Genomic DNA, 57,671 nt, shown 5'->3' on the forward strand with positions numbered 1-57,671 from the left:
TTCCACAATATCTATCTGGTTTTCGCTTTTTAGATCCTCTAATTCCTGGCCAAATTTCTTAATCCATTTATATACTGAAACATGGCTTACTCCTAAAACTCTTCCGATAGAACGAAAACCTAATCCCTCAAGATAAAGTTGTAATGCCTGCCTTTTAACAGAAGTGGAACTAGCAGTTGATTTTATCTCGACGGTATAATTATAGCCGCAATCATGGCATTTGTAGCGTTGACGTCCACCAACTTTTCCATTCTTCTTGTGATTGGAACTCTTACATTTTGGACAGTTCATATTTAAGTATAAGAATTCAATATATATATAACTATGTTTAGATAACAAATCCAGTCTGAGATTTATCCTTTTCAAGAATTCTATTTTAGAATGTTTCACGTATAATAAACAGTAAAATAAAGACCGTGGGAAAACTAAGTACATAGTGAATACATATGTGAAGAAGACCGGCAGTCTTATATAGATTTACATCCATGTACGTTTTTGTACATTACAGAACATAAGTGGTTATTTGATGCACGACGTAATAAATGACATAGTTAGCTCTACTGAGAAGAGAATTCAAATTATAAAATCAATGGTAGGATTGGCCGCAGATGCAAAAGCAAATGTCAATAAAAGAGATATAATTACTGCTATCAATGAAAAAAAACTGAAAGGAAAAGTTGCAGTCATCGCAGAAGTTAAACCTGCATCCCCTGGTAAAAAGTTACGAGATATCAATCCAGAAAATGCAGCCATGATAGCAGCAGAAATGGAAAAGGCGGGAGCAGTTGCAATATCCGTATTAACAGAACCTGAGTTCTTTCATGGGTCAATAGACAATATCATATCAGTGAGAAATGAAATATCCCTTCCAGTTTTACGCAAGGATTTCATTATTGATGAGATTCAATTCAACGAAATTGAAAGTGACCTTATATTACTTATAGCAGGTATTCTTGGAGAAAAGCTTGAAGAAATGGTGGACATGGCAATATCGAAAGGATTTGAACCACTTGTTGAAGTTCACAATGAGAATGAACTTAAAAATGCACTTGAAACAAAAACAAGGATAATTGGAATAAATAACAGGAATCTGAACAATCTGGAGATAGATCTTGCTACAACGCTTCAACTTATACCGCTTGTTAAAGATTTTGATAGAATAAATGGACAGGACCACATCATAATCAGCGAAAGTGGAATGCACACCATTGATGACGTAAAAATGGTCATTGAGGCAGGGGCTGATGCTGTACTTGTTGGTACATCCATTATAAAGAGCGGAGAAATATATGCAAAAACAAAAGAACTTGTTGATGCACTTACGATTAATTAAGACATGGAGAATGATAATGAAAAAATCAATGTATGGCAAATTTGGAGGGCAGTTCGTTCCTGAAGTACTCATGCCAGCACTTACTGAGCTTGAAGAAGCCTATGGACGCTACAAGGATGATCCTGAGTTCCTGAAGGAACTCGACTATTATATGAAAGAGTTTGCAGGTAGAGAGACTCCACTTTATTTTGCCAGGAATCTCAGCAAGAAATATGGAATTAAAATCTACCTGAAACGTGAGGATCTCGTTCATGGTGGTGCCCACAAGCTGAACAATACCCTGGGACAGGCACTCTTGGCCAAGTATATGGGCAAGAAACGTCTTATTGCCGAAACTGGGGCAGGGCAGCATGGAACTGCAACTGCAATGGCAGCTGCTAATATGGGATTTGAATCCGAGGTTTACATGGGTGCAAAGGATGTTATGCGCCAGCACATGAATGTTTACAGAATGGAGCTTATGGGATCAAAGGTAAATGCTGTTGAATCCGGTTCAAAGACACTTAAGGATGCAATTAATGAAGCGCTTAGAGACTGGGTTACAAATGTTGAGCATACTCATTATCTAATAGGTTCAGTTGTTGGACCACACCCATATCCTATGATCGTGCGTGATTTCCAGAGTGTTATTGGAAAGGAGGTCAAAGAACAGATCATGGAGAAAGAAGGCAGATATCCTGATTCCATTGTTGCCTGTGCAGGTGGTGGTAGTAATGCCATGGGAATTTTCTATCCTTTCATTGAAGACAACGAAGTCAAACTCTTCCCGGTGGAAGCAGGTGGAAAAGAATTGAAGACCACTGAAAAGGAAGCACTACATTCTGCATCACTCTGTGTTGGAGAAGAAGGAATTCTTCAGGGCGCACACACACTTATACTTCAGGACAAGTACGGGCAGATACTTGAATCCAGCTCTGTGTCAGCTGGGCTTGATTATTCAGGAGTCGGGCCTGAACTTGCATACCTTGCGGATATTGGCAGGATCAAACCATGTTGCGTCAATGATGATGAAGCACTGGAAGCTTTCTATGAGCTCAGCCGTCTTGAAGGAATTATCCCTGCACTGGAATCATCACATGCAGTTGCCTATGTTATGAAGATGGCAAAGACAGGAGAGCTTGGTGATCTTGTTGTTATCAACCTTTCAGGAAGAGGAGATAAGGACCTCGAAACGGTGTTCAAATTAAAGAAAGAAGAGGCAAAGGAGGCTTGCCAGTGAGAATTGCAGATAAATTCACAGAACTTAAAGAAAAGAATGAAAAGGCTCTCATTGCCTATGTCTGTGCAGGCGATCCTTCAGCTGAAGCTACAAAAGAGATAGTTCATGCACTTGTAAAGGGTGGAGCAGATATTGTTGAACTGGGACTGCCATTTTCAGATCCAGTTGCAGATGGACCTACTATACAGGCCGCATCAACAAGGGCACTTGAAGCAGGAATGAACCCTGACGTTTATTTTGAAATGGCAGCATCCATAAAGGAAAATGTTCCCCTGGTCTGTATGACATACTATAATCTCATATACAAAAGAGGAAACGAGAAATTTGCCAGGGATTGTGCTGATGCAGGTATTACAGGAATCATCGTACCCGACCTTCCTGCAGAAGAAGCAGAGGAACTACATGTTGCTTGCAAGAAAAATAGCGTGGACCTGATATTCCTCATCACACCTGTGACAACAGGAAAAAGAATGGAAAAGAATCTGGAAAAAACATCAGGTTTTGTATATATTGTTTCAAGACTTGGAGTTACCGGGGAAAGGGTTGATGTGGCAGAGTCAACAAAGAACATACTTGCACGCATCGATACAGAAGTTCCAAAGGCAGTTGGTTTTGGAATATCAAATGGACAGCAGGCTTTGGAAGTTATTAAAGCAGGTGCTGATGCGGTAATTGTAGGTTCCGCTTTTGTCAGCATAATCGCTTCAGGCGAGGATGTAAACAGAAGAGTGGAGAAACTTGCATCAGAATTAAAGATAAGCTGCAGATAATTTATCTGCCAGCTTTTTGATTTTAAGGTTAAAATTAAATTTAAACCAAAAACAATTTTAAAAAATAATTTAGGAAATGCATATCACTCTGCAAATAGCTGATCCACGAACCATTGTGGATCGAATTTGCGAAGGTCGTCATATCCCTGTCCCATTCCAAGGAACAATATTGGTTTTCCTGTGATGTAAGCAATGGAGATTGCTGCACCGCCCTTGGAATCGGCATCTGTTTTTGTCAGAATTGAACCGCTGATCGGAACAGCATCATTGAACTGGGCTGCTCTTTCCACAGCATCGTTACCTGCAACTGCCTCATCCACAAAGATAATGAGATCTGGTGGAGCTACACGGCACACTTTTTTAAGCTGCTCCATGAGGTTGATATTGGTATGCATTCTTCCGGCTGTGTCAGATAACACCACATCCACGTCGTGTGCTTTCGCATGCTGCATTGCATCATAAATAACAGCTGCCGGATCACCCTGTTCCTGATGTTTGATTATCTTTACGCCTATCTTATTTGCATGGATAGCAAGCTGATCAATTGCTCCTGCCCTGAATGTATCACCTGCAGCAACTACAACTGACATTCCCTGATCCTTGAAACGTTTGGAAAGTTTGGCAATGGAAGTGGTCTTTCCAGTTCCGTTTATACCTATGAAAACAATATGTACCGGTTTTTCAGCATTCTTCACGAATTCATCAAGGTCAAATACATTGGCACTCATCACATCATAAATTGCATTTTTAAGAGCATCTTCAACAATGTTACCTGTATTGCTACCAATGCGCCTTCTGGTGCCAACTAGCTGGCCCTTTACAGAGCTTACAATTGCTTCTGAGACTGAAAGTGCAATATCGCTTTCAAGAAGTGCCATTTCCAGATCCCAGAGAGGTTCTTCAAGATCGTCTTCATCCAGAATGAACTCCCTTTCAAAAACAAGAGCTTTAGCTTTTTGTGCAAAACCAAATTTCTTATTATTTTTGTTTTCCTCTTCTGGAACTGGTTTAGTTTCCTCAACAGGAAGTTCGGTCTTTGAATTTACTTCTTCCTCTGGAGAAGGAGAAACTTCAACAGGAGATTCCAATTCTTCCAAAGACTCTACTACTTCCTCTACAGGTTCGATAGCAACAGCTTTTTCGTCTATTTTGCTGCCAATCTTATCCTTGAATCCACTAAGTTTTGCCTTGAGTTTATTAAACACGTGATACAACTCGCAAGTTTGTTAAAAATAGAAAAAAAATAGAAAAAAGGTTCACTGGGAACCTGGGTTTCCTTGAGACTCCTGGAGTCTTGTAAGGAATGATTCAATAGCCTGCATCTGCTGGCCTAACTGGGCAAGGGTATTGTTCATATTATCAAGAGCTGTTGTAAGCTTTTCCCTGCGACGCTGGAGAATTTCCTTTGCTTCGGTAAGAGGTCTTTCAACAGTCAACCCTGCACCGATATCAACCACTGCCTTGTCAGTGTGACTGATATTGGCATATACAAATGAACCGGAGCCTATCGGAAACATTATTTCAGAATCAGCTGAAACATTGTTAAGCTCTTCAATTGTGTTAATTGCTCTGTTACAATCTTCCAATGATATCTGGACCATGCTCATCTGCTGCTGCACCATTTCCGCACGTTTCTGAAACTCACGGTGCTGGTTTGCAAGAACCCTTGGATCCTGTCCATTCATATCCGCCATGGATCATGCCTCAGTTATACTTTCGATCTTTATAAAGTTCCTTTTAAGACCATGCTTGCTGCCAAAGAGTGAATACACTTTATCCTCTGCATTCTTCTCGTTCTGACTCTCAATGACCTTTGTGAACTTTTCCCATGCTATTCCGGCCTTGAATGTGCCTTTGACCTGAAATGTCTTCATTTAAATCACCTAAAACCATTATTCTAATAAGTCCAGGGCATCTTCTATTCTTCCCAGTTCATGACCTGTTGTCTGCGAACCTGCAACATAACCTTTGGAATTTGCGATCAGTCCGGAACCTACCATTTGTGTTCCATAGTTAGATGTTCCAATATCCACCGGAAGACCAAATAACTCCTCAAGCACTTCAAGTTCAGTACTTGTTGCCCGAGGATTTACAAGCAAACCTTTATTGGTTGCGACTCCGGCCATTCCTACGGTCTTAGCACCACCTATAGTGCCTCTTTTAACATCTACCTTAAGGGCTTTCTCTATAGCTTCCACCGACCTATCACTTAGTTCCGGATGCACAAGCGCTGCGGAATCATTCGCAAGCACCACATTACCCACTGCATTGAGCTTACTTGGTAATTCAACTACAGGAACATCGATCAGGTCCATACCTCTTATATTGGAATCCATTGGAACAAGCACTGCATTGGAATTTCCCCGACAAAGTGAACCCACAATAGTACTTCCATTGATAAGGGTTTCCACTACATTTGCCTTCAAGAACTTGCATATCTTTTCACGGACAGGCTCTGGTGTACCTTGAGGTACAAGCACTATATCTTCAGTGCATGTTGCAAAAGCCCCTATTATGGGGCTTTCCTGTATAGTTATAGTTCGTATCATTTATTATGTTAAACTAGGAATGATACCCGGGAGCATTTATGCGAGTTCTGCCTGAACTTCGCCATCCTCGAACTTTGCAGCCCTTACACGGATGGAAAGTGGTGGCTTCTCACAGCCGTGTTCCCATACTTTCTCATTGATGGTCTTGTCTAACTTGACCATATCAGGTTCTACCTTCATGTGCTTTGTGAGGTATTCTCTGATAACTATCATAGTCTTCTTGGACCTTTTCCAGCGTGGAATTGACTTAATCTCACGGAGAGGGATCGTATAGATCTGCTCTTTCACTATATCTTCTGCCATTATCATCACCTACTTATTTCACGTCGAGACTGCTTCTTCTCCAGTGTCTTCTCTTTGGATGGCTCACGACCTTACGATCGGTCTTAATGATAACCCAGGTAGGAACCCTGTGGTTCTGCCTGTGTGCTTTTGCCAACCTTGTCTTCTGTCCTTTAGTATTGTGGCTCACTTGTCTCACCTATGCTATGATTTGTATTAAAGTATCGATTGAATTTTGAACTTATAACATAATTATTGTATAAATCTTTAATCATGTCGTTCGTTCGCTGTTTCATTCATTCATGCTCATCTTGCGTTCGATAACATGTGATTGTACATGAGTGGGGAATATTTCTTTGATCTTATCCGGACCATGATTCAGAACGATCATTTCCCTTAGTTCAGCCTCATAATCAGCTTTGAGTACATCCTCACTCAGACCTTCTTCGATGACCAGATGCTTTTTCACAAGTTCGTTCACCGCAGCACGCCCGTATCCTTTCAGAGGACACATATAATGAACACCAAACCGATCCTCAATGCTTCTTATCTGTGACATTTCAAGCATGGGGACACGGTCATCACGGCGAATCCCGTCAGCAATGAATGTGACATTCGGATCAGCCGCAAGATGCTCTATGACGTTTCTGTGAATGAAATTAATCGCGTTCTTGGGAAAGCCATCCTCCATAATCATATCGTATGCCTTTTCAAGAATTGAAACATCGGGATTGATGATCCTGTGCGGAAAACCAAGCCTCTCTGCAGTTTCAGCAGCAACTTCCCAAACAGGAAGCAGTGAAAAACTGCATGTTATAAGTTCAACCTCAAAGAAAGGCTCCAGCAGTATTGCGGACAGAGAACTATCCTTACCACCACTGAACATTACCGATACTTGCATGAAGGGCGCTCACATACGCTTAATAGTTGTTTCCCTCTTTTTGGGTTGCATCTGGACCAGAAGCTGTTTGAGTTTCTCATCGTCGATCATGGTTTGAAGCCTGCCACTCTGTGCAAGCATAATCAACTGATTCTCAAGCTGCTCTACAAGTTCCTTACGGGACATACGCAGATTTGTCAGCCTCTCACGTGCTTCCGGAGTCAGGATCTGACGCATCAGAGCCTGCTTCTTTGCTTCCATCTCAGCCTGCATCTGCTCCTGCTGCATTGCTGCCTGCATATCGCCGCTGCCCATCTGCTGTTGAGCTGCCTGTTGCTGCTGGATCTGTGCAAGTCTTTTTCTTCTTATCTCTTCAAGGTCATCAGTCATGAAACTCACCTTTGCTTATAAGATGTAAGCAGTGATTCCTTATAGGAGTTATCGAACTGGTGATGCACTCAGTATTTAGCAAGACCTGGAATTGTTTCCAGAAGATCCTGTTTTACCTCGTATGCAACATTGTCGAGCATGGACTGTCCCTGTGGGGATACCACACGACCGCTCTTGAGAGCACGGACAAAACCTGCTTCTTCAAGCTGCTGAAGTGCAGTTCTTGCAATTGCACCGCTACCCTTTGCCTTTTTGCCAGGAGCAACGCCTCTGTCCTTCTTTCCTCCATAGACAGATCTCATTCTCTCAACACCGATAGGACCCTGGGTGTATACAGTTCTAAGTACTGCTGCACATCTTGTGTACCACCATTCTGTGTCTATTGGTGGAAGTTCCTTGTGCACACCTGTCTTTACATATGTCGCCCACTCAGGTGGATTAACTTTATCATTCTCTTTCAACTTTTCTGCTACCTTTGCTATAAACTCGGCTGCAGGAACGTCATATACAGTTGTCATTAATATTCTCCTGAATTATAATATCTGTTAAGATACCCACCTTCTGCAGGACTCAATTGCATCTGGTGATTAGTTCAGCTGGATTTGTGATGTTTAAACTATTGGGTAGTATATACGTGTTTCGGCAGTTTTACCCATCAGGATTACTTTCTGAAGGTCTGCTCCCTTGCAGGACCAACTGAAACGTAATCGATCTTTACGCCCATCTTGTCCTCAAGATAACGCACATAATCCTGGGCAGTTTGTGGAAGATCACTGAACTCCTTCACACCTGTAAGGTCATTGTCCCACCCGGGAAGATCCTCATAAATCGGTTTGCATCTTGCAAGTTCTGAAGTATCCTCTGGCGGATAATCAATTTTCTTTCCATCCAGTTCATAAGCAACACAAACTCTTACAGGATCAAGATTGGATAGAACATCAAGTTTAGTAAGTGCTATAGATGTGTAACCATTAAGGTAGATAGCCTTTTTAAGTAAAGGAAGGTCGAACCAGCCACATCTTCTGGATCTGCCGGTAGTTGTACCAAACTCGCCGCCAACTTCCTGGATCTGCTTACCTACATCATCTAAAAGCTCTGTTGGCAGCGGACCTTCGCCAACCCTTGTAATATATGCCTTCACAATGGCCAGTACTTCATCAACCCTTGTAGGACCAACACCAATATTAGCACATGCAGAACCTGCAATCGTACAGGAAGAAGTTACGAATTTCTGGGTTCCGTGAATTACATCAAGATGAGTTCCCTGTGCACCTTCGGCAAGGACATTCCGGCCTTCATCAAGTGCCCTGTTTACCTCATAAGAGACATCTGTTACATAAGAAGCAAAACGCTCACCAAGTTTCACATACTTGTCAATGAGCTCCTTGTCCATAACTATAGAAGGATCACCACCAAGCTCTTTTATGGCTGCTTCCTTGGATGCTGCAAGATCATCAAGTCTTTTGAGGAACTTTTCCTTATTCACAAGGTCACCCATGCGAATCTCATCCCTGGCAACCTTATCGATATATGCAAAACCAATACCACGTTTTGTAGTACCTATCTTCTCAGTTCTCTGAGATTCTCTCAAATCATCAAGTTCAATGTGATATGGCATTATAATACTGGCTTTGGCGTCAACACCAACTCTTGTTGCATCTAACTTAATGCCACCCTCTGCCAGCATATCAAGCTCTTCTGCCAGCACTTCAGGGTTCACAACAGTACCCGGGCCTATCAGTACCCTTGAATCTAAAAGAAAACCAGATGGAATAAGGTGAAGTTTGTATACATCCTCACCTACTTTTACAGTGTGTCCAGCATTGTTCCCACCCTGGAAACGGACAACCAGATCATAATTACCTGATATAAGGTCAACGATCTTGCCTTTACCTTCATCGCCAAATTGTGCACCAGTAATAATAGTAAACATGGGTGCAGAATTACCCTGTTGGCTTAATAAAGTTTTGATTGGGCTTCAGATATCTTCCTCAAACGCAAGCATACGGCAGCCTTCATCACAGAATCCAGATGAATCCACTTTACGACAGCGTAATGCCTTTGTGACCCCCATATCTACAAGAGTGTCTATTAGTTTCTCTGCCACAGTAATACTTACATTGAACCCGGATTGAAGCATGTATATGGCATCCGGCCTTTTTGTAGAATAGAAACATGCACGTGACCTTTTATCAGAATGACAGGTCTCATATGCTTCACATTTCATTACACGGGAACTGTTCTTGAAATGGATGGCAAGACCCTGCCAGGAATACACATTATGCATACCTTTTATGCCATAGAGATTAGCTTTGGTTTTTTCTTTGTGTCGTAACATAGTAATTAATGAATGACAAAAATATAATTACTTTTTGTTTAAAAGATGAACAATAATAATTCTGATAAATTTCCACTAAACAAATTGATCTGCATATCATATCGTAATTAAGCTTTTAAAGACACATTGAAGGGATATCATCCTAAAAATACAAAGTGTTTACAACATAATTTCACAAGGTATTAATAGTATCATGCAGTTTTAATGGACGAGTGGAGATCAAATGCTGACAAGCACAATAATAACCACAACAACCAGTACGATATCTTCAGCAGCAAGTGCTGTGTCAATGACGACACCAGTAGGACTGCCCGAATACGGAGTGCTGGCCGTCGTTGCGCTGATCTTGTTGCTTTCGGCAAAAGAAATATTATCTGCTTCTGAGAAGTGGAACAACTCTCTGGATTGCTCATTAAATATGACAATCCTGCCGTTGTTGGTATCGTTTGTAGCAATAGTGATCTTCAAGATATCAGAAATCATCTGATATCTTTTTCTTTTTTGGCACGATCTTAATTGAAAGAAGAAACATAGTGTTAGGTTGACCTGTTTTCCGACCAATCCTAATAAGCTAAGACTTTATTTATATCTGTTCTTGCGGAATCCTATGAAAATCGCACCGAGACATAATACACCAAGAACAGCACCCATCACACCAAGTTCTGGAAGCTTGTTCTGTACATCGGATGATGATTTATTTTCTAATATATAACCATCCACTTCGCTTGAACTTGTGTCACTTTCAGAGCTTGCAGAAGTCTCATCAGGAGTAGATGCCATTGTATTGACTTCGTCCCCAACACCAGAAGATGTTTTATCGTCACTATTACTAAGAGACTCAGCAGGAACTATTTGAAGAGTGCCCGTATTACTGCTACTTTTCACTGTTGAAGAAGAACTAGAAGAAGGCGAAGAACTGCTGGAACTATCACTATTACTCGAATCATCAGTAATTCCTAAAGATACCTGATGAATCTGTCCGCCTACATTGAGAGTGAACTCACCCTCCGGCATGTTTTCTGTTTTATATGCATATTGGAAATTACCATCAGAATCTGCATTAATAGAACCTTTTCCTCCAAATGTTAATGTGACCTCATCACTTGATGATGTGCCACTTAATCCTATATCATATGTGCCACTTGTTATTTTGCTAGTTCCAAAAGTAGCAATCCCATTATTTACTGTAACAGGAAGCGACGGCAATCCCTGACCCATAACATAAAGAGTTATATCTAGACTATCAACACCTTCAGCTCTTAAACTAAATGATTCAGAGCCTTCAGGAATAGTAATTTTTCCAATTCTATACTCATAATTTCCATTTGAAACAGATTGGATCTTTTCAAAGTCTATAGATACAGATATCTCTTCGTTAGGAGATGCTTTTCCAGATACAGTCACTATATCTCCAGGAGCTGGATTCTCTGGAGAGATTGCAATTTCAGTTACTTCTGCTAAAGCTGTTGCAGTCATCAACAATAAAGCAGTACCTAGAATCAGTAAGAAGAATGAACTTTTTTTAATGAAGCCTGTTGAACTGTTAAACAGGCTTTTTTTATGAACCATATAAGATGCATCTCCGTAAATAATTATAAAGCATATTTAGCACATATGCTAATCTTAAAATTTCTTGTAGTATACTATTCAGCTATTTATTTAACAATTCCTGTAAATTTTTTTAAAAATATAGATATTATGTAATTATATTTTTAAAAAAGATGAACAAAGAAAAAGCTAAGATAAAATAAATTAATCAAGCAAGTAGAGGAATTATGCCGAAAAGGAAGATGTTTACCAGACCGTGAGCAAGTGCAATAAAAGGTAAACTGTTCGTTTTCTGGAACAGATAACCAAAAACCAAACCTGCAAATACTGTGAAAAATATCTCATAAATAGTCCCGTAACCAGAGTGCATTACACCGAATAAAAGACTTGCAAGTAGCAAACCCCTGAATTCTCCAAAAGATTCTGAAAATCTGGTTTGAATCAATGACCTGAAAATCAGTTCTTCCATAAAGCCAACAAAGAAGATCATGATAATTGAGAGCTTCAATAAGCTTCCAATTGAGAGATCTGGTATCAGATTGCCTGCATGAATTGTAAAATGTTCACCCTGTGCAATAAGAAAACCGACTACAAATGCAAGCGGAATATATTTTCCCATATTTCTGAATTGGAAACCTAAAGTTTCTTTAGAGATATTTTGATGGCGTATCACCAGATATGTCGGCACTATTAATGGAGCATATATGTAAACATAGAGATTAATCGTCATTTCAGAAAATACTGGCATTGACATGTTCAAGAGACGAAGAATAGGGAGTAAAGTCAATACCTGCAGACTCCTTGCCACATGTGTACCGTCAATCCATATGGATGAAACAGATAAAGCAATCAACGTAATAACATGTAATGTGATTCCTGCCTTGTAATTACCGGAATAAAGAAGTAACTCCGCTAGTATTATCATTAACATTGCAACAGATATTATATATGTATCTGTCAAGCCCGGAACTACAGAATCATCAGTATCCCTATTTGCTTTTTTGAAGCTGTTACGGAAGTTCCAGGAACCTTTCAGTTTTTCGTGCTTCATTAAACAGCCTCCGTTACATTGATCCATAAATGCAGATCCCTGTAAGGTTCTGTCATATTATCGTCCCTGTAAAGCAGATACTGCAACTTCATATCCTCACCAGTAACAGCCGGTATGAATGACACAGGTTTTTCCCATGTGACATTGTGAGCAAGTGAAATATGATTCAAACCTGGAGGCGTTTCAATAGTTTCATTATTCAGTCGTATAACTATGGAATAATTCACCACTGAATATTCATGATTCACTATTCCTATTATCACATCCACACTCTCACCAAGCTCAAGCTGGGTCTTGTAGTCATCTGCCATCCTCTCCGGACCCAGTATATAGAATTCAGTGAACTTCTCACCCTGTTTAGGAGTAACGACAACATATACAAGAGTCATTACAGATACAAGTATTGAAATTACGAGAATTATCGTAAGAATACGATCGAGTCTTGACTCTGGCTTCTCATTTATTTCTGCAATGACAGATTCGTACATTTCCCGGAAAGGAACAGAGAATGCATCTAAACCTAATGCTTCACGTCTGTAGACTGCCACAATTGACATAAGTATTGTGAAATTGGTCAGGAATACCAGTATAGGTACAAGTCTTATACCCCATGGAGTATAGTTCAGACCAAGCCCGATTAATGGAACAACTGCAATGCTAAGCCCAAAACTCAAGGCAATACGTTCTATGCCATCCAGATCATTTTTCCCCGGAAAGAGAGCAGCTATCAAAGCATAACCCGGAAGGAACAGAACCATTGGCAAGCCAAGCGCAGTACGTATAGGACTATCGCTCAAAAAAGGAGTAAGCACGAATATGTCTGTAAGGAGAACAAGTGCTATGACCAGTTTGATGTCCGTAGGTGTATGTTTTTTATCGGGCATGTCTTTTACTAGGTACAGTATATAGCATATTTAATACTTCTGAAAGGTTTACCATTCTGAATGAGACAATTTGCACTGTACTTAATAGAAATAAACTTGTTCATTACAAGACAATATATAAATATTATACTATACTAATACGTAAATGTTAACATGTTCAAATTTACTGCATTTATTGTGCACATTATACAATTTATAGCATAAATAAGAAAATAGTCTAATTCAAAACTACACCGAATTTACAAATAGTAATGATATTTATGTACGTTCCATCATCTGAAATTGATAACATTGTTGATGCAGTTAAAAATCTTAATGTTAAAAACAATGAGGCTGTCCTCTTAATGATAGGAGAGAGAAATCACCCTGACATCGATATTCTTATAGCTGAACTGAACGAAATGAAAATTGATTTCTTTGGTGCTATCTTTCCCGGAATAATTCATAATACTGATACATATGACACAGGGACAATAGTTCATGTGATTCCAATAATTTATAAACCAATACTCATTGAAGGAATAAAAGATCCACGAAAAAAGCTGGAACAAAGTACAGCATCGTTCAATTTATTGTGCAAAAAAGGGGCAACTGCTTTTATCATAGTAGATGGGATGACAGCAAATATTGCCCCGCTTCTTACTTCCATGTACAACCTTTTTGCAGACTCAATAGAATATCTTGGCTGTGGTGCTGGTTATATAGATATGCAGCAGAAGCCCTGCATCATTTCTCCCGAAGGGTTCTTTGAAGATGCTGCACTGATCACATTCTTTGATACAGAATGCGAAATAGGAGTTCATCATGGATGGAAACGAGACGTTGGGCCATTGGTTGTTACAAAAAGCTTCGGCAATATCATAAAAGAGTTAAACTGGAGAAATGCTTTAGAGGTATTCGGAGAAGCGCTTCAGGTAAACTATCAAGTTGATATCAATACGGACAATGGATATAATGTACTAAGTCACTATCCTTTTGGAATATATGTAGAAGACCATGAAGATCTAATAAGGGAAGTATTAAAAATCAATGACAATGGAGAACTGGTCTGTGCAGGGAACATTCCGGAAAATGTGGTGCTCAGTATACTGAAAGGAGATAAGGAAGAGCTATTCCATGCTGCTGAAATGGCTGTTGAGGACTGCCTGGGTGAAAATAACATCGATGCTGAACATTGTTTTGTTATAGACTGCATAGGAAGAGCATCATATCTTCAGGATGATTTTAAAGAGGAACTGTCTACAATAAAGAGAAAAATTGAAAGTAAAAGTGTAAATGTGGTGCCAGAAGGCGTTCTTTCCGCGGGGGAAATTGCCTCTATGAAAGGAGATGTGCTGGAATATTTTAACAAAACAATTGTTATAGGAGTTCTTCATGGACCACGAGAAAAAGTATGCAGAAATATTTAACCAGATATCCCTGCTATACGAACTTTCACTTTCAGTAGGCAACTCACTGGACATTACTGAAAATTGTGATGTTTTTCTGAAGAAACTAATGTCCAGGAAAAAAGTGAATTTTGCGTCAGTATGGATCAAGGATGAATTCCTCGATTTTAAAGTCTCGGAGAGTGCAACTCTTGCCTATGCAAATCCTGAGTATTATATCAAATTGAAAAATGTGCCAGTACACCATCCTATATTCAGAGAGATCAAGTCCCAAACGCCATTCATTGTCAGTGCAACAGAGGAGAAATTCAGGGACATTGTCATTGAAGATAGTTTTAGTTCCGGAATGTGCATACTATTTCCACTTAAAGATTTTGGTGTTCTGAAGCTTTACTGGGTTAATGAACTTAAAGAACCTGCATACGTGGCAAACCAGCTGAGTAAGGTTGTATCAAAATTCGCATTCTCACTTGAAGCCTGCCTTTTGCATAACAGGGCTCTCTGGGAAATGGAGGAAAAGAACAAAGAGTTTGAGGCAAGACTGAATGCAGAATCATCCAACCGCGCTAAAAGTGAGTTCCTTGCCAATATGAGCCATGAGCTGCGCACACCACTGAATTCCATAATCGGCTTCTCAGAAATGCTTACAGAAGGTAATTTCGGAAATCTAAATGAAAAACAGATCCGATATGCAAATAATATTTCCAACAGTGGAAAACATTTACTGACAATCATCAACGATATCCTTGATCTTTCAAAGATAGAAGCCGGAGAGATGGTATTGAACTATGGAGAAGTTTCTGATAAGAATCTCATCGATGAGATCATAACTATCCTTAAACCCATTGCATCAAAAAATCAACTCACATTAGAGAGAATTAATATTGAAGATATAACCATACAGGCTGATCAAAGCAAACTAAAACAGATAATGATCAATCTTGTAGGAAATTCTCTTAAATTTACACCTGCTGGCGGATATGTGCACCTGTCCACATACATGAAAAATAACAAGTTATACATCCAGGTAGAGGACACTGGCATTGGTATTTCTAAAGAGAATCAGAAAATACTCTTTGAACCATTCAAACAGCTTGATTCAACCCTGAGCCGCCAATATGATGGAACCGGCCTTGGTCTCTCACTTGTAAGAAAGCTGGTAGAAATGCACCATGGAAATGTCGTTGTAAAAAGTGAAGAAGGAAGAGGTAGTATTTTTACCATAATATTACCGACTGTACATACAGATAACCCTCGATAGCTATTTATTTCATAATCCCAGATTGGAAGTGTAGTATCGTAAGTATTATCAAATAGATACTATGGGAGTGAAATAAAATGCCAGCTGTTGTTGATAAGAATACATGTACAGGATGCGAGCAGTGTGTTAATTCCTGCCCGGTAGAAGCAATCTCAATGAACGATGACGTTGCAGTTGTCGACCCAAACGAATGTGTCGATTGTGGTGACTGCGTTGATGTCTGTCCAGTGGAAGCAATCACCTTAAAGTGATGCTTTTTTCTTTTTTGTTTGTTTTAACTGGTAAGTTTTTCCATACAAGCTGCAAGCTTCCTGATTCCCTCTTCAATATCATCTGGATCAGAATTGGAGTAATTCAGCCTTAAAGTATTAGAACCGGCTCCCTCAATGGTATAGAACGGATTGCCAGGTACAAAAGCAACATTTTCCTTTATAGCCAGATCAAATAGTTCCATAGAAGAAACACCTTCCGGCAATGTGACCCAGACGAACATACCGCCTTGCGGTTTAGTATAGCTTATACCTTCCGGAAAATAGCGGGACATCATGTCAACCATGTGGTCACGCCTTGACCCATACGCACTCTTGATCTTAGATATATGCCCGTCAACATCATTGTCCATAAGATACTGAGAGATTATCCTTTGTGAAAGATAATTAGAATGCAGGTCTGCCGCCTGTTTTACAACAAGAAGTCTTTCCATGATGTCTTTCTTTGCACATATCCATCCAAGTCGCATGCCCGGAGCAATTATCTTTGAGAAGGAACCCATAAGAATTGTATTTTCCAGATAACTCCTGATAGTTGGTACGTCCTCTCCTGCAAACCTCAGTTCACCGTAGGCATTGTCCTCAACACAAACAACTCCATGTTTATCGAGAATCCTGGCTGTTGCCACCCTTTTCTCTTTTGAATATGTAACACCGGAAGGATTCTGGAATGTTGGAACCGTGTAGAAAAGTTTTGCATCGCTTTCTTCCAGGGTTTTGTCAAGCATTTCAATGTCGATACCATCATCAAGAAGAGGAACTTCCCTAAACTCCGGTTCGAATATTGAAAATGACTGGATAGCACCGAGATAACCCGGGCTTTCTATGACAACTCTGTCCCCTTTGTTCAGGAAGACCTTGCCTATAAGATCAAGACTCTGCTGTGAGCCGTTTGTGATCAGAATCTCAGAAGGATCGATCTTAAGTCCGCTCTTTTCAAGATACCTCTGCGCAATGAACTCACGTAAAGGGAAATAACCTTCAGTGGTACTATATTGCAGGACATTCGCAGCGTCCTCTGACATGACCTTCGCAGCCGCTGCTGCAAGTTCCTCTGCCGGGAATAGTGCAGGATTAGGCAGTCCACCGGCGAATGATATTATCTCCGGCTGCTGTGTGACTTTCAAGATCTCCCTGATGAAGGACTTTTTGCTGTTCTCCATCCTGTCAGCGAACATGGTAACCATGAAATGGGCTTCAAGTCATGATGCATATTAAATCTTTTCATTAGTATGCAGACTAAGTGGCACCAGCAATTGCAACAAGGGTTAATGCTTGTTCCCGAATTCAGTGCAAGAATCTGCTTATAATATCATTCCTATAGCTGGCACCGTTGCCAGACAGCTATCATACATCACTATAGTATCTTCTATTGTTCTTTCATTTACATGTTCCCACTTATCAAATTCTGCAAGAAGACTTGCCTTTAGCAGGAACATGTCCTTGACCTTTTCTAATTCGGAAACTGCCAGACAGGACAGTGAGATTAGATTGTCTCCCTGCTCCAGAGCCTTTCGATAGACAACACCTGCAAAATGATCGGTAGAAGCAAGTCTGCTAAGATAAATTGAAAGGTCCCTGGCAGCTTCAGATGAAAGCGGTTTTACAGAGAAATTAGAATAGACTATATTATCGATATTCTTAGTTTCCCCGGTTTCCTTCAATATCATTCTGCGCACGAAACCATCCTCCATCCTGAAAACCTGCCATTCCAATTCTTCGGTCAGGTATGTTGGCAGGTTCAGGAAATTCTCTGAAGACAGTTCCACTTCAAACTCTCCCCTTGCCTCATCACTCACAGACCACGGATAGAACAGCATCTTATCAACATGCTCCAACAGTAAAGTATGAAGCTGATCAGGAGTCATGTAATCATGGATCTTTTCAGGCAGCGAAGCATACAGTGCCTTTGACTTTTCCAGCATCTGATCCATGAGACCTTCCGGGAGTTCAGCAATTGCCTCTTTTCCAAGATCGGTCATATCATTCACGGCTTCATCTGAAAATCCCCTGCATGACATACTCGGATATAATTGCACCCTCCAGCCGAAGAAGAACTTCACGGGGAATGTCCTGCACAGGAGGGATCTGATATCATAAATTCCACATCTTTTGTCATCTCTGAGCAGTATGCAGGACCCACGGTCTTGTCGCTGCCTCATTGTGTAGATCCCGTTAAGACACGAATACTCATTTTTCCATTTCCTGAAGGCTTCACTGTTCTTTTCCAGTATTATCGAGAAATACTTTTCCCATTCTCTCACCTCCGCCGGGAATGAACAGCAAAATCCACATCCTTCCAGACAATTGAATCTAAGTCCCTTTAATGGCGAAAAATCTATCTCGGTCATTTTTGCAACTCTCCCTGAAAACCATATTTAGATACAGGAGTTCATATCCGGTCTTGTGTCAGAAACTAAAAAAGATACAGAACACGTATCCTTGCATTGAACTATTATTACCATTCAGTGACCTGAACCCATATTCAGACACACATATCATTTTGAAAATATAGTGATGATCACGTCATCTTTTACAACTAGAACAGTTTTCTATTGCATATATCAAGGTTGTTTTAATATTAAAATCCTTTCAAAGCTTAATACCATGATTAAAGCTGAATAATACTTCAATATCTAATATAAATCCATAAATATGCATAAGTTACACCACAAATAAAGACAAGTGTAAAATCCACCCAGACCAGAGATGTCCTGAAATGCCTTTTGTAAGTGAATGTAAGTGGAAAATGAAAAATAAAAAAATAGATAGTTTAATGTAATGAACTCTTTTATATATTAATAAACCAAATTAGTGCCAATGAGTGGTATTTCTTTTGCCAATGAACTACTTAGAAAAGGAGTGCATTTTACCTCGATACTCATTGTGCTCGTTTATGCATTCATGGGAAAACAGGCATGTCAGGCGCTTCTAATAACATATCTTGTGCTGACATTGGGCATTGAGCACCTCAGACTTGACAGGGGATTTAAACTTCCTGTTTTGCACGTAGTTTTGCGCCAAAAAGAAAAAAGTGCCATTGGCTCATATGTCTATTTCACAATTGGAGCCCTGATAGTAGTATCAGTTTTCAGCAAAAACATAGCCTTTGCAGCTATCCTTATGACAACATTCGGGGACATGAGTGCCGCACTAATTGGAAAGAGATATGGCAGAAAAAGGATCAATAACGGTAAAAGTCTTGAAGGTTGCATAACTGAATTTATAGTAGACCTTATAATAGCGGTCCTGTTACTTGAGAATCCTTTTATTTCACTTCTTATGGCATTTACTGCAACCTATGTTGAAACGACATTTGTGAAAATAGATGATAATCTGGCAATCCCTATATTCTCTGCTTCGGCTGCAGAACTCACATTACTTATACTGACAATGCTGCAATAGTCAATATAAGTAGAAAACAAGAATAGACTGAATGATATTTTGTGGAATAATTTCAAATTCCATAAAAATAACGTACAAAAGTTGCATTTTATCTTACTCATCAGAATCCTTTAATACTCATGAATCCAATCTAATAGAGTATGACCGAGAACAAGAAAGATGAAAATAAATTAACAGAGGACATGGAAGGAAAGAATTCCTCAAGGCTGTTACTTGAGAATACATTCTACAAGCCATTTAGTGCTGAAGCTCCTTCTACACCGGGTTTTAAAATTGAATTTACACAGCACAAATCTGCAGGCCTGCAGAGCGCATCTGATATGTGGATAGATAAGGACAGGCTCTTTGAAGGTGTCAGAGACCAGAAAGACATTGACAAACTCAGAAAAATGTCAGGTCTTTAAATATTCTTTTTTTGTTTTTACTCATTTTTCACAACAATCTACTTTAGTAGAAGAAAATTAATTTTACTGCTTCTTTCTCAACTTAGACCCTGAAAGTATATCAAGCCAACTTGATTTATAGGCAAGAATATTTTTTGACAAGGTATTTATACCACGCGATAATACGTAATTATACACTCAACTGAATTACTCTAAAGAGGTTAAAAATATGGCACCATGGGAATATGATATCAAAGCTGTTCGCTACGGTGAATGGGACAGCACAAAGGAAGACTTGAACAGGATCGGCATGGATGGATGGGAACTTATCCGATTCTCAGAAGATATCGATGACAACGGAATGATAAAAGCGTTCTTTAAAAGACCTGTTGACTGCCTTGAAGTCTGATCTTTTTCTTTCTTTTATTACATCGGTCATATCATAAACTTAACTTGTTTTATTGATTCAATATTGGTATATGCTATAAAGGATATTTGATGCCCATTAGTAGGATTTAATTTTCAGATACCTGTTTTTTGTTCATAAACAGGAAGTATCACATGTACGGTTGTACCTACATCTTTAGTACTTTCCAGCCAGATATCACCACCATGACTGATAACGATCTTCTTGCTAATGAACAGACCAATTCCGGTCCCACTGTACTTTCTGGTAGGAGAACCATCTACCTGATAGAAATCATCAAAGACAGATTCCAGTTGCTCATGAGGAATACCGATACCTGTATCTTCCACCGATATGTGAACCTTATCTCCTATCAGAGAAGCAGAAAGAATAATATTCCCACCTGACGTGGTGAATTTAATAGCATTATTAAGGAGGTTCCAGAAAACCTTGGCAAGATATTCCTCATCACCTTTTATCATTGGAAGTGACGAGTCTATATATAGTGACAATCTTATTCCTTTGGATTCAGCATCATGAGAGACGTTGTTTGTAATTTCAGACAGCAATTTGCGAAGGTCCAGACTTACCAAACTACATTTGATACCACCCTTACGGGAGCTGGCAACATAAAGTAAGGAATCGATGAGCTTTTCAAGATCTTGTGAGCTATTTATTATTTTGGAAAGAGCATTTTTCTGCTCAGTACTAAGCTTACCCATATTCTCATAATACATCAATTCTGCAAATCCTTTTATGGAATTCATAGGAGTACGCAGCTCATGACTGATATTTGATATGAATTCATTCTTGAGCAGATCAAGCGATTTCAGTTCTTCGTTCTTTATGGAAAGTTCTTCAGCGAAGTTTTTGAGAGCAGTTTCCGTTTCTTTCCTTTCCGTAATATCCTTACCTGCAGCAAGCATTCCTGTAATCTCGCCAAACTCATTCTTTATGGCCGATGCATGCCACATTACAAGTTTCAGATCTCCATTTTTAGTGAGAGTGGCCGATTCGCAATACCGGCTATCATCACTTTTGCTACCTAACATTGAATCACAGATCTCTCTTATATGCTGGCGGTCATTTTTTGGAATAAGTGTTTCTAACCAATTTGAACCTAGTATATCCAATCTTGTGTAACCCAGGAGTTCCTCCACTTTTTTATTCACAAGAGAAATATTGTCATCAACATCAAGTATGAAGAACATCACACCAGAATCATCAAGATATTTCTGTGTCAGTTCTTTTTCCATCCTGAGTTCACTTGTCTGCTGAGCTACAGATGTCTCAAGGTCCCTCTGTCTGTTAAGAACAAAATAACTCATGATTGTAAGTAAGAGTACCGGAAGAATGGTTATTAGTTTAAAAAGAGTTACTTGCTCTGCAATAGATGCCTCCCAGCCTCCTGCAGGTATTCGCGCAAGTTCCCATTGTTTATTGTATAAATAGATAGTCTGAAGTACGGGGTACTGCCTGAAAACATCAGGGTTTCCGATTATGGTCTGATTGTCGGTTCTCAATGCGATATTGGAACTGTTTACATTGATTCCAACATCCTGAAAAATATAAGGCATGTCTATGACCATTGTTGTAAGGGCAAAGAACTCTCCATCTACGTATGTGGCTTTTCTTGCCACCAATCCAAAACCTCCCTGCCTAAGTTCATAGGGTCCACTTAGAATGACATCCCCTGAAACAATGGTCAGATTCACATCATTCCTTACATTTTCCCGACTGTCGTTGATAAGATCATGACCTATCATAGATCCGGCTTCTGACCCCGGATAGATATATGTCTGGACACCACCAGGCGCAACGGCAAAATTGCGAATTCCTCCAGACGTGGAGTAAAATCCCCTTATATAATCAGAGAAATGTTTCTCTATACTATCGCAATTATTGTGTACTTGTGTAAAAGATGACAGACCTTTCAGAAGGGAGATCCTTTCTTTAATGCTCATTGACAGGGAATCAGCCTGTAATATTAACGTTTTAGTCTCTTCCAATCTTAGTTCTGAATAAAGGTCCTGCTCATACCAATGACAAACCTGGAACCATAAAATAATCAGAATGAGGAATATACCAATCGTTACGGCAATATTCATAAAATGGATTGAAAGATTTGTACTTTTTTCTGTATTTTGTCCATTCCCACGGCTAAGACTCTCACTTTTCCCCATGTTACCCATTTAAACTGAGCATACAAACTTCATAAACTTATTGGTTAGTAAACAATATTATTATATAAAACATAAACATATTGTTTGCTATTCTATTAAGAACTGTCAATATGCATTACAATACGACATATACGAAATATTTAAATACAATTAGGACGGTAAACAGATTCTGTTCATAGAGCAAATATAAATAGAAGCTCTCTGGATAGTATCAACAAAAACAGGTAGATAGATACAATGGCAGAAACTGTTGCAAATTTGAACACAATACACGTCCCGGAGGGTTACAGCCTCAAGAGGATACAGTTCTATTTCTGGTTAGGACTGTTTTCAGCTGTATTCCTGAGATTAATAATAATTGCAGATTATTACAACGGGATATTGTCAAAAGCTCTGTTCTACCTGGGAGTACTGGGATATCTCGTGTTCTTCGCACACAGGTATCATGTTGCAACACGCAGGGTCGAAGTTTTGAGAAACCTTGAGTTGCTCAGTAAGATAGAGAGTAGGACTCCTTTGAGTGAAGAGGATTACCACGGATTGCAATATATTATGTGGAGCCTTTCCGTGTCAAAGGAACGTATGAATTACCTGGTAATATTTGCCTTCTCGGTAATAGCAATAGTATTATCACTGGCACTTGACCTGGGTATTGTTTGAAGAACAAAAATAAAGAATCAGAAAAATGACCTAATAAAACGAAAAACACCAAAGAAACAGGTGATATATATGAACCCAACAAAGGAAGAGATCTTTGACAAGGCAAAGCATGCTGTAATGGATCTCGATGAAATTGCCGTCGAAAAGATAGCCTACGAAGCCCTGGAAGCAGGAGTTAGTCCGGTAGAACTGATAGAACTCGGATTTGTGGAAGGCATGAAAGCCGTAGGAGACCTTTTTGAGGAAGGCAAGTCACAGCTTGCAGAAATATTTGAAGCATCACACGTAGTAGAGTCAGGTATCAATATACTCAGACCTGCGATCATGGGTTCCAAAAATGATGTATGCCTCTTCGGCAACCTGGTTGTCGGAATGTGAGCGCATTTCACACCAATTGTTTTGTTCCTGACAAAACAATTCCTCCTTCTTTTTCTCCTCCATTTTTTACTATTATTGATCAAATAACAGGCCATCTGTTATGTGAAAAAATTTAATATGACTTTTTGAAGCAGGCAAAGTTATTTATTCCAATGCGGGTTTTTATACCCTAGTCTGATAGTCCTGCAAAAATATATTAAGAAAATTTAACAGATGCAGCGACTTACGTTGGATAGGACTGTTCCCTGATACAATATTGAATGATCCCGGCATCAAGGCCGGTTTTAACTTTGCATATAATTGCTTAACTAGAATTACATTTGAATAGGTGACATTATGAAATGTGCTGATCTTAAAGATCCTTTTGGATCCAGACAAACTATTAATATTGATGATAAAGAGGTAACATTCTATAGCTTAAAAAAGCTTGAAGAGGCAGGCATTGCCAATATTTCAAAGTTACCTTACTCGATCAGAGTACTGCTTGAAGCTGTTCTTAGAAACGTTGACGGAAAAGTGATCACAGAAGATGATGTCAAGAATCTTGCAAGCTGGAGTCCTGAAGGGGTACTTGCAGTCGATATTCCTTTCATTCCTTCAAGAGTAATAATGCAGGACTTCACTGGTGTACCTGCAGTAGTAGACATCGCAGCCATCAGAACTGCCATGAAGAGACTTGGAGGAGATCCGTCTGCCATTAACCCTGTCATCCCTGCAGACCTTGTTATCGACCACTCCATACAGGTAGACTATTATGGTACATCATATGCACGTAACTGCAATGAGAAATATGAGTTCCACCGCAACACAGAAAGATACGAGCTGCTCCACTGGGCACAGAACGCTTTTGATAACCTGAAAGTCGTTCCACCTGCAAGCGGTATTATCCACCAGGTCAACCTTGAGTATCTTGCATCTGTCGTTCACATGAAAGAAAAATGTGGCGAACTTGTTGCATATCCTGATACCATTGTCGGAACAGATTCCCACACCACCATGATCAACGGACTTGGTGTACTTGGATGGGGAGTTGGCGGTATCGAGGCTGAAGCTGTAATGCTCGGACAGCCATATTACATGCCAATACCTGAAGTTGTCGGATTCAAACTTACAGGAGAGCTTAAGGAAGGTGTTTCATCAACTGACCTTGTACTCACAGTAGTACAGATGCTCAGGGAACACGGTGTTGTCGGAAAGTTCGTGGAATTCTACGGACCAGGATACAAAGCACTTGAACTAACTGAAAGGGCCGTACTTGCTAACATGGCTCCTGAATACGGTGCAACAATGGGATTCTGCCCTGTAGATGAAGTTACACTTGAATACATGACCATGACAGGCAGAACTGCAGACCAGGTTGACCTTGTCAGGAAATACTGTAAACAGCAGGGACTTTTCCTTGAGAATGACGCACCTGAACCAGAATTCACTTCAACACTGGAACTTGACATCAGCACAGTAGAACCATCCCTTGCAGGACCAAAAAGACCACAGGACCGCATACCAGTTCCTGAAATGTCAAGGGCATTCCATCAGACAATGAAAGAAGTGTTCGCTGCAAAAAGCGGAAAAGTAGCATGTGAAACTGACCCTGATTATGGACGCTGGCTCAGCGAAGGTGGCTACAGTGTTTCTGAAATAACACATCCACATCACACAGGCATTACAAAGATTAAATGTGCAGATGACGTTGTTGCTGTAACACACGGCTCAGTTGTCATTGCATCCATTACATCATGTACTAACACATCCAGCCCGGCACTTATGATCGGTGCAGGACTGCTTGCCAAGAAAGCTGTTGAAAAGGGACTTAAGGTCAAGCCATTTGTTAAGACAAGCCTTGCACCAGGTTCCCGTGTAGTTACTGACTACCTTGAGGAAGCAGGTCTTATGCCATACCTCGATGCACTGGGATTCCACCTTGTAGGCTATGGATGTCTCACATGTATCGGTAACAGCGGCCCCTTAAGAGAAGCCGTCTCAAATGAGATAGAGAACAAAGACCTCACCGTTGCAGCAGTTCTCAGTGGTAACAGGAACTTTGAAGGCAGAATAAACTCCCAGGTCAAAGCGAACTATCTTGCATCTCCGATGCTTGTTGTAGCATATGCACTTGCAGGAACAGTTGACATTGACCTCGCAAAAGAACCAATTGCCTGTGATCCAAACGGACAGCCTGTTTATCTGAAGGACATCTGGCCTGGTAAGGAAGAGCTCAATGAATGCATCCGTGGTGCAGTCACACCTGAGATGTTCAAGGCACAATACTCCAACGTTTACCAGGGAACAGAACTCTGGAGAAACCTTGATGCACCTGAAGGTCTGCTTTATGACTGGAATGCGGACTCCACCTACATACAGGAACCACCATTCTTCAAGGATTTCCCACTTGAAGTGGACGGCCTCGCTGATATCAAAGGAGCAAAAGCACTTGCACTCCTTGGAGACAGTATTACCACCGACCACATATCACCAGCAGGTTCAATCCCTTCAAGCTATCCTGCAGGAGAATATCTTATCGCAAAAGGAGTAGATGAGAAGAACTTCAACTCATACGGTTCAAGGCGTGGGAACCATGAAGTAATGATGAGAGGAACATTTGGAAATGTACGCCTCAAGAACAAACTTGTAGGTAAAGAGGGTTCATGGACAATTTACCTCCCTGAAAATAAGGAAATGCCTATTTATGATGCTGCAATGAAATACATGGATCAGAAGATACCACTGGTAATTGTAGCAGGAAAGGAATACGGTACCGGAAGTTCACGTGACTGGGCAGCAAAGGGAACCCAGCTTCTTGGAATTAAAGCTGTTATCGCAGAATCATTTGAAAGGATACACCGCAGCAACCTTGTAGGTATGGGCGTATTACCACTCCAGTTCAAGAGTGGAGGATCTGCTGAAACGCTTGGACTTACAGGAAACGAGACATACGACATAATCGGAATTGAAGGGCTCAAACCATTCGGAGAACTTACTGTTACAGCAAAGTCCGACGATGGTGAAGAAAAGACCTTCAACGTGGATGTCCGTCTTAACTCAGAAATTGAGATCGAATACTATATGAATGGAGGAATTCTGCATAAGTTCCTCAGAGACAGAGTAAAGGGTGAATGAAAATTCACTCCCCACACTCGTTTTGAAATTTTTGCTTGATTAAACTAACTATAATTATAATTCATACTAAATTCAAGCAAACTTTAATATATGGACAATTGAAAGGTATTATTAATATTCTATCATTGGACATATTCTATCAAAACGTACATTTGATCCATCGGGGGATTTTTGAATGGAAGAGATGAAAAAAGGCCTTGAAGGCGTAGTAGCTTTGGATACCAAAATATCCTATATAGATGGTATCCAGGGAATCCTGAAGTATAGGGGCATTAAAATAGAGGATCTGGCTGATCTCTCTTATGATGCTGTTTCCTACCTTCTCATCAATGGAAAGATTCCCGATGAAGCAGAGTTGTCCGAATATTCCCGGATGCTTACAGAGAATCGTCAGATAAATGGGAAGCTAATTGAAGTGCTCAAGGAGTTTGACTTTGGTGTTGAAGCCCTCGATGGTCTTCGAACTGCAGTATCCTGTACAGCACACTTTGATATAGAGAACAATCATCATACACCTGATGCAAACAAGAATAAATCCATAAACCTTGTTGCTAAGTTCCCAACCATCGTTGCAGCTCTTCACAGGGCAAGTTTTGGTTATGAAACCATCGAGCCCATGGATAATCTGTCCCATGGAGCTAACTTCCTTTACATGTTAAGTGGAAGGATACCTACTGAACTGGAAGCTGAAGCAATGGAAAAGGACCTCATACTCAGTGCAGAGCATGAGCTTAATCCTTCTACTTTCTCATTAAGAATAGCCGCATCAACACTCTCAGACATGTATTCAGCAGTCATATGCGGTCTTTGCACACTCAAAGGACCACTACATGGCGGAGCCAGAAAAGGTGTGATGGATATGCTTGATGAGATTGGCAACATCGAGAATGCGAGGGGTTATGCCCTTGGAAAACTTGAACGCAAGGAAAAGATCATGGGATTTGGTCATCGTGTATACAAGACACTTGATCCAAGAGCAAGGATATACAAGGATGTTGCCAGAAAACTTGCAGAAGAAAATGGTGACACATACTGGTTTGATCTTGCCGAAGAGATCGAGCATATTCTCTACCACGAATTCATAGAGATAAGAGGAAAGCCAATTTATCCAAATGTTGATTTCTATTCCGCAGTTGTGTACAAATATCTTGATATTCCTGCCGAACTTGCAACTTCTATCTTTGCAATGGGAAGGGTTTCAGGCTGGATCGCGCACTGCATGGAACAATACTCAGACAACAGAGTTATCAGGCCAAGGGCGCACACTGTGTGAACCCCTGCCTGTGTCTCTTTTCACATTCGTTTTTAAGACTTGTATTCATTTTTTCAAAACCCGCACGAGTCTTCTCACCTACAATATATAGGATCAGAGGAGCAAGTATACCTTTGAACCTTTCACACTGAATAAGTCTTGTACGACCGTTTTCAAGCTCTTCAAGCCTGAAAGCATGTTCCCCGTCAAATATCCCTTTGACCCAGAGATTACCAATCCACCTGAATTCATTGCCAGATTCCAGTTTTGTAATAACAGGAGTCATGTCAATTCCTTTTGTCCCGGGTGGACGAAGATGAACATCAAGTTTAGAACCAAGCTCAAGTTTACCTTTTATTTTTGTGATAAAAGGATTCCATGTTTCAAATTTGTCAAAATCTGTCAGGAGGTCCCAGACCTCATTTATAGGAGTTTCAATTACAATATCAGTACATATCTTATGCATTGTGAGGATAACCTCCGGAAAAAAGGACAAAATAAGACAAAAATAATAGATTGTTCACACTAATTACCTGCATAACTTTTCAACTGTTTTAGCGCTAATGAAATATATATTTTTAGATGATATGAAAATGCAATACATAAATTACAATATCACCTACATACTGAAAAGAAGCAAATACGAAATATATTCATGAACATGTATAGTCGCCTATGTGCGCTAATAGCTTACATGATTTAAAAGTCTTGCTATATTTAACGGATCTAAATGCAAAACAATGTTGACACTGAATCTCAAGTTTTTTATACAAAATGCTGTATTCAATAAATGATAATGATTGGAAGGTAATTAACATGAGTGAAACACAGAAACATGGTGTTCCGGCACTATTGTCATTCTTCATCCCAGGGCTTGGACAGCTGATCAAAGGAGAAATATTCAAGGCGATCGGTATATGGGTCGTAGTAGGGATCTGCTTTTTATTACAATTTATCCTCATAGGCTATGTCATTGGATTTATTGTATGGGTCTGGCAGATATACGATGCCTATAACAATTGATCAAAATAAATAAATACTATTTTCTTTTTTATTTAACTTTTTTAAGCCTTTGCAGTACTTCATAGTTTATCTGGCCATGAATAGTTTTATTTATAAAAAATATAATATACTGTTTTATTAATATATAATATACTACGATTGTTGATCAATTTCATCTCATACATAGAATATCAGATCAATAGTGAGCTATAAGCTCTATTTATTTACAAAGAGGGAGAGATACTTGAATTGCAAAGATCTTACTTTAAAAATAATTGCATTAGCACTCATATTAATACTTACATCAACTTTGAGTGCTGCAACCACATTAACAGCATCTAACAATACAGCAACATATTATGAAAATGATGATATGCACATCGATCCGGGAATGAGTATTAGCAGTGTATCGACTTTTACATCGGCCAGAGTTTATATAGGTGATGGTTATGTTGGTGGACAGGACTATCTGAGATACTCTACAACAAATGGAATTTCAGGATCATTCAGTACATCAACCGGTGTCCTCACACTTTCTGGAAGCGGGGATGCAGCTGCATATCAGGCAGCCTTCAGAAATGTAAGGTATGAGAATACCAATCAAAACCCGAACACAGCAGACAGGAATATCACTTTTGTTCTGGGTGGGGAGTCATTGTATTTTTCAGATACAGGACACTATTACCAATATGTATCTTATACTTCAACATGGGAACAAGCAAGAGCAAATGCAGCAACAAAAGATCTTGATGGCATGAAGGGATATCTGGCAACTATCACCTCAGAGGAAGAAAACAATTTCCTGATGCAAAAAATACAGGCAGATGCATGGATAGGTGCCAACGATTCTGCAGTTGAAGGAGACTGGCGCTGGGTCACAGGTCCGGAGGGAACTGAAAGCGGAGGAGCAGGACGGTTATTCTATCAGGGAGATGGCTATACCGGTTCGGCAGTATCTGGTGAGTACAATAAGTGGAATGGACCTGCATGGGGTTCCGGTCACGAGCCAAACGATTCAGGAGGAAATGAAGATGCTGCTCAAATGTATTCTTCCAACAATGGAACCTGGAATGACCTTCCTACTACAGGTACTACTCTGTCCGGATATCTGCTTGAATTCGGAGGAATGACAGGGGATTCTACACCACAGCTCAGTGCTACCATTACTGTGAACGTGAATTCCGTAAATGATGCACCGACAACACCGGGTGCTTTTACATCTCCAACAAGCGGACAGATCAAAGCCGGAGGAAGTGCCCTGACAGTAGGCTGGGGTTCTTCCAGCGATGTAGAGGGAGACAGTGTGAAATACGACCTATGGTTCTTCAACGGAAGCTGGGTACATATAGGAAACCTGCTGAACACCAACAGTATGGCTTTCAATCTGCCAGAAGATAATACCAACAATGCAATGTTCAGGGTATATGCAAATGACACAAAGGACAACTCTTCAGCAAGAGATGTTACCTTTACAATAGACTCTGCAGACCCTACTTACAATTGGATACAGAAAGTAGTCAATGCAAATACAGGTGAAAATATAACTGTGATAATCAATCTTACGGATATTTCAGGTATCGATATACACAATATCACCGTAAATGGTGTAGAACATGAGATGAACCTGAACTCAGGTAACTATTTCTGGAATATTTCAGTTCCGTCAAGTAACTCTGATTCCGTTACAAGTTCAATGACATATAACTGTACATTCAGTGATGGTCTGGGTAATACCAACAGCACTGAAAATGTCCTGCTCAATGTAAGTATCCTTCCATACGCAAATTTCAGCGCAAATGCAACAAGAGGAACTGTACCCCTTGTTGTGAACTTTACTGACAGTTCATTATATTCTGTCATTTATCACTGGGACTTTGGAGATGGAAATACTTCTACCGAACAAAATCCTATGCACACATTTGGCATGGGTAACTTCACAGTGAATCTCACTGTAACCAATCCCAATGGTACATCTACCAAACTTCTAAACATTAGAGCAGCTTATGAGCCGGAATACTCTTATGAACCGACAGATACTGAACAGTTGTCCGTATATGGTGAAGAATTAAATTTCAGCATTGAAAGCACACTTGTATCCAGTTTTTCATGGTACATGAACGGTACCCTCATCAATGGTTCCGGTGTCACACTGTATTCAAACAATAATGATTCAAGTATGACATCATACTGTCTCATCAATACAAGCCAGTATATTAACCAGAGCGATTTCTTCATGGAAAACTACAATGTATCAGTAGCTGTGAGCAATGAAAGCATAGGTAGGACAGATACTTACTCATGGAACTGGATGGTGACAAATTCATCCACTACGAATAATTCAGAGGATATCGCTTTTGTGGTAGAGAAAAGTCCGTCTGTGAATACCACAGGTAATGTCTCATATGTCCAGTTCAATACTACAGATGACTCCAGAACAGATAATGAAGGCCTGGCCGGAAGTATTACAGAAGTAGCTTTCAACACTACCGCCAATGCGACCGGGGTCATACTAAAGATAGAGGTTCTTGACAAGTCGGCCTACAATGAGTCTGAAACTGGTCTTTCTGTTGATTCTGTGTATCAGTATCTTGATATAAGTGTTAACAACAGGACCCTTGCAAACAGCATGAGCTTCAATAGAAGTATAGAATTCAGGGTATTAGACGAACTCAACGGAGGAGCTTTAATTATAAGTTCAGTCAGTTTGATGCACAAGAACTCTTCTACCTGGGAAACCTATGTTCCAGAGCTCCTTAGAAACGATGGAAATTACTCATACTTTATCGTACGTAACGTATCCGGATTCTCACCCTTTGCAATAAATGCTAACTATAATTATGCCAGTTCTTCTGCAGCAAGTTCAGATGGCCTGCCTTATTACTGGAAGCAATTGCTTAAGGAAATGAGAGAACAGAATGTTGCAGAACAAACTGATGAGCTGATCGGAACGGTAAGTGAACAGGTAAATGCCGGAGCATCTGGGAGTTCAGCAGGAAATGAGGAAATGATCGTTACACAGGAGGCTGGAAACACCACTACTATAGAAAAGAACAGTTCTAATGGCAGTATTGGTACCGGAATAATAGTTCCAATACTGATATTGATCATCATTATTGTAGGACTGGTCTTTGCAAGGCAGGCGAAAAAATAGTTTGCTGAGAATTGAAATAAGCAATTAAGGTTCTGAAACATCAGAACCTTTCTCTTCCTCTTTTAAAAATTCGGAATCAGAATATCTCACTGATTCCGGTAACCTTTCCCCCCTTGGCACCCTGAACCGTAACCTCAAAATTCTTGAACTTTGGAACTCCGGTGCCTCCGGTCTCATCCGGCACAAGAGAATTGGACCATGGACTGTTGACCATGTAAGCAATGCCTGCATGGGAATCTTCATAATCTGACTTCATAGCTTTAACAACAACTCTTCCAGAGCTATTCTTAACAATTACAGTATCCCCATCTTTTATTGCAAGTTTAGCAATGTCCTTTGGATCCAGTTTTATGACGGCTGAAGACTTCTCATATTCCTCCCCGAAACGGGAGGTTTCCTGTGCAGTGTTCTGGAACACATCTCTGTATGTAACAACCTTGAGTTTTATCTCAGGTGATGCTAAAAATTGTCCGAATCCCATCATATCGCCTCCGTGATTTTCCTGAGAATCTCAGCATCCGGGAGGTTTTCAGTATCAAGTATCTTTTTAAGTTCGACTTCAACCCCATCCATTCGAACAGCAGTTCCACCGGACTCAACGCCCCCCAGAGCACATGGGATCGTTACCTTTGCCTTTGAAGATGTAAGGTTCCTGCATGGATCGATAGTGATCAATGGAATCTCTGCAAGATAGCGTGAAACTGATAATGGAAGACTTGAAAGTGGATCGGAACCTATGACAAGTGCAGCATCAACGGTTTTGTTCCTGAGAGCTTCCACAACGGAAAAATCTGGCCCGTGTTCTGCATCAGCGGTTTCTGAATTAAATTTAACACGATTGATATATCCTGCCTCTTCGTAAAGATTATGGTTAAAGCCTCTCATATTATACTGGCCAACCATTGGCATGAGATTGAAATCTGAAACTTCGTTGAGCTTGTCCATCAATCTGAATAATGGTTCCAGATCTTCCAGAGAATATATGAGTCCGAGTCCGACACAGATGACACCGAACTTGGCCTTTTTCAGCACATTCGCAAGTTCAAGTATTCTTTTTGCATCAAATCCGAATGATGTCTTTGGAACCTTACTGGATAGTGCACTTAACAGTGCATCCATGAACTCTGCATCTCCACCCATTGGTATCTGGTAGAAACGATTATCACCACAGATCACGGCCGTCTCAGATTTTCTTACATCAACACAAATAGCGGTTCTGTCCTCTTCCCATCCCCTCTGGCGTTCCTTGCCTCTTGGGAAATATGAATATCGTGAAAGGTGACGTGGATGCGAATTTGAAGGGTCAGCACCCCAGAATATGATTACATCAGCTTTGTGTCTAATATCATCGAGCGTACATGTTTTGAGCTTGTCCTGAAGTATCGCCTCTATAACCGGACCCTGACAGAAAGATGAAGTATCATCCAGATATGCACCAACTTTCTTTGCAAGACCGATGGACAGTTTCTGAGCTTCTGAACTTGAGTTTCCATGACCGAATATCAAAGGATTCTCTGCCTCCCGGAGAATCTCAGCGGCTTTTGCAATGGCAAAATCGATATCGGCATTTTCACTGTCCACAGTACATTCCAGAGGATCACTGCAGCCTTTCATACGAGCAACACCTTTACGGCATGCTGCGTGAACTGTTTTTATTTTGCTGTTTTCGGTTTCAACTTCTATGTCATCGCAGAGAAGTGCACAGCCCGTACAAACATAATATTCACTCAAATCATCACCACATTTAAAAATAAGAAGAATAAGAGTTCATACGAACTCAATTGCCTTGGTTGGACATGTGTCTATGCAGGCAACACAGAGGATCCTGTTCTCGCCAAAACGGCGACATTCCTGAACATTGCGGGCTTTAACAACACCATCTTCAACCTTAAAGATAACTTTGTCAGATGTCGGTGCTTTTCCACTACCGGCTCCCAGCGGGTCGTTGGCAACATTTACAGGACATGCAACAACACAGTTTCCGCATCCTATACATTTGTCTTCATGGACGATAAGACCTGTATCAGTTACACCGCTTACAGGAGCAATCATCTCTGAGAGCTTCTCGTAACCTGCTTTATACTTAGCATCATTAACAAGAGGAGGACAATCATCCACACTGACCTTGCGTGCCAGCAGATCAACGGCAAATGCCATGCATGTACTTTTTCCACACTCCTTACAATTTGTTTTTGGAAGCAACTGGTATATTTCCATTACATTTGCCATTATTATCAACCTTCGTAATACTAATTTGAATAACCGATCTGATTTTGTTTTGCTTTATTTGTTTTTTTACAGGAAACTCAGACTTTGAAGAACAATGAACAGTGACAGTTTCCATCGTTCTGTATCTCATCCTCATGGTAAACACATGGACAGATGATCTTACGGTCCTCTTTCTCATCACCGGTTCTCAGCCTGCATGGACAATACTGCTTCCCATGTTCATGTTTATTTTTGGAAAGACCTTCAATAACCATCATAAGCATTTCTTCGTCAGGATTGAGAATGAAACCCTTTTTCTTTGCATATTTTGCTGCCCATTCGTGGGTCTTTTCCATTATTGGTGCAAGATCTGTCATAGATAATCTCCGATAGAGTAAATTATAGTATGCTTGATATATTCAGGATATCATTATTTAACGCCTTCGACTAAATACAACCTTTAGTTGTTTGAATTAAATTATACCATTGAACTACTTTTTTATAAATGAAATTATAAATATAATGTCAGATAGACTTTATTTTGCACAGTGGGGGAAGAGAATAAATCTAACTGTGCCTCCTATGGCCTGGCAAAGTTCTCCAATCAACCACCTTCCATGAACATTGTCAGGCTATCCAATAATAGGACTGTTTTACCTGTTAGAAGAAACTGATCCTAACCTCTTAAATTAGAACAGAGAACTGAAAATAGTAGTTCTATAAAAGTAAAAAAGAAAAGAATACCGGGAAATCATAAATTGCCCGGTTTACATCATTTTTGTCTGTTCGGTCTGGCGTGGTACCTTTACCACAAGAAAACGGAACAAACTGTCGCTTTCGTTCATGAGCCTGTGCGGGATCTTTGCAGGACTGTCCACCAGCATATCCTTTGTGATGGTCTGCTGTTCATCACCGATCTCTACTATTCCCTCACCTTCAAGCACATAGAAAAACACATCAACAGGTGTTGAATGCTTTTTAAGAGCTTCACCTGGTTTAAGTTGCATGTGCATAACCTGGGCATGTTCGGTATCATAGAGCTTGTGAACTGTGACTCCGTGTGGATTGTCCTTCTTTTCTGAATTGTTGTAGCTTGTAATTTTCATAAATACACTTCCTTAACTAAAATAGAAATAAAAGGTTTTAATATAAACGTGCCTGAGACTCTATTAAAGATTTAAATGAGGGTCTTCAGATCCTCATCTACAGTGGTATTTGGCATAATGTTGAAGTTCTCAACCAGCACGTTCAGGACATTTGGTGAGACAAATGCCGGGAGTTTCGGGCCAAGCATGATGTTCTTGACACCAAGGCTCAGCAGTGCAAGCAGGACAAGACATGCTTTCTGCTCATACCATGCGATATTGTATGCAACCGGCAGGTCGTTGATATCCTCAACACCAAAAGCCTCTGCAAGTGCCTGTGCAATGACTACCAATGAGTAACTATCATTACATTGACCTGCATCAATAACTCTAGGAATTCCGCCTATATCTCCAAGGTCAAGCTTGTTGTAACGGTACTTTGCACATCCTGCTGTGAGAATTACAGTGTCTTTTGGCAATGCTTCTGCAAAATCTGTGTAGTAGCTTCTCTCCTTGTGCCTTCCGTCACATCCTGCCATTACAACGAACTTCTTGATCTGTCCGCCTTTGACAGCTTCAATTATCTTGTCAGCAACAGAGAGTGCGGATACATGAGCAAAACCGCCCATGATAGTACCTTCCTCAAGCTGCTGCGGTGCACCGCATGACTTTGCCTGCTCAATGATGGCTGAGAAATCCTTTCCTCCATCCTCACCGGCACTTATGTGTGTTACACCGTCAAAACCTACAATTCCGGTTGTGTAGATCCTGTTAATGTAGGAGTCCTTAGGAGGAATGATACAGTTGGTTGTCATGAGTATAGGACCGTTGAAATTTTCGAACTCTTCCTTTTGCTTCCACCATGAACCTCCGTAGTTACCAACAAAATTGTCGTATTTCTTAAAAGCTGGGTAAGAGTTTGCAGGAAGCATCTCACCGTGAGTATAAACATCAACACCTGTTCCATTTGTCTGCTCAAGGAGTTGTTCAAGGTCACGCAGATCGTGACCACTGATGAGAATACCTGGATTGGTACCTACACCAATGTTGACTGCAGTTGGCTCAGGGTTGCCGTAGGTTGTAGTGTTTGCCTTGTCAAGCAGAGCAAGCGTTGTAACACCTACAGAACCACATTCAAGTACCAGTGGAACCAGTTCGTCAACACCCATCTCATCGTCCATTGTAGCAAGAAGTGCCTTTTCAATAAACTCCATTACACTATCATCTTTATATCCAAGGACATTTGCATGATGAGCATAAGCAGCCATACCTTTTAGGCCATATATTAAAAGTTCTCTGAGGGAGCGGATATCCTCGTTCTCTGTGGCGAGAATTCCAGTGTTGATATTGGCCAGTGTTGCCGGCGTGACCTTTGCCATAACAGGCAGTTCCTCACCAGCATTTGGAGCAGCACCTAAGAGTTTCTCCTTGATCCATCTCGGGAAGGATGAAACGGATTTTTCATTGATAACATTTGCATCCATAAGCTTCTGCTTGATGCCATCCTTAATTTCAAAGCCTTCGTTGATAATTCTTTCAATATCGGTTTTACTGAAATTGGTGTTTGTAATAGTTGCAAACAATCCGTCAAGAATGAACTCATCGGTCTTTGCATCGTTGAGGTTGTTTGCTCTTGCCTTTGAATCATAGAAGGCAACACTCTTCAGGAGATAGATTAGATCATCCTGAAGATCAGCAACCTCTCCTTTTTTTCCACATACACCGTTCTTTGTACAGCCGGTACCATTCATAGTTTCTTCACATTGATAACAGAACATTTTATTCACCATGCTTCCTAGATTTAGTATCTTTTGGATACCAGTATATTGTAGATACTTGCATATAAGGAGGACAGTTTCCAGTTGGATACTGCATATAAAATATTCTCATTACTTAAACGAGGCAAAATCTGCAATATAGAAACACACATTTCCATGACCAGTTGATGTCACTTCCCATTCCCATACATTTACCCAAACAAAAATAGATTTTGAGCTTTATAAATTTACCTTAAGTAGAAATAGTATAATAGAAGAATAAAAAGAAATTGAATAAACAAAAACAAAAAAAAGAAGTATAAATTGTCAAAAAAGAATACCTTACCGTATTCTTTCAAACAGTGGCAGTTCGTCAGGATGATAACCTTCCCTCAGGAAATAGTTCTTGAACTTTCCACTGGTCTCAACTTCAAGACACTCTATGTCTTCAAGTGTTTTTATATGGGAAGTCACCGCACCTTTGGATAGACCGAGTTTCTCACAAAGTTCCATATTAGTTATTCCCGGATGATCATAGATCATGCGGCAGACCTTTTTACAGGTAGCACCAGGCAGATGAGGTTCAATACGTTTGTGATTCTTATTCCACAAAGCACTCTCGTTCCTGAACAGGCTCACATAGTTCCCGTTCCTGAACATAAGGATCTTGCCCGCATCCTTAAGATTGATCACATGATATCGCACAGTCCCACGCTTGATACCAAGGTCGCTTTCTATCATATTGACCGTGCTGCCAGGATTTTTTTTAATGAAATTAAGTATTCTCTGACGATTCTCATTATTGGGGTCTTTTTTAGCCCATGCTGTGAGTAAAGCTACGATTTTCCAGCCCAGGCCCATGATAATAAATCCCAATGCTACTATTTTTAGCTTAAATGAAAGGTCCCAGAAAGATATAATTTCCTGTGAGCCATAAGAGACAGAAGATTCAGATGTAACATTATGAAAAACAACAGAGTTATCGTTACCATAACAATAAGGTACAAAAAAAAGTAAAATGATAAATAGTAAAAATATTTTATTCATACATTAATACTATTGAATATCATATAGAATAATCTTCTGTTCCGGCCACTGAATAGCCATAAACTGCAAGACTCCAAGTTCCTTGTTGAAGACCGTTAGAATTGTATATAGTCACTAAAGTTCTACCATTTATACGACCATCAGCAGAATCATAATACACACCTACAAGATTATCATTTGGATCATAAACATAAAGTTTTAGTGAATCACTTCTATCTCCCCAATTTAAATCGATTGTCATTGAATTTGTAGATGTATATAAGGGATAACCATGCCAATTAGTTTGACCCTGAGTAATTGTGTATCCTACAGACAATATTCCAATGTCACCATTAGAACCTGATGAGACTGCGTCGATTGCTGTTTCAGATGATTTTGCTCCTGCGACGGAAACGCAGAGCAAAAATACGAGAAATGCTATTGCTATTCTTTTCATGTTTGTACTCCTACTAGCTTTCACTAGTTATTCAAAAAGATGAAAAAAACTAGTATATAACTTTTCTAGCCATCGTTTAAACTAAAAAAAAGTGATGCTAAGAAGGAATTTTATTGTGGAGTTGGCCCTTGTTTCAAGTGGAATGAGGGAGTGAGAGGACATAAAAATGTCCTCCGCACATCCCTCAATTTCCGTGCAGGTTTGTGCTGGTTGGGTACAAACAATTCAAAGAAATCAGAATTATAATAAAACCATTATGGCCATCGTTTAAACTGAAATCCAAGCAACTTGAATGAAAGATGGCAATATTCATTTTAATTATGAGTAAAGTGTTAAAAATTGTAAAGAAATGCTCCCTTTAATCCATCATGTTCTAATCCGGATACTAGCCCGTCTTTGCCGAATTATGAATTTGTCGCTACTATCCTGCAATCATAATATTGGATCAAGGTCATTCAGCAAACCGTACATTTCTTTCTTAGTTATTCTAAGTATCTGTTTTTCTTAATTTAAGTTCAAAAAGTATAAGGTTGTGAGCTATTCATAATTAACTTAGGAAACAATTTCTGAATAAAGTATTTAAAAATAGGAGCGGGGGTTTAGATGACACTTACCAGAGTTAATATGATCAGGATTGCAGTATCTTTCTTTTGCCTTATGTTCTTACTTATCGGAGGAACTACTGCATCTTCGTTCATTTTTGTGAACAACAGTACTGGCCCGGTGGCCGATTATACATCTATACAGCAAGCCATAGATAATGCCAGTAATGAAGATGTGATAATACTTCATCCTGGCATTTATCATGAGAATATTGATGTAGACAAACAAATAAGTATCAGATCAGTAGGAAATCAGAATGATACGATTATAATAGCCAAAAATCAAACAGATAATGTATTTTATGTTAATTCCGACAACGTTTCTATTGAAGGCCTGACCATAGAGGGAGCTACAAGCGCCATCTGGGAAAACAGAATTGCCGGTATATTTTTAGATTCATCGGATAACTGCAACATCACAAACAATAGATTAACCGGAAACTATGAAGGCGTGATCCTTCATGAATCTAATAATAATATTATCAAAACAAATAAGATATTCAAGAATATAAACGGTAATGGAATATCTCTTCATAACTCCGACCTGAATACACTGAATTCTAATATTATCAACTCGAACTGGTGGTCAGGTATTTACCTGAGTTCCTCGGATTTCAATGAGATCAGTGGCAACCAGATTAAATCTAATCTGGAAGGAATCAACCTTTACAGATCAAAGAATAACAAATTGAACAACAATATTGCCAATTCAAATGGTCTTTATGGAATTGTCCTTGATACCGATTCGAACAACAATGAATTGAACATGAATACAGCAAACCTGAATAAGAATTCCGGAATATATTTAAAATATTCAAGTTCAAACACTATGGCAGACAATGTTGCAGATTCCAATTACTACCAGGGAATACTAATGAAGTTTTCATCCGGAAATAAAATAATTAATAATTCTGCATCAGAGAACATGCCTGAATCATCATCTGATGAAGATTCAGTTTCAACTTTCGGGATATATCTCACTAATTGTGATGAAAATGAAATTATCGGGAACCTGCTATACCTAAACAAGGACGTAGGAATAGGTATTCAGGAGTCTTCACAGAATTACATAAACGGGAACATACTTCTCAGTACTTCAACAGGCTTATCTGTATCTTATTCAAATGGAAATTTAATTTACGATAATTATTTCCATAATCCTGTCAATGTCGATTTCACCGGCTTGAACTTTGGTAACCAGTGGAATACCAGTCTTAAAGAGGAAGTTAACATTCTGAATGGTGACTTCAGAGGTGGTAATTTCTGGTCTGATCCGTATTGTAAAGGATATAGTCAGCTTTGTGAAGACCTGGACCTGAACGGAATATGTGATCTCCCCTACCAGATAAACGATGAAAATACAGACTTTTTGCCTCTCTACGATCCCACTACTTCATGGAAAGGTGATTATGACTATGATGAAGATGTAGATTTTGATGACTTTGTTGAATTTGCAGCCTGCTATAATTCTATGATAGGTCAAAACAATTATCAACGTATATTTGATTTTGAAGGTGATTGTGACGTTGATTTTGATGACTTTGTTGAATTTGCAGGCAATTATCAGAAATAAGAGAACTACAGAAGCAACGGAATTGGTAATCTTACCGAAAATTAAAGACAAAAATAGTAAACGGAAAGCAAAATGATCTTTGCTCTCCTATTATAACATTTTTTAGATTACACAGTTGTATTGATACTTAACTCATCCGGATTTTGAGATAGCTGGTTAAGAATTTCTTCTATGACAACTTTTTGTCCTGAAAAAACTACAATACCTCCTGAATATGGACTTGGGTTATATGGTCAAAGCCACTTTCAGTTTATAGACTTAAAATATCAATTTCTAATGTTATTGCTATAGTGAATATCATGCAAAACTATATCTTTATCCAGACCATCATTTCCTGCTATAGGGAGCCAACAATATGCGAATCGGAGTTTATATCTGCCATTGCGGACTGAATATCGCACATACAATCAACGTAGAGTCACTCAGAGATAAGGTCAGTGAATTAAAAGACGTTGCTCTGGTCAAGGACATACAGTTCATGTGTTCCGATTCGGGACAGGATTCCATAGTTCAGGATATAACCGACCTTGATCTTAATCACATACTTGTTGCAGCCTGTTCTCCTCATCTGCATGAGCAGACCTTCAAAAGAGTGCTTGAAAAAGCAGGCCTCAATCCTTTCATGCTGGAAATGGTCAATATCCGCGAGCAATGTTCCTGGGTTCACATGGACAATCCGCAGATGGCAACCCAGAAGGCTTTCGATCTTATCAGAATGGGAATCGCCAGACTCAAACTACTGGACCCATTACAGCTCAAAAAAATCCCCGCAAAAAAAGATGTAATGGTAATTGGAGGAGGTGTAGCTGGAATTGAAGCCGCTCTCACACTGGCAAACTCCGGTCATCATGTAATAATGGTCGAAAAAGAACCCACCATCGGCGGAAAGATGGCACTTCTCAATGAAGTATTCCCGACCAATGACTGTTCTATCTGTGTACTTGCTCCCAAGATGACGGATGTGAATCAGCATCCGAACATCGACCTTATAACACTTGCAGAAGTAACCGAAGTAAGCGGCCCTGTAGGTAATTTTAACGTAACAGTAACCAGACAGCCAAGGTATATTGACGAAGACAAATGCAAAGGCTGCGTGGATGAATGCGGACGTGTATGTCCCGTAGAAGTTCCAAACCGATTCGATTCCGGACTGGGAAAAACTAAAGCCATCAACATGCCAATTCCACAGGCAGTTCCTCAGGTAGTCTATATTGATAATGAATACTGCGTGGGTTGCGGACTCTGCAAACTGGCATGTCCTGCTGATGCTATTGACTATCACCAGAAAGAAGAGAAAATAGAACTCACCGTTGGAGCAATCATACTTTCAACTGGCTACAGTCATTTCGATGCAAGCAGGAAACCAGAATATGGTTATGGAACCTATCCAGATGTAATCACAAATATGGAAATGGAACGCCTGCTTAACGCTGCTGGCCCCACAAAAGGCAGAGTTCTTTCACCTTCAACACTCAAGGTTCCTGAAAAAGTATCATTCATCCAGTGTGTTGGTTCAAGGGATGAACAGGTTGGAAATCCATACTGTTCAAGGGTATGCTGCATGTCCAGTATGAAGAATGCACAGTTGCTCAAGGAAAGATACCCTGATGTTGATATTACAATTCATTACATTGATGTCCGTGCATCCGGTGAGATGTACGAGGAATACTACATCCGCAGCCAGGAAATGGGAATCAATTTCACTCGTGGAAAGGTTGGAGAGATTCTTCAGGATACGGATGGAAAACTGAAACTGCGTTACGAGGACACTTTAAGCAGCGAACTGTACGAAGAACCCACAGACCTTGTTGTCCTTGCAACTGGTATGGAAAACGTCAAAGATGCTGACACGATTTCCAGAGTTCTAAACCTTACAAGACGTACAGACCGTTTCTTCTCCATCGCCCACCCGAAGATGAGACCTGTAGATTCCCATGTAAAAGGAATATACATAGCAGGATGTGCATCCGGTCCTAAAGAAATACAGGTATCCATTGCCCAGGGAAGTGGAGCAGCAGCCAAGGCAATGCAGTTGCTTTCAAAGGGAGAGCTTGAGATGGACCCGCTCAGTGCCCATGTGAATCCTGATAAGTGCATTGGATGTGGAATCTGTGCTGACACCTGCAAATTCAATAAGATAACAATGATCGACCGCAAAGCTGTGGTTGACGAACTTTCATGCATGGGATGCGGTGCTTGTAGTGCATCATGTCCTGCTGATGCCATATGGATGAGAAACAGCACAGATGCCCAGATAATAGCCCAGATACATGCTGCAACCGAAGTTAAATCCGAATCGCCACTTATCGTTGCTTTTCTCTGCAACTGGTGCAGCTACACATGTGCTGACCTTGCAGGAACTTCCAGGATACAGTATCCGACAAATATCCGTGTTATCCGCGTCATGTGTGCAGGGCGTGTTGACCCATCCTTTGTGCTTGAAGCACTGGAACATGGTGCAGACGGAGTGCTAGTAGCTGGTTGTCGTCTCGGAGAGTGTCACTACACTTTTGCGAACTATAATGCAAAACAAAGGATGGAAGCTTTAAAAGAAGTCCTTGCAGATGTCGGAATTGACCCCGGACGTCTCAGTGTTGAATGGATATCGGCATCAGAAGGTGAAAGGTTCGCAAATTCCATCGAAGGCTTTGTTGATTACCTGAAGAAGATCGGCCCAATAGGTTCCGAACTCAGGGAGGGTGAACAATGAGCGAGGAATGCAGGGAGAATTCACTCTGTGTCGAGAAAGACATGGATATGGATGGCTCACACTTCATCTACCGTCAGATAAGCAGCAAATCCATAAAGTTCCTTGATTTTGATTACAAACGATGCGTTGGGTGTGGAATCTGTGTGGATATCTGTCCGACCAAAGCTCTGGAACTCGGTCCAATGCAGGAAATATCCACTGGACTGGATGCTCCACCTGTGATGATGGACCTTGAGAAATGCACATTCTGTTCAATGTGTACTAATTTCTGTCCGGTTCATGCTTTCAAAATGACCGAAGAAGGAGAGCTTCCTGAGAAAGAAGAGTTCCCGACATTCGATTCATATGTCAGGATGAATGAGAAATGCCTGCCATGTGCACTCTGCAAAGCTGCATGTCCTGAAGAAGCTATTGAGGTAGAATTCACATTCCCGAAGAAAGAGGAGATTGCACCATTTAAGGAAGATGCAGAAGGCGAGATCGAGATCGATACTGAGAAATGCAATTTCTGCGGACTCTGCGCTGAATTCTGTGAAGCATTCCTGCTTGTTGAAAAGGAGAAAACTCCAACTGACCCGCAGCCATTTGATATGCTACTGGTTGACGAGGATAAATGTGATTACTGTGTGCTCTGTCAGGACCTCTGTCCTGAGGATGCCATCAAAGTCAAAGGTGAGAAACGAGGCGAAGCCCCTGAGATTGAAGGGAAGGTTACAGTAGATGACGAAAAATGCACACGCTGTACATGGTGTCAGGTTGTCTGCCCTTATGATGCAGTGGATATCAAAAAGCAATTTGAGGGCGAACTAAATCTAATTGATGTCAACGTTGACAAATGTGACCCGCAGGGCTGTCACGGATGTTTTAATGTCTGTCCTTCACATCTCTGGTACGTACCGGAAGAGGGTGCAAAGATCGCAGCAAAGTCTGACTACTGTACTTATTGTGGTGCCTGTGTCAATGCATGTCCCAAGGATGTCATGACAGTTTCCAGGATAAAGGTGAATCATACACCTGTACCGGATTCCCCGTGGGCAGAACAGTGGAAGGATGCGATAGATTCCATGGTTACCGGAAAGAGAAATTATCCTGATGTTTCCAGAACTCTTGAAGTCGAACCTGAAGCTCACAAAGAGCATGTTGAAGTTGAACTTCCACAAGTTGATGGCTCATTGCTCAAGCTTGCAAAAGAGCGTATAGAAAAAGCAAAACCATTGCTTGATAATGTAAAACTTAGAATGATGATTGAAAAGGAGGATCCTGAAAAGCTCAGTGATGAAATTAAAAAGAGGTTAAACTGAACTTTTCATGGATTATTTTGTCAAAACATTAAATGAAAAATTATAAAATGTATCAAGTCTAAAAAGATTTTAGATTATGGACATAGAAAAAAGCACTCGTGATTTTTCAATAAAAAGACTAATAGAAAATGATTACACTACAGGCTTTTTTACTTATGCGATTTTCATAGTATGGATAATGTACTTCATTTTCTTGATGCTTGACTTATCTTTTTTAGATGCTTCTAGTTTTAAGATTATTCCAATTCTGACAACAGGAATAGGAATACCGTTTTTGATGTGGAGAATCTATTTTTTTAGAAAAATGTACAAGTGTGGAGTTGAAACTACAGGTACAATTGTCTTTGCTGCTTATCTTGGCCGTGGTGACCGAGTAATATATGAATATTCATTTCAAAATGAAAAATATAAGACTGGAAATGGATTAGCACCTGTGTTTTTATCAGAGAACGGTTACAAAGTCGGTGATGAAATAATACTTCTGGTTAATCCAAAGAAACCTAAAAAAGCTGTGATTAAAGACATTTATTTCTGATTTTTGAATAAATTACCTTGTTATAATGAAATTCTAATCAGGCAGTTGAAAGAAAAGATATTAATGAACATCCCATCCATATTTTCAAATTGATACCTACCCGTTTTCATGAATTATTAATATGACTGAGCGTATCTTTCTGCAGATGTAGCCTTTTTAAGAGAGAATTCAGGATTTGCAACAATAACTTTATACATCCTGAGGCTGTTTGATGTGTAAACCGACGTATGCGAAACTAACTTGGTGAGATCATCCATGAGTGACAAATTCGATTACAGAGAACTTGGCCTGAAATGCGGGCTTGAAATCCACCAGCAACTTGATTCAAAATGCAAGTTGTTCTGCAACTGCCCTACACAGATTAGAAATATAGAAGAATCAAACCATGAGTTCTTCCGCTATCTCCGCCCAACAGCCAGTGAAATGGGAGAAACTGACAGGGCTGCCCTTGAACAGTCCAAGCTCAGACGTAAGTATATCTATAAGGCATACGACACGACCTGTCTTGTAGAGAATGATGATGAGCCTCCAACAGAAGTTAACAAGGAAGCTCTTGAGATCGCTCTTAGTATCACTAAACTGCTGAACATGGTTCCTGTGGATCAGGTCCATATGATGCGTAAGATCGTGGTTGACGGTTCCAACACATCCGGTTTCCAGAGAACAGCTTTCCTTGCAAAGGACGGTTACCTTGACACTTCAGTAGGACCTGTTGGTGTCGGTGTGCTCTGTCTTGAAGAAGAGGCATGCCAGAAGATCGAAGATCAGGGAGATTCTATAATATACTCTCTTGACCGTCTTGGTATCCCACTTGTTGAGATCGGAACCGACCCTGATATAATCTCACCACAGCATGCAAAGGAAACTGCACAGCAGATCGGTATGCTGCTGCGTTCCACTGGAAAGGTCAAGCGTGGACTTGGAACCATACGTCAGGATGTTAATATTTCAATCGCAAAAGGTGCACGTGTAGAACTGAAAGGTGTTCAGGCACTCGATATGATAGAGACCATTGTTGAGCGTGAAGTGGAACGTCAGGTCAATCTTATTGCGATGAGAGACGAATTGCTTGAGCGCAATGCATCCGTATGTGACACTATTTTTGATGTAACAGATATTTTTAAGGAAACAAAATCCAAGGTCATCAAGAAGACCATCAAGAAAGGCAAGGTCTATGCTGTCCTGCTTCGTGGGTTTGATGGTTTTGTTGGAAGGGAAGTACAGCCTGGAAGACGTCTTGGTACTGAATTCTCAGACCGTGCAAAGACATCAGGTGTTGGAGGGATATTTCACACAGACGAACTTCCTGCTTACGGTGTTTCCGAAGAGGAAGTCCAGGCAATGCGTGCAGAGCTTGGTGCTGAGGAGAACGATGCCGTTGTAATGGTCGCTGACCGCGAAGAACGTGCAAGAGGAGCTATGGAAAGTGTAATAATCCGTGCAAAGGAAGCCCTTGAAGGTGTTCCTGAGGAAACACGCAGGGCACTTCCGGATGGAAATAACTCTTACCTCAGACCACTTCCGGGAGCAGCAAGGATGTATCCTGAAACCGATGTTCCACAGGTGAATATCTCAAAGGAGTACTTTGAATCCGTTGAAATGCCAGAACTGCTCACAGAGCGTGCAAAGCGTTTTGAATCTGAGTTCGGACTTCACAGGGAACTTGCAGAGAAGATCGCTTATTCCACATACCTGCCACTCTTTGAAGAGATCATGGAAATCCTGGGTGACAATGAGAGTGTCAATGCGACACTTGTTGTAAGAACCCTTACCGGAACACTGCCTGAACTGAAGCGTGACGGTGTTGAGGTCGATAATCTTGAAGACAAACACTTCATTGATGTCTGTACTCTTATCGCAGAAGGTGGAGCAGCAAAAGAAGCGATCGATCAATTGCTCCGTGCACTTGCATGTGAGCCTGAACTCTGTGCAAAGGATGCGGCTGAGAAATTAGGACTTGGCAGTATTGATCTGTCTGATGTAGAAGGTATGGTTGAAGCAATAATCAAGGAACGTCAGGGTTTCGTGAAGGAAAAAGGCATGGCAGCAGTTGGTCCTCTTATGGGAGTTGTCATGGCTGAGGTCAGGGGGAAAGTCGACGGAAAGACCCTTAGTGAGATTCTAAAACAAAAGGTTAATGAATATATAAGTACATAATATATTTTTGATGTGGCCACTTTTTACTATTCAGTCAAGAGAATTAACAGGCAGGAAGATCATAAGTAGAAATTTATTCCTGCTCTCTTTTTTGATATTAATTATTTCTCATGTATCGGCAGCTCCTATTATTGAGAATGATGTAAAACTTACAAATACAACAAATGCCAACCATCCTTCATGGAGTCCGGACGGCAAGAAGATTGTTTATGCTGCCAACCAGGCGATCTGGATAATGAACAGTGACGGTTCCGGACAGAAGAAACTTTATGACGGCATGGCATGGGAAGGCGAACCTGTCTTTAATGAAGATGGTTCAAAGATCTATTTTGCAGCCGAAAGCAAAAAGGCATTTTCCGCACGCTACATCAGTATTCATGTTATGAACAGTGATGGCAGTGATGGTGTAAAACTAACTGAAAACTCCGATTGCCGTAACCCTGCTGTAAGTCCAGATGGAAACAGGCTGGTATATTCTTCCAGAGAATCCGGAAATTACGATATATGGATCATGTCACCTGACGGGACGGAAAATAAAAGACTTACTGATTCAGAAGGAGATGAAAATTCTCCTGCATGGAGCCCGGACGGGAGCACAATTGTTTATTCTTCAATGGGGGATATTTTTACCATCGGCATTAATGCTGTAAGACCTGTACAACTTACAAGTGATACATATAATAATATAGAACCATCCTACAGCCCTGATGGAAATTCTATTGTTTACACTTCCAATGTTGGTGGAGATTATGACCTCTGGATATTAAGTGCCGATGGCAGTTCACAAATGAAACTCACCAATTACCCTTCAGATGAGAAAGCACCTGTGTGGAGTCCGGATGGAACTAAGATCGCCTATACATCCAACAAGGACGGAGACTTCAATATCTGGGTAATGACCGTTAAGGATAGTAGTATCGAACCTGACAAAGTTGAAGAGGTTCCGGTTGTTAATGAAAAGGTCATAAATAATGAATATGTCCTCAAACTGCGGGACTATGCAGCAAACAAGCCCAGAGAGTTCATAGGTATAGTTCTTTTGGGATCATTCCTGTTTGTGGTTCTAATTGTGGGTACATTCCTGAGAAGAATCTCATGATCATTAACAATCTACCTTTACTCTCTCTAAAAACTAAAGATGCCATCGCAACGCTTATAGCCTATTCCTTACATGTATTCGCAGGTTCAAAAGATGAATGCAGTATTAGGATTAGAAGATGGGACAATTATAAAAGGCACCGGCTTCGGTGCTGAAGGTATCGTTTCCGGCGAACTTGTTTTCACAACTCAATATACTGGCTATGAGGAGGCTCTTACAGACCCTTCATATAAAGGCCAGATCCTTATGTTTACTTATCCTCTCATCGGTAATTACGGTGTCAGTGGCAACTGTATGGAGTCCGATGCTGTTAAGGCTGAAGGTCTTGTGGTCAGGGAGGCGTGTCCCAAGCCATCTCACCACTTAGGAAAGAAGACTATCTATCAGCTTATGGAGGAAGAAGGCAAGCCCGGTATCGCAGGCGTGGACACACGTATGCTTACTATTAAAACACGTGAACATGGAACTATGCGTGCAGCCCTCATCAATGGCAGTGATGACGGTGAGGAGGCAGTAAGAATTGCCCGTGCACAAAAAAGCATTTCTGATATTGATTTTATTTCACAGGTAACCTGTCCGCAGCCTTTCAAACTTGAAAGCCCAGGCAGGGATCCTAACAACCCAATAAATGTGGTGCTTGTGGACTGTGGTCGCAAGCTCAGTATTGAAAGGAGTCTGCTGGCAAGGGGTATGGATGTAACTGTAGTACCAGGAAACTCATCTATCTCAACCATAGAGTCCTATGACCCTGACCTCCTGTTCATATCAAACGGACCGGGAGACCCATTGCAGGCACAGGATGCAATTTCTGCAGTAAAGCACTTCACGGGTGAACTGCCAATTGTAGGAATTTGCCTTGGTCATCAGATCATGTCCCTGGCTCTTGGAGCAGAGACATACAAACTGAAGTTCGGACACAGGGGAGCAAACCAGCCAGTAAAGGACCTTGAGACAGGAATTGTGCACATCACTTCCCAGAACCATGGTTTTGCAGTTGATGGTGATTCCTTTGAAGAGGCTGAAGTAGCTGTTACACAGTATAATACCAATGATAAAACAGTGGAAGGTATAGCACACAAATACCTGGACATGTTCAGTGTGCAGTATCACCCTGATGCACATCCAGGTCCTATGGATTCTGAAAAGCTGTTTTTTGATAAGGTTCTCAAACTTGCAGGAGGAAAAAAATAATGCCAAAACGTGACGACATTAAGAAAATACTCCTGATAGGTTCAGGACCAATTATGATCGGACAGGCAGCAGAGTTCGACTTCTCAGGAAGCCAGGCATGCAAGTCCCTTAAGGAAGAGGGACTGGAAGTTGTGCTTGTGAACTCAAACCCTGCAACTATCATGACCGACCCTGAAATGGCAGATGCAGTTTACATCGAGCCTCTTGAAGTAAAAGCTGTTGAAAGGATCATTGCCAAGGAAAGACCGGACGGCCTCATTGCAGGTATCGGAGGTCAGACAGGTCTTAACATTACCAGCGAACTTGCTGAAGCAGGAATCCTTGAGAAATATAATGTCAAGCTTCTTGGAACGAACCTTGAAGCGATCAAGAACACCGAGGACCGTGAACTGTTCAAGCAGACAATGGAGAGCATTGGTGAGAAAGTCCCACGCAGCAAGGCAATTTCTACACTTAAGGAAGCAGAAGAGCTTATTGACGAGCTCGGTTTACCACTTATCATCCGTCCGGCATACACTCTTGGTGGTGCTGGTGGCGGAATTGCACACACAAAGGAAGAGCTGCTTGAGATCACAGAAAGGGGACTTCGCCGCAGTCGTATCAGCCAGGTCCTTATTGAGGAAAGCGTACTGGGCTGGAAGGAATTCGAGTACGAGGTCATGCGTGATGCAAATGATACCTGTATAGTAATATGTAACATGGAAAACCTTGACCCAATGGGTGTTCACACAGGTGAGTCCATTGTAGTTACACCATCACAGACCCTTAACGATGAAGAGCACCAGATGCTCAGGACCGCAGCTATCAAGATCATCAGGACATTTGGGATTGAAGGTGGATGTAACATCCAGTTCGCTGCAAAGGACGGCGACTACCGTATTGTCGAAGTAAACCCACGTGTTTCACGTTCATCAGCCCTTGCTTCCAAGGCAACCGGTTATCCAATTGCCAAGGTTACAGCAAAGATAGCTATCGGAATGGCATTGGATGAGATCCTCAATGATGTAACAAAGAAGACACCGGCATCATTCGAACCTACCATTGACTACATCGTTACCAAGATCCCAAGGTGGCCATTTGACAAGTTCGTCAATGCTGACAAGACACTTACAACCGCCATGAAGAGTACCGGTGAGGTAATGGCAATTGGCCGTACCATTGAAGAGTCACTTCTAAAGGCTGTACGTTCACTCGATATCAAAATGAATTTCGGTACAGATGAATGGTCAGAGAACGAAATCAGAATGCTGCTCAAGACTCCTACAAGTGAGCGTCTCTTTGTAATGTACCATGCCCTCTGCAATGGTTTTTCAATAGAAGAGGTATCAAGCCTTACAGGCATTGACATTTTCTTCATCAAGAAACTCAAGAATATCATTGATATGGAAGATGTAGTAAGGGAAGAAGGATTCTCTGGAAAGATATCCGATGACCTGCTTCTTGATGCAAAACGCACAGGACTTACCGACGCACGCATTGCAGAACTTACAGGAAAGACCCGTGAAGAGATCAATGACCAGAGGCGTGCAGCAGGTGTCGTTTCTACATACAAGATGGTAGACACATGTGCAGCAGAGTTCGCTGCAGAAACCCCATATTATTACTCATGTTACGAGCAGATGTGTGAAGCTGACCCATCCGACCGCAAGAAGATACTCATCCTTGGTTCCGGTCCGATACGTATCGGACAGGGAATTGAGTTTGACTACTGTACTGTACACGCAGTAGCTGCAATTCGCGAGGCTGGAATAGAAGCTCACATTATCAACAACAACCCTGAAACTGTGTCTACTGACTACGATACATCTGACAAGCTCTTCTTCGAACCTCTCACACTTGAAGATGTGATGAATGTCATAGAGAAGGAGAATCCTGATGCAGTGCTCGTACAGTTCGGAGGACAGACCTCAGTTAACCTTGCACTCCCACTTGAAAGGGAACTCAAGAGGCGCAATGATCTTAAGACCGTGATCCTTGGAACATCACCTGAAGATATTGATGTTGCAGAGGACCGTGAGAAGTTCAACCTCAGGATGAGCAAGCTTGGAATCAATCAGCCTGAGGCAGGTTATGCAACCTCACAGGACCAGGCTATTGAGATTGCAACAAGAATTGGTTATCCGGTACTTGTACGTCCTTCATACGTTCTCGGCGGACGTGCAATGGAAATTGTCTACGACCAGACCGACCTTGAGAGATACATGCGTGAAGCTGTAAAGGTTTCACCGGAACATCCGATTCTTATTGACGATTTCCTTGAGGGTGCGGTTGAGATCGATGTTGATGCGGTTTGTGACGGTAAGGACGTCCTTATAGGTGCTATCATGGAACACATCGAAGAAGCAGGTGTTCACTCTGGTGACTCAGCATGTGTTATCCCACCACAGTCGCTCTCAGAGGAAGTGCTTGAAACCGTACGTGATTATACCCGCAAGATCGCCCTTGCACTCAATGTAAAAGGTCTTGTGAACATCCAGATGGCACAGAAAGGCGACAAGATTTATGTCCTTGAAGCAAACCCACGTTCAAGCAGGACAATTCCATTCGTATCCAAGGCTGTCGGACTTCCACTGGCAAAGATCGCAGCCCGTGTGATAATGGGTGAGACACTTGAAGAGCAGGGATATTCAACATGCGATGAGCCAAAGGTCAAGCATGTCTCAGTTAAGGAAGTTCTTCTGCCTTTCGACAAGCTTCCCGGAGCAGATCCACTTCTTGGTCCGGAGATGAAGAGTACCGGAGAGGTAATGGGTGTTGACTCCGATTACGGAAGAGCGTTCTTCAAGGCACAGCTTAGTGCTGACAACCTTTTACCGCTTACTGGAAAGGTCTTTTTATCCGTGAAGGATGAAGACAGGGACCAGCTTCTTGATGTTGCACAGAAACTTGTTAGTGCAGGCATTGAGCTTCTTGGTACAAAAGGTACGGCTGATTTCCTTTCAGAGCATGGAATTGAAATGGGAATCGTCAAGAAAGTACACGACGGCAGCCCGAATGTTATTGACATGATGCGCAGATACGAGGTTGCACTGGTCATTAACACACCTGAAGACAAGCTCTCACGCGAGGACGGTTCAAGGATACGCCGCGCTGCAGTTGACTTCAAGGTACCTTACATCACCACCATCCAGGCGGCAATTGCAGCAGCTAACGCCATAGTTGCAATGAAGCAGGGTGAGGGCGAGGTTAAATCGATAAATGAATATCACAGGGAGATGGCTTAAATCTCTAAATTTCTTTAGTAATTTTTCAGGATCAGATACTATGACAAAGAAAGTAGTACTTGCTTATTCAGGCGGGCTTGACACTTCAGTGTGCATCCCGCTGCTCAAAGAAGAATACGGCTACGATGAGGTAATCACAGTTGCCGTTGATGTGGGACAGCCTGAAGCTGATGTCAAACAGGCTACAGAGAAGGCACAGAAGATCAGTAACAAGCACTTCACACTTGATGTACGTGAGGAGTTTGTCAACGATTATATATTCCCTCTTATCAAAGCCAATGGTGACTATGAAGGATACGTAATGGGCACATCCATTGCACGTCCGCTTATCGCCAAAAAGGTCGTTGAGATCGCAGAGCAGGAAGGTGCTGTTGCACTTGCACACGGTTGTACCGGAAAGGGTAACGACCAGCTTCGTTTTGAAGCAGTTTTCCGCCTGACCGACATGGATGTCATTGCACCAATGAGGGACATGAACCTCACCCGTGACTGGGAGATCGAGTATGCTAAGAAACACGGTATACCAGTAGGCGTTACAACCGCAAAGCCATGGAGTGTTGATGAGAACATCTGGAGCCGCAGTATTGAAGGTGGCAAACTTGAAGACCCGGGATTTATCCCACCAGAGGAGATCTACCAGTGGACCGTTTCCCCTGAAGCAGCTCCTGAAGGACAGACACTTGTGATCGGCTTTGAGAACGGTGTTCCTGTTTCACTTGATGGGGAGAAGATGAACGGTGTTGACCTTATCATCAAGCTTAATGAGATCGCAGGTTCCCACGGAGTCGGCAGAACAGATATGATAGAGGACCGTGTTCTCGGACTTAAGGCACGTGAGAACTACGAGCACCCTGCAGCCACTGTACTGCTCGCAGCCCATAAGGACCTTGAGAAGCTTGTGCTCACAAGGGCAGAACTGAAGTTCAAGAAAAATGTGGACGAGCAGTGGTCAGAACTTGCCTACTACGGCCTTGTGGATGAGCCGCTCTACGCAGACCTTAATGCTTTCATTGATAAGACACAGCAACGTGTTAGCGGTACTGTGACCGTGAAACTCCACAAGGGCAGTGTGATCATTCTTGCACGTACATCCCCGTATGCACTCTACTCAGAAGACCTTGTGTCCTTTGATAGTGCAACCATCGACCAGAAGGATGCCGAGGGCTTTGCAAAGTATCATGGCTTCCAGGCAAGGATGTACAGGAAAGTTATTGAAAAGTAATGTCGTGTGCCTGATGGCACATGATTAACCTATTCTTATTTAATCATATTTTCTCAATATTATTTTCATTTCCATTACTCTATTATACAATGAAAACTGTTTATCTTTCGGCAAATTGAAAAAATACAATTGAAAGCTAGACGGTATATCTATGGATTTATCTAAAAAGCATATAATTTATGCTGTTGTTGCTATTATTGTTATTCTTTTAATATTTATTTTATTCCAGCCAATATCGAGTATAGATGCGGACTTTAAAGGGGAGGCTCAGGAATTTATTCTGGAAGGTAATTTTCATGAAATTGTTTCAGAAGCTGAAGTTGCAAAGTGCAACTTCGATTATACCCGCATTGATGGTGCTAATAGCATAATCCTTACATATGAAAATGGAACTCATCAAACAATTACTGAATTTGATTACATTAATTTGTATTTAAACGAAAATGTAAATCCACGGATAAATAATGTAATAATTAATTTATATAATTTTAATGAATCAAAAATAAGGTTCAAAAACGCTGAAGATGTTGATTTATCAATATCTGGTAACTCTGACTTTTGGTCAAATAGTATCATAGTAAAGCCAGTAAATGGAATTAGCGATGTAATTTTTTATAATCGAGAAGTAAAATCTTTATTAATAGATGATACTGAAATTACAAATTTTAGTGCGGTAATTTTTAATAGCAAAAGCAATATGGTGCTGAAAATTGGTGGAAGACAAACCACGGTTGAATTATTAGGTGTTTCAGATTATGAAATAAAAGGAGATATAGCAAGCATCCTCCTTCACCGAACTGAAGGGCTTTTAAGGATAGGTAATCGACCTTATGTTGTTTACGCACCCGATACGTTTGATGTATATTTTATTCCGAAAGCAAGTTTAATCTTAAAAAATTCAGACATTGAATTTGAAGGTGTAACTTATTCATCTTCGTTAAACAATGAGAATTTATTAACTCCTGAAGTAATTTATTGGTTGAATCATAAACCTGAAAATGCAAGTGTTCTATTATCTTTTTTCTTAGTTGCTATTACATATTATTATGCAGTCCAGACTAGAAAAATGGTAAAACATTCTCAGTCTTCACTTGAACAAACTCAATATTCAATAATGCAAACTGAAAAAAGAGATTTACTCAAGTCTTTAGAGAAAAAACTTGAATTGTTTTATTGTCCTTTGCAAAATAGACTGAGAAAGATTAAAGATGATGTTGAATCTCAAAAAAAGAATGGAAAATACAGTGTTCCAATTACTGATAATTTTTTTAGTGATTTAATTCCTTTCCAATACATGGCATCAGATAATCTAAATAAATTTTTAAATGAGTTCGGCTACAACACAAAACAAACAAAAGATATCAATTCAAATAATGAAGTTTACCTAATAAAGCTATTAAACCAAACAGAAATCGACATAACTGAAATAAAGAAACAAATATCGTCTATTTTATACTCTTCAAAATAGAATTAATTTTTTGTGCTGTCAATTCAATGATTATAAATATAATGATTACAAAAATAACCATTATGGAATTCTACAACCGGGAGAAGGAACTCGCCCTGATGTCCCTCCTCGACAAAAGCAAGCCATCTTTTCTTGTGATAACCGGCAAAAGACGGGTCGGGAAGACCGAACTGATCAAACAGTTCAGCAGGGACAGGAAGGCACTTTACTTATTTGTGGACAGTAACAAGAGCATTGACATACTTATGGATGAGTTTGACAGGATGCTCAGGGAAGAGCTTGACCTGCCGGATTACATAAATGTTAAGAAACCTGAGAGTTTCCTCAGGTTCATCACATCCTATGACAGAGATATAGTGATAGCCATCGATGAATTTCAGAGATTCCTTAAGATATATCCTTCCTTCATTACCCAGCTCCAGCGATACTGGGACATGAAAGCTGACAACTGCAGGGTCTTTCTCATCGTATCGGGTTCTTCCATCGGCATGATAAGAAAGATATTCATTGAGGCGCAGGCTCCGCTCTTCAAACGTGCAGACAACATACTGACCCTGCGACCTTTCACGGTTCGCGAGACCTTTGATATGCTTGAAGGCATGGGTATCACGGACATACAGGAAAAAATGAATTTGTATTTCCTTTTCGGAGGAACAATCTACTATTACTGCCTGTTCGAAAAATACCAGTGTACAGGTTTCCTTGATGCACTTGAAAAACTCGTTTTCAGCGAATTTGCACCATTAAAAGATGAGATCAGGGACATCCTCATCGAAGAATTCGGCAAAGAACATTCCACCTACTATGAGATTATATCAGCAATCTCGCAGGGAAAATGTTCCAAAAGTGAAATATCGGAGATGACACACGTATCTTCAAACTCCCTGTCACCATATTTCTATGACCTTGCAGACCTGCTTGGAATAGTTGAATACAGGATACCTGTTACGGACAGTCCTAAAAAGAGTAAGAGAGGAAGATATTTCCTCAAGGATAATTTCTTCAGGTTCTACGGCCGCTTTATCTATCCTGCATTGAGCCAGTACATGGGCGGTAAATATGACCCAATAATGGAAAATGTTCTACAGGAATGGCAGAGCTACACCGGGAAACTGTTCGAGGATATTATCAGGGAGTTACTAACAGAAGAAATAGTATCGGAGTATCCTGAAATTGGAAGCTGGTGGAACCGGAGGGGAGACGAGATAGATATCCTGGCTATAAACCACGGAAAGAAAAAAGTTCTTGCAGTGGAGATAAAGAACAGAGAACTTACCATAAATGATGTAAGAAACATTATCAACTCTACCAGAGAGAAAATCAAACTGATAAGAGGGATTTCCGGGACGGACATCAAGATAGGGATAGCTGCCCGGAAAATAGAAGGTCGTGGGTCACTTGAAAAAGAAGGCATCCTTGTATGGGAAATTGGGGATTTCCTATAGGATTATATTTTTTAACCAATGCATGACCTAAATGCTTTCATCAACAAGAAACATAAACTAGTTGCAGATATTGTGTGCCGGGAAAACGGCAATTGACTATTTTTTTTGGTTTTTATTTTCCAATCCCGGATAATTTAAAAAAGAGAAGGATGCGGTTTTCGACAATACTTCTTCACAGAATCCGTTCATCGTTCACCGCATCGAACGTTCCATCATAACCTCAATATCTTTTTTCCTATCAGAGCCAGCCAAAGAATCTCTGGAAGAAAGTAGCGCCTTTAACTTCCACCGGAGCCTGCAGGACGTCAGAATACTTGGTGTCACCTTCAGGGTTTTCGTACCTCAGTATGGTATCGACCCCATACTCTTTGACAACAGCCTGGCTATCGGCCTTGATCTTGATCTTTGCAACAGCGGTTTCACCGGGCTTAAGTGTTGAAAGGTAAGCCATATCATCGGTCGTACTTAAAGGATCAGAAGGATTGGCTATCAATTTTACATTTCTTGCCTCT

Annotated in this window: 55 protein-coding genes (1 of these 55 running past the window's edge); 26 read left to right on the plus strand and 29 right to left on the minus strand. The window is 40.6% G+C overall.

Going from position 1 to position 57,671, the window contains the following annotated elements; genetic code table 11:
• On the minus strand, positions 1 to 291 hold a 291-nt coding region (locus tag BLP52_RS00005), incomplete at its 3' end, for an IS1 family transposase (RefSeq protein WP_154717750.1).
• Positions 292 to 526: 235 nt separating this feature from the next.
• On the opposite strand from BLP52_RS00005, the gene BLP52_RS00010 reads away from it, so the two are divergent.
• The 3 genes from BLP52_RS00010 to trpA are packed head-to-tail and all read left to right on the plus strand — an operon-like array spanning position 527 to position 3,322.
• Positions 527 to 1,333 carry an indole-3-glycerol-phosphate synthase gene (locus BLP52_RS00010; protein WP_091707585.1) on the plus strand — a complete coding sequence of 269 codons (807 nt, stop codon included), beginning with the start codon at positions 527 to 529 and terminating at the stop codon, positions 1,331 to 1,333.
• 16 nt (positions 1,334 to 1,349) lie between these two features.
• Positions 1,350 to 2,552, plus strand: coding sequence for a tryptophan synthase subunit beta (trpB, locus tag BLP52_RS00015; protein WP_091707587.1), 1,203 nt, complete (start codon positions 1,350 to 1,352; stop codon positions 2,550 to 2,552).
• On the plus strand, positions 2,549 to 3,322 hold the full coding sequence (gene trpA, locus BLP52_RS00020; protein WP_091707591.1) for a tryptophan synthase subunit alpha: 774 nt from the start codon (positions 2,549 to 2,551) through the stop codon (positions 3,320 to 3,322). The genes trpB and trpA overlap by 4 nt, the downstream gene beginning before the upstream one ends.
• 83 nt (positions 3,323 to 3,405) lie before the next feature.
• Here trpA and ftsY read toward each other — a convergent pair whose 3' ends face one another.
• From ftsY to BLP52_RS00095, 15 genes are all read right to left on the minus strand, one after another.
• A complete protein-coding gene (gene ftsY / locus BLP52_RS00025) occupies positions 3,406 to 4,527 on the minus strand; it encodes a signal recognition particle-docking protein FtsY (RefSeq protein WP_091707593.1) in 1,122 nt (373 codons plus the stop codon).
• Between the two features lie 51 nt (positions 4,528 to 4,578).
• Positions 4,579 to 5,016, minus strand: coding sequence for a prefoldin subunit alpha (gene pfdA / locus BLP52_RS00030; RefSeq protein ID WP_091707594.1), 438 nt, complete (start codon positions 5,014 to 5,016; stop codon positions 4,579 to 4,581).
• Between the two features lie 3 nt (positions 5,017 to 5,019).
• Positions 5,020 to 5,196, minus strand: a complete 177-nt coding sequence (gene rpl18a, locus BLP52_RS00035; protein ID WP_091707596.1) for a 50S ribosomal protein L18Ae — start codon at positions 5,194 to 5,196, stop codon at positions 5,020 to 5,022.
• An 18-nt stretch (positions 5,197 to 5,214) separates the two neighbouring features.
• The gene (locus tag BLP52_RS00040) at positions 5,215 to 5,871 is read right to left on the minus strand and encodes a translation initiation factor IF-6 (protein ID WP_091707598.1); all 657 of its coding nucleotides are present in this window, start codon (positions 5,869 to 5,871) and stop codon (positions 5,215 to 5,217) included.
• 36 nt (positions 5,872 to 5,907) lie between these two features.
• Positions 5,908 to 6,174: a 50S ribosomal protein L31e gene (locus BLP52_RS00045; RefSeq protein WP_091708354.1), complete on the minus strand. Its 267-nt coding sequence runs from the start codon at positions 6,172 to 6,174 to the stop codon at positions 5,908 to 5,910.
• A gap of 13 nt (positions 6,175 to 6,187) precedes the next feature.
• Positions 6,188 to 6,343, minus strand: a complete 156-nt coding sequence (locus BLP52_RS00050) for a 50S ribosomal protein L39e (protein WP_091707600.1) — start codon at positions 6,341 to 6,343, stop codon at positions 6,188 to 6,190.
• 102 nt (positions 6,344 to 6,445) lie between these two features.
• The gene (locus BLP52_RS00055) at positions 6,446 to 7,054 is read right to left on the minus strand and encodes a DUF7411 family protein (protein ID WP_091707602.1); all 609 of its coding nucleotides are present in this window, start codon (positions 7,052 to 7,054) and stop codon (positions 6,446 to 6,448) included.
• Positions 7,055 to 7,063: 9 nt separating this feature from the next.
• Entirely contained in the window at positions 7,064 to 7,423 is a 360-nt protein-coding gene (locus BLP52_RS00060; RefSeq protein ID WP_091707604.1) for a DNA-binding protein, read from the minus strand.
• A gap of 68 nt (positions 7,424 to 7,491) precedes the next feature.
• A complete protein-coding gene (locus tag BLP52_RS00065) occupies positions 7,492 to 7,941 on the minus strand; it encodes a 30S ribosomal protein S19e (protein ID WP_091707606.1) in 450 nt (149 codons plus the stop codon).
• A gap of 143 nt (positions 7,942 to 8,084) precedes the next feature.
• The gene (locus tag BLP52_RS00070; RefSeq protein WP_091707608.1) at positions 8,085 to 9,356 is read right to left on the minus strand and encodes an adenylosuccinate synthase; all 1,272 of its coding nucleotides are present in this window, start codon (positions 9,354 to 9,356) and stop codon (positions 8,085 to 8,087) included.
• 45 nt (positions 9,357 to 9,401) lie between these two features.
• Positions 9,402 to 9,761 carry a hypothetical protein gene (locus BLP52_RS00075; RefSeq protein ID WP_154717751.1) on the minus strand — a complete coding sequence of 120 codons (360 nt, stop codon included), beginning with the start codon at positions 9,759 to 9,761 and terminating at the stop codon, positions 9,402 to 9,404.
• 219 nt (positions 9,762 to 9,980) lie between these two features.
• On the minus strand, positions 9,981 to 10,229 hold the full coding sequence (locus BLP52_RS14820) for a hypothetical protein (protein WP_162272907.1): 249 nt from the start codon (positions 10,227 to 10,229) through the stop codon (positions 9,981 to 9,983).
• A gap of 111 nt (positions 10,230 to 10,340) precedes the next feature.
• The gene (locus BLP52_RS00085) at positions 10,341 to 11,330 is read right to left on the minus strand and encodes a hypothetical protein (protein ID WP_091707613.1); all 990 of its coding nucleotides are present in this window, start codon (positions 11,328 to 11,330) and stop codon (positions 10,341 to 10,343) included.
• Between the two features lie 187 nt (positions 11,331 to 11,517).
• Positions 11,518 to 12,360 carry a CPBP family intramembrane glutamic endopeptidase gene (locus BLP52_RS00090; RefSeq protein WP_091707627.1) on the minus strand — a complete coding sequence of 281 codons (843 nt, stop codon included), beginning with the start codon at positions 12,358 to 12,360 and terminating at the stop codon, positions 11,518 to 11,520.
• Positions 12,360 to 13,244 carry a DUF1616 domain-containing protein gene (locus BLP52_RS00095; protein WP_091707629.1) on the minus strand — a complete coding sequence of 295 codons (885 nt, stop codon included), beginning with the start codon at positions 13,242 to 13,244 and terminating at the stop codon, positions 12,360 to 12,362. Before BLP52_RS00095 ends, BLP52_RS00090 begins: the two co-directional genes overlap by 1 nt.
• Before the next feature lie 251 nt (positions 13,245 to 13,495).
• Here BLP52_RS00095 and BLP52_RS00100 point away from each other — a divergent pair, with 251 nt between their 5' ends.
• From BLP52_RS00100 to BLP52_RS00110, 3 genes are all read left to right on the plus strand, one after another.
• A complete protein-coding gene (locus BLP52_RS00100) occupies positions 13,496 to 14,653 on the plus strand; it encodes an FIST signal transduction protein (RefSeq protein ID WP_091707632.1) in 1,158 nt (385 codons plus the stop codon).
• On the plus strand, positions 14,619 to 15,893 hold the full coding sequence (locus BLP52_RS00105; protein ID WP_091707634.1) for a sensor histidine kinase: 1,275 nt from the start codon (positions 14,619 to 14,621) through the stop codon (positions 15,891 to 15,893). The genes BLP52_RS00100 and BLP52_RS00105 overlap by 35 nt, the downstream gene beginning before the upstream one ends.
• Before the next feature lie 77 nt (positions 15,894 to 15,970).
• Complete coding sequence (locus BLP52_RS00110) at positions 15,971 to 16,144, plus strand: indolepyruvate ferredoxin oxidoreductase subunit alpha (protein WP_091707635.1); 174 nt, start codon at positions 15,971 to 15,973, stop codon at positions 16,142 to 16,144.
• Positions 16,145 to 16,167: 23 nt separating this feature from the next.
• On the opposite strand, the gene BLP52_RS00115 is transcribed toward BLP52_RS00110, so the two are convergent.
• Positions 16,168 to 17,349, minus strand: coding sequence for an aminotransferase-like domain-containing protein (locus BLP52_RS00115; protein ID WP_091707637.1), 1,182 nt, complete (start codon positions 17,347 to 17,349; stop codon positions 16,168 to 16,170).
• A 117-nt stretch (positions 17,350 to 17,466) separates the two neighbouring features.
• Entirely contained in the window at positions 17,467 to 18,513 is a 1,047-nt protein-coding gene (locus tag BLP52_RS00120) for a YkgJ family cysteine cluster protein (RefSeq protein WP_091707638.1), read from the minus strand.
• 469 nt (positions 18,514 to 18,982) lie between these two features.
• On the opposite strand from BLP52_RS00120, the gene BLP52_RS00125 reads away from it, so the two are divergent.
• From BLP52_RS00125 to BLP52_RS00135, 3 genes are all read left to right on the plus strand, one after another.
• Positions 18,983 to 19,567, plus strand: a complete 585-nt coding sequence (locus tag BLP52_RS00125; RefSeq protein ID WP_091707640.1) for a diacylglycerol/polyprenol kinase family protein — start codon at positions 18,983 to 18,985, stop codon at positions 19,565 to 19,567.
• Between the two features lie 140 nt (positions 19,568 to 19,707).
• Entirely contained in the window at positions 19,708 to 19,971 is a 264-nt protein-coding gene (locus BLP52_RS00130) for a hypothetical protein (RefSeq protein WP_091707641.1), read from the plus strand.
• Between the two features lie 208 nt (positions 19,972 to 20,179).
• Positions 20,180 to 20,359 carry a Sp36 family protein gene (locus BLP52_RS00135; RefSeq protein WP_091707644.1) on the plus strand — a complete coding sequence of 60 codons (180 nt, stop codon included), beginning with the start codon at positions 20,180 to 20,182 and terminating at the stop codon, positions 20,357 to 20,359.
• 113 nt (positions 20,360 to 20,472) lie between these two features.
• Here the strand turns inward: BLP52_RS00135 and BLP52_RS00140 are convergent, their stop codons facing one another.
• Entirely contained in the window at positions 20,473 to 22,464 is a 1,992-nt protein-coding gene (locus BLP52_RS00140) for an ATP-binding protein (protein WP_162272908.1), read from the minus strand.
• 333 nt (positions 22,465 to 22,797) lie between these two features.
• On the opposite strand from BLP52_RS00140, the gene BLP52_RS00145 reads away from it, so the two are divergent.
• The 4 genes from BLP52_RS00145 (at position 22,798) to BLP52_RS00160 (ending at position 27,967) form a co-directional block, all read left to right on the plus strand.
• Positions 22,798 to 23,199: a hypothetical protein gene (locus BLP52_RS00145; protein ID WP_238380665.1), complete on the plus strand. Its 402-nt coding sequence runs from the start codon at positions 22,798 to 22,800 to the stop codon at positions 23,197 to 23,199.
• A 69-nt stretch (positions 23,200 to 23,268) separates the two neighbouring features.
• Positions 23,269 to 23,577 carry a cobalamin B12-binding domain-containing protein gene (locus tag BLP52_RS00150; protein WP_091707649.1) on the plus strand — a complete coding sequence of 103 codons (309 nt, stop codon included), beginning with the start codon at positions 23,269 to 23,271 and terminating at the stop codon, positions 23,575 to 23,577.
• Between the two features lie 336 nt (positions 23,578 to 23,913).
• Positions 23,914 to 26,694 carry an aconitate hydratase AcnA gene (gene acnA / locus BLP52_RS00155; protein ID WP_091707650.1) on the plus strand — a complete coding sequence of 927 codons (2,781 nt, stop codon included), beginning with the start codon at positions 23,914 to 23,916 and terminating at the stop codon, positions 26,692 to 26,694.
• Positions 26,695 to 26,869: 175 nt separating this feature from the next.
• Entirely contained in the window at positions 26,870 to 27,967 is a 1,098-nt protein-coding gene (locus BLP52_RS00160) for a citrate/2-methylcitrate synthase (protein WP_091707652.1), read from the plus strand.
• On the opposite strand, the gene BLP52_RS00165 is transcribed toward BLP52_RS00160, so the two are convergent.
• Positions 27,942 to 28,412: an SRPBCC domain-containing protein gene (locus BLP52_RS00165; RefSeq protein ID WP_091707654.1), complete on the minus strand. Its 471-nt coding sequence runs from the start codon at positions 28,410 to 28,412 to the stop codon at positions 27,942 to 27,944. The two genes, BLP52_RS00160 and BLP52_RS00165, sit on opposite strands and share 26 nt — an antisense overlap.
• A 350-nt stretch (positions 28,413 to 28,762) precedes the next feature.
• Between BLP52_RS00165 and BLP52_RS00170 the strand changes: the two genes are divergently transcribed.
• Both BLP52_RS00170 and BLP52_RS00175 read left to right on the plus strand, forming a co-directional pair.
• Positions 28,763 to 28,969: a hypothetical protein gene (locus BLP52_RS00170; RefSeq protein WP_091707655.1), complete on the plus strand. Its 207-nt coding sequence runs from the start codon at positions 28,763 to 28,765 to the stop codon at positions 28,967 to 28,969.
• Positions 28,970 to 29,192: 223 nt separating this feature from the next.
• Positions 29,193 to 32,099: a PKD domain-containing protein gene (locus BLP52_RS00175; protein ID WP_091707657.1), complete on the plus strand. Its 2,907-nt coding sequence runs from the start codon at positions 29,193 to 29,195 to the stop codon at positions 32,097 to 32,099.
• A gap of 76 nt (positions 32,100 to 32,175) precedes the next feature.
• Here the strand turns inward: BLP52_RS00175 and BLP52_RS00180 are convergent, their stop codons facing one another.
• The 8 genes from BLP52_RS00180 to BLP52_RS00215 all read right to left on the minus strand — a co-directional run bounded on the left by BLP52_RS00180 (position 32,176) and on the right by BLP52_RS00215 (position 38,632).
• Positions 32,176 to 32,583, minus strand: a complete 408-nt coding sequence (locus tag BLP52_RS00180; protein WP_338011360.1) for a molybdopterin dinucleotide binding domain-containing protein — start codon at positions 32,581 to 32,583, stop codon at positions 32,176 to 32,178.
• Complete coding sequence (locus tag BLP52_RS00185; RefSeq protein ID WP_091707660.1) at positions 32,580 to 33,830, minus strand: formylmethanofuran dehydrogenase subunit B; 1,251 nt, start codon at positions 33,828 to 33,830, stop codon at positions 32,580 to 32,582. Before BLP52_RS00185 ends, BLP52_RS00180 begins: the two co-directional genes overlap by 4 nt.
• Positions 33,831 to 33,866: 36 nt before the next feature.
• On the minus strand, positions 33,867 to 34,328 hold the full coding sequence (locus BLP52_RS00190; protein ID WP_091707661.1) for a (Fe-S)-binding protein: 462 nt from the start codon (positions 34,326 to 34,328) through the stop codon (positions 33,867 to 33,869).
• A 77-nt stretch (positions 34,329 to 34,405) separates the two neighbouring features.
• Positions 34,406 to 34,684, minus strand: a complete 279-nt coding sequence (locus BLP52_RS00195) for a ferredoxin-thioredoxin reductase catalytic domain-containing protein (protein WP_091707663.1) — start codon at positions 34,682 to 34,684, stop codon at positions 34,406 to 34,408.
• A 390-nt stretch (positions 34,685 to 35,074) separates the two neighbouring features.
• Entirely contained in the window at positions 35,075 to 35,413 is a 339-nt protein-coding gene (locus tag BLP52_RS00200; RefSeq protein WP_091707665.1) for a cupin domain-containing protein, read from the minus strand.
• 71 nt (positions 35,414 to 35,484) lie between these two features.
• Entirely contained in the window at positions 35,485 to 37,170 is a 1,686-nt protein-coding gene (gene hcp, locus BLP52_RS00205) for a hydroxylamine reductase (protein ID WP_091707667.1), read from the minus strand.
• A gap of 321 nt (positions 37,171 to 37,491) precedes the next feature.
• Positions 37,492 to 38,196 carry a winged helix-turn-helix transcriptional regulator gene (locus BLP52_RS00210; RefSeq protein WP_091707669.1) on the minus strand — a complete coding sequence of 235 codons (705 nt, stop codon included), beginning with the start codon at positions 38,194 to 38,196 and terminating at the stop codon, positions 37,492 to 37,494.
• Between the two features lie 19 nt (positions 38,197 to 38,215).
• The gene (locus BLP52_RS00215) at positions 38,216 to 38,632 is read right to left on the minus strand and encodes a peptidase domain-containing protein (RefSeq protein ID WP_238380666.1); all 417 of its coding nucleotides are present in this window, start codon (positions 38,630 to 38,632) and stop codon (positions 38,216 to 38,218) included.
• Positions 38,633 to 39,235: 603 nt separating this feature from the next.
• On the opposite strand from BLP52_RS00215, the gene BLP52_RS00220 reads away from it, so the two are divergent.
• The 11 genes from BLP52_RS00220 to BLP52_RS00270 all read left to right on the plus strand — a co-directional run bounded on the left by BLP52_RS00220 (position 39,236) and on the right by BLP52_RS00270 (position 57,159).
• Positions 39,236 to 40,807: a right-handed parallel beta-helix repeat-containing protein gene (locus tag BLP52_RS00220; protein WP_091707671.1), complete on the plus strand. Its 1,572-nt coding sequence runs from the start codon at positions 39,236 to 39,238 to the stop codon at positions 40,805 to 40,807.
• Between the two features lie 355 nt (positions 40,808 to 41,162).
• Positions 41,163 to 43,517, plus strand: a complete 2,355-nt coding sequence (gene hdrA2, locus BLP52_RS00225) for a CoB-CoM heterodisulfide reductase HdrA2 (RefSeq protein ID WP_091707673.1) — start codon at positions 41,163 to 41,165, stop codon at positions 43,515 to 43,517.
• Positions 43,514 to 44,818, plus strand: a complete 1,305-nt coding sequence (locus tag BLP52_RS00230; protein ID WP_091707674.1) for a 4Fe-4S binding protein — start codon at positions 43,514 to 43,516, stop codon at positions 44,816 to 44,818. Before hdrA2 ends, BLP52_RS00230 begins: the two co-directional genes overlap by 4 nt.
• A 76-nt stretch (positions 44,819 to 44,894) precedes the next feature.
• Positions 44,895 to 45,353, plus strand: a complete 459-nt coding sequence (locus BLP52_RS00235) for a DUF3592 domain-containing protein (protein WP_091707676.1) — start codon at positions 44,895 to 44,897, stop codon at positions 45,351 to 45,353.
• Between the two features lie 255 nt (positions 45,354 to 45,608).
• A complete protein-coding gene (gene gatE / locus BLP52_RS00240; protein WP_091707677.1) occupies positions 45,609 to 47,510 on the plus strand; it encodes a Glu-tRNA(Gln) amidotransferase subunit GatE in 1,902 nt (633 codons plus the stop codon).
• Positions 47,511 to 47,601: 91 nt separating this feature from the next.
• A complete protein-coding gene (locus BLP52_RS00245; RefSeq protein WP_162272909.1) occupies positions 47,602 to 48,609 on the plus strand; it encodes a TolB family protein in 1,008 nt (335 codons plus the stop codon).
• Between the two features lie 93 nt (positions 48,610 to 48,702).
• Entirely contained in the window at positions 48,703 to 49,800 is a 1,098-nt protein-coding gene (gene carA, locus BLP52_RS00250) for a glutamine-hydrolyzing carbamoyl-phosphate synthase small subunit (RefSeq protein ID WP_091707680.1), read from the plus strand.
• Positions 49,800 to 53,024 carry a carbamoyl-phosphate synthase large subunit gene (carB, locus tag BLP52_RS00255; RefSeq protein WP_091707681.1) on the plus strand — a complete coding sequence of 1,075 codons (3,225 nt, stop codon included), beginning with the start codon at positions 49,800 to 49,802 and terminating at the stop codon, positions 53,022 to 53,024. Before carA ends, carB begins: the two co-directional genes overlap by 1 nt.
• Positions 53,025 to 53,064: 40 nt before the next feature.
• The gene (locus BLP52_RS00260) at positions 53,065 to 54,246 is read left to right on the plus strand and encodes an argininosuccinate synthase (protein WP_091707684.1); all 1,182 of its coding nucleotides are present in this window, start codon (positions 53,065 to 53,067) and stop codon (positions 54,244 to 54,246) included.
• 151 nt (positions 54,247 to 54,397) lie between these two features.
• Positions 54,398 to 55,714: a hypothetical protein gene (locus BLP52_RS00265; RefSeq protein WP_091707685.1), complete on the plus strand. Its 1,317-nt coding sequence runs from the start codon at positions 54,398 to 54,400 to the stop codon at positions 55,712 to 55,714.
• Between the two features lie 62 nt (positions 55,715 to 55,776).
• Entirely contained in the window at positions 55,777 to 57,159 is a 1,383-nt protein-coding gene (locus BLP52_RS00270; RefSeq protein ID WP_238380667.1) for an ATP-binding protein, read from the plus strand.
• Positions 57,160 to 57,397: 238 nt separating this feature from the next.
• Here BLP52_RS00270 and BLP52_RS00275 read toward each other — a convergent pair whose 3' ends face one another.
• On the minus strand, positions 57,398 to 57,671 hold the 3' portion of the coding sequence (locus BLP52_RS00275) for a COG1361 S-layer family protein (protein ID WP_091707688.1). 719 nt of this gene lie beyond the right edge of the window; the window shows 274 of its 993 coding nt (coding positions 720-993); its start codon lies beyond the right edge, outside the window; its stop codon occupies positions 57,398 to 57,400.

Origin of the sequence: Methanolobus vulcani (assembly GCF_900100715.1) — an archaeon.
GTDB classification, from domain to species: Archaea; Halobacteriota; Methanosarcinia; order Methanosarcinales; family Methanosarcinaceae; genus Methanolobus; species Methanolobus vulcani.

Coding starts and splice junctions, on each gene's coding strand:
- BLP52_RS00075 (WP_154717751.1), bottom strand. CDS start 9,761: ATGTTACGACACAAAGAAAAAACCAAAGCTAATCTCTATGGCATAAAA.
- BLP52_RS00095 (WP_091707629.1), bottom strand. CDS start 13,244: ATGCCCGATAAAAAACATACACCTACGGACATCAAACTGGTCATAGCA.
- BLP52_RS00230 (WP_091707674.1), top strand. CDS start 43,514: ATGAGCGAGGAATGCAGGGAGAATTCACTCTGTGTCGAGAAAGACATG.
- BLP52_RS00210 (WP_091707669.1), bottom strand. CDS start 38,196: ATGAATAAAATATTTTTACTATTTATCATTTTACTTTTTTTTGTACCT.
- BLP52_RS00105 (WP_091707634.1), top strand. CDS start 14,619: ATGGACCACGAGAAAAAGTATGCAGAAATATTTAACCAGATATCCCTG.
- BLP52_RS00260 (WP_091707684.1), top strand. CDS start 53,065: ATGACAAAGAAAGTAGTACTTGCTTATTCAGGCGGGCTTGACACTTCA.
- BLP52_RS00220 (WP_091707671.1), top strand. CDS start 39,236: ATGACACTTACCAGAGTTAATATGATCAGGATTGCAGTATCTTTCTTT.
- BLP52_RS00070 (WP_091707608.1), bottom strand. CDS start 9,356: ATGTTTACTATTATTACTGGTGCACAATTTGGCGATGAAGGTAAAGGC.
- BLP52_RS00060 (WP_091707604.1), bottom strand. CDS start 7,423: ATGACTGATGACCTTGAAGAGATAAGAAGAAAAAGACTTGCACAGATC.
- BLP52_RS00115 (WP_091707637.1), bottom strand. CDS start 17,349: ATGGTTACCATGTTCGCTGACAGGATGGAGAACAGCAAAAAGTCCTTC.
- BLP52_RS00150 (WP_091707649.1), top strand. CDS start 23,269: ATGAACCCAACAAAGGAAGAGATCTTTGACAAGGCAAAGCATGCTGTA.
- BLP52_RS00100 (WP_091707632.1), top strand. CDS start 13,496: ATGATATTTATGTACGTTCCATCATCTGAAATTGATAACATTGTTGAT.
- trpB (WP_091707587.1), top strand. CDS start 1,350: ATGAAAAAATCAATGTATGGCAAATTTGGAGGGCAGTTCGTTCCTGAA.
- BLP52_RS00235 (WP_091707676.1), top strand. CDS start 44,895: ATGGACATAGAAAAAAGCACTCGTGATTTTTCAATAAAAAGACTAATA.
- BLP52_RS00040 (WP_091707598.1), bottom strand. CDS start 5,871: ATGATACGAACTATAACTATACAGGAAAGCCCCATAATAGGGGCTTTT.
- BLP52_RS00265 (WP_091707685.1), top strand. CDS start 54,398: ATGGATTTATCTAAAAAGCATATAATTTATGCTGTTGTTGCTATTATT.
- BLP52_RS00190 (WP_091707661.1), bottom strand. CDS start 34,328: ATGGCAAATGTAATGGAAATATACCAGTTGCTTCCAAAAACAAATTGT.
- BLP52_RS00010 (WP_091707585.1), top strand. CDS start 527: ATGCACGACGTAATAAATGACATAGTTAGCTCTACTGAGAAGAGAATT.
- BLP52_RS00215 (WP_238380666.1), bottom strand. CDS start 38,632: ATGAAAAGAATAGCAATAGCATTTCTCGTATTTTTGCTCTGCGTTTCC.
- BLP52_RS00195 (WP_091707663.1), bottom strand. CDS start 34,684: ATGACAGATCTTGCACCAATAATGGAAAAGACCCACGAATGGGCAGCA.
- BLP52_RS00110 (WP_091707635.1), top strand. CDS start 15,971: ATGCCAGCTGTTGTTGATAAGAATACATGTACAGGATGCGAGCAGTGT.
- BLP52_RS00200 (WP_091707665.1), bottom strand. CDS start 35,413: ATGAAAATTACAAGCTACAACAATTCAGAAAAGAAGGACAATCCACAC.
- BLP52_RS00170 (WP_091707655.1), top strand. CDS start 28,763: ATGAGTGAAACACAGAAACATGGTGTTCCGGCACTATTGTCATTCTTC.
- BLP52_RS00135 (WP_091707644.1), top strand. CDS start 20,180: ATGGCACCATGGGAATATGATATCAAAGCTGTTCGCTACGGTGAATGG.
- BLP52_RS00065 (WP_091707606.1), bottom strand. CDS start 7,941: ATGACAACTGTATATGACGTTCCTGCAGCCGAGTTTATAGCAAAGGTA.
- BLP52_RS00130 (WP_091707641.1), top strand. CDS start 19,708: ATGACCGAGAACAAGAAAGATGAAAATAAATTAACAGAGGACATGGAA.
- hcp (WP_091707667.1), bottom strand. CDS start 37,170: ATGTTCTGTTATCAATGTGAAGAAACTATGAATGGTACCGGCTGTACA.
- rpl18a (WP_091707596.1), bottom strand. CDS start 5,196: ATGAAGACATTTCAGGTCAAAGGCACATTCAAGGCCGGAATAGCATGG.
- gatE (WP_091707677.1), top strand. CDS start 45,609: ATGAGTGACAAATTCGATTACAGAGAACTTGGCCTGAAATGCGGGCTT.
- BLP52_RS00270 (WP_238380667.1), top strand. CDS start 55,777: ATGGAATTCTACAACCGGGAGAAGGAACTCGCCCTGATGTCCCTCCTC.
- BLP52_RS00085 (WP_091707613.1), bottom strand. CDS start 11,330: ATGGTTCATAAAAAAAGCCTGTTTAACAGTTCAACAGGCTTCATTAAA.
- BLP52_RS00140 (WP_162272908.1), bottom strand. CDS start 22,464: ATGAATATTGCCGTAACGATTGGTATATTCCTCATTCTGATTATTTTA.
- BLP52_RS00165 (WP_091707654.1), bottom strand. CDS start 28,412: ATGCATAAGATATGTACTGATATTGTAATTGAAACTCCTATAAATGAG.
- BLP52_RS00045 (WP_091708354.1), bottom strand. CDS start 6,174: ATGGCAGAAGATATAGTGAAAGAGCAGATCTATACGATCCCTCTCCGT.
- BLP52_RS00160 (WP_091707652.1), top strand. CDS start 26,870: ATGGAAGAGATGAAAAAAGGCCTTGAAGGCGTAGTAGCTTTGGATACC.
- acnA (WP_091707650.1), top strand. CDS start 23,914: ATGAAATGTGCTGATCTTAAAGATCCTTTTGGATCCAGACAAACTATT.
- pfdA (WP_091707594.1), bottom strand. CDS start 5,016: ATGGCGGATATGAATGGACAGGATCCAAGGGTTCTTGCAAACCAGCAC.
- BLP52_RS00120 (WP_091707638.1), bottom strand. CDS start 18,513: ATGACCGAGATAGATTTTTCGCCATTAAAGGGACTTAGATTCAATTGT.
- hdrA2 (WP_091707673.1), top strand. CDS start 41,163: ATGCGAATCGGAGTTTATATCTGCCATTGCGGACTGAATATCGCACAT.
- BLP52_RS00090 (WP_091707627.1), bottom strand. CDS start 12,360: ATGAAGCACGAAAAACTGAAAGGTTCCTGGAACTTCCGTAACAGCTTC.
- BLP52_RS00180 (WP_338011360.1), bottom strand. CDS start 32,583: ATGATGGGATTCGGACAATTTTTAGCATCACCTGAGATAAAACTCAAG.
- carB (WP_091707681.1), top strand. CDS start 49,800: ATGCCAAAACGTGACGACATTAAGAAAATACTCCTGATAGGTTCAGGA.
- BLP52_RS00055 (WP_091707602.1), bottom strand. CDS start 7,054: ATGCAAGTATCGGTAATGTTCAGTGGTGGTAAGGATAGTTCTCTGTCC.
- carA (WP_091707680.1), top strand. CDS start 48,703: ATGAATGCAGTATTAGGATTAGAAGATGGGACAATTATAAAAGGCACC.
- BLP52_RS00125 (WP_091707640.1), top strand. CDS start 18,983: ATGAGTGGTATTTCTTTTGCCAATGAACTACTTAGAAAAGGAGTGCAT.